A 55838-nucleotide genomic window follows, 5' to 3' on the forward strand; every position below is an offset into this window, starting at 1 on the left:
AGCTCGAGGCCAACCCCTACGAGCCCCCGTACTACCACCCCGGGCAGGACTCGCCCGAGATCCAGTACATGATGGAGCGGCGCAAGGGGCTCGGCGGCTTCCTGCCCGAGCGGCGCGACCCCCATGAGGGCATCGCGCTGCCGGCCGAGAAGTCGTTCGAGGTCGCCAAGCGCGGCTCGGGCAAGCAGCAGGCCGCCACGACCATGGCGTTCGTGCGCCTGCTCAAGGACCTCATGCGGGACAAGGAGTTCGGCAAGCGGATCGTGCCGATCGTCCCGGACGAGGCGCGCACGTTCGGCATGGACGCGTTCTTCCCCACGGCGAAGATCTACAACCCCAAGGGCCAGAACTACCTCTCGGTGGACCGCGACCTCGTCTTGGCCTACAAGGAGGCGCCCGAGGGCCAGATCCTGCACGCCGGGATCAACGAGGCCGGCTCGATCGCGGCCTTCACCGCCGCGGGCACGTCCTACGCGACGCACGGCGAGACGCTCGTGCCGGTCTACGTCTTCTACTCGATGTTCGGCTTCCAGCGCACCGGCGACGGGATCTGGGCTGCGGCGGACCAGATGGCGCGCGGGTTCATCATCGGCGCCACCGCGGGCCGGACCACGCTCACGGGCGAGGGGACGCAGCACGCCGACGGGCACTCGCCCCTGCTCGCCTCGACCAACCCCGCGGTCGTCACGTACGACCCCGCCTACGGGTATGAGATCGGGCACATCGTCAAGGCCGGGCTCGAGCGCATGTACGGCGGCAAGCACCCGCAGCCGAACGTCATGTACTACCTCACCGTCTACAACGAGCCGATCGTCCAGCCGGCCGAGCCCGACGAGCTCGACGTCGAAGGCCTGCTCAAGGGCATCTACCTGCTGGCCCCGGCCAAGATCGACGGGCCGCGCACGCAGATGCTGGCCTCGGGCGTCTCCGTGCCGTGGGCCCTCGAGGCCCAGAAGATCCTCGCCGACGAGTGGGGCGTCTCGGCCGACGTGTGGAGCGTGACCTCCTGGAGCGAGCTGCGCCGCGACGGCCTCGCCGCCGAGGAGGAGGCCTTCCTCCACCCGGAGAAGGAGGCTCGCGTGCCGTTCGTCACGCAGCAGCTCGCCGGGGCGACCGGCCCGATCGTGGCCGTCACGGACTACATGAAGGCCGTGCCGGACCAGATCCGCCAGTTCCTCCCGAACGAGTTCGCGACCCTCGGCGCCGATGACTTCGGCTTCGCCGACACGCGCGCCGCCGCACGGCGGTACTTCCACATCGACGCGCACTCCGTGGTGGTGCGGGCGCTGCAGATGCTCGCCCGCCGCGGCGAGGTCGACGCCGACGCGCCCCGCCAGGCCTTCGAGCGGTACCGCCTCCTCGATGTGAACGCCGGCACCACCGGCAACGCGGGCGGCGAGAGCTAGCCCGCGGCGCTCGCGGCGCACATCGGCCGCCTGCAGGCGACCCTCCGACGACGGCGGCCCTCCCCACTCCGGGGAGGGCCGCCGTCGTGCGTAGCGGAGGGCGCCCCGGAACCGTGCGGCCGCCCGAGTCCGCAGCCGCGTGTGGCATGGCACACCGGCGCTTGTAGCCTTCACACAAAACTGGTTCCCACCTGAGCGCTCGCTATGCTCTTCCCATGGCCCAGCCGCAGCATTCCCCCGCAACCCCGCCGAACGGGAAGCTGACCATCTCGCCGGCGAAGGCCGAGACGGTCAAGAAGCTGCGGGCCAACGTCGGGCAGCTCTCCACGAGCACCATGCGGGAGCTCGAGCGGTCCCTGCCGTGGTACTCCCGGCTGAGCGCGGACGAGCGCTCCGCCCTCGGGCTCGTGGCCCAGAACGGGATCGCGGCGTTCGTCACCTGGTACGAGCGCCCCACCCTGCCCACCTGGATCCTCTCCGACGTATTCGGCACCGCCCCGACGGAGCTCACGCGCTCCATCAGCCTGCAGAAGGCGCTCCAGCTGATCCGCATCGTGGTCGAGACCGTCGAGGACCAGGTGCCGCACCTCGCCCCCGAAGAGGACCAGCCGGCGCTGCGGGAGGCCGTGCTGCGCTACTCCCGCGAGGTGGCCTTCGCCGCGGCGGACGTCTACGCGCGCGCCGCCGAGACCCGGGGATCGTGGGACACCCGCCTCGAAGCCCTCATCGTCGATGCGATCCTGCGCGGGGAGAACACGGACGCCCTGAGGTCCCGCATCGCGGCGCTCGGATGGAAGGCCCAGGAGCGCTTCACGGTCATGGTGGGCTCCTCCCCGCTCGAGCCCAGCCCGACCTATGTGGGCGAGCTGCGGCGGATCGCGGGCCGGCACGCCCAGGACGCCCTGGTCGGCATCCAGGGCGACCGCCTGATCCTCATCCTCGGCGGCCTGCAGGAGCCGGCGACGGCCATGGCACGCCTGGCCGAGCTCTTCGCCCCCGGCCCGGTGGTGTACGGGCCGGAGGCCGCGACCCTGACCGAGGCGAGCACCTCCGCCCAGGCGGCCTTCGCGGGCCTGTCCGCCGCCCGGGCCTGGCCCAACGCCCCGCGCCCGGTCGCGGCGGACGACCTGCTTCCGGAGCGGGTGGCGGCCGGCGACGACGCCGCCCGCCGCGCCCTCGTCCAGAAGATCTACCGCCCCCTGGTGGCAGCCTCCAATGGGCTGGTCGAGACCCTCAGCGCCTACTTCGAACTGGGCCACTCGCTCGAGGCGACGGCGCGGGAGCTGTTCGTCCACGCCAACACCGTCCGCTACCGGCTGCGCCGCGTGTGCGACGTCACCGGGTGGGACCCGCTCCTGCCCCGCGAGGCGTTCGTCCTGCAGACGGCGCTCGTCGTGGGACGTCTCGCCGCGGCCCCGAAACCGCCCCCCGAACGGCATCCGCAGCGGTCCTGAGTCCGGGTTGCCGCCGCGAGCACGTTGTAGACTTCCCACAAACCGCATGGAGGAGCTTCGTGCGCGCTCTCCCCACTCAGAGCACCCCCGATTTGGAAAGCTTGGTGACGTGCTAGCAATTGTCTGCCCTGGACAGGGCTCCCAGACGCCCGGATTCCTGGCCCCCTGGCTCGAGCTGCCCTCCGTCGCCGACCGCCTCGGGGCCCTCGGCGAGGTGGTCGGCCTCGATCTCGTGGCGCACGGGACGACCTCGGACGAGGAGACGATCAAGGACACCGCGGTGGCCCAGCCGCTCATCGTGGCCGCTGGCATTGTCGCTGCCGAGGCGATGTTCGACGCCGAGCTCTCCGACCTGCCCGTCGTGCTCGCCGGACACTCGGTCGGTGAGATCACCGCATCCGTCCTCGCCGGCGTGCTCAGCGCCGAGGACGCCATGCGCTTCGTCGGCGTCCGTGCCCGGGGCATGGCCAAGGCCGCCTCAGTCACCCCCACCGGGATGAGCGCGGTCGTGGGCGGAGACCGCGACGAGGTCCTCGCCGCGATCGCCGCCGCGGGCGCCGAGCCGGCCAATGTCAACGGCGGCGGCCAGATCGTCGCCGCCGGCACGTTCGAGGCCCTCAAGCAGCTCGCGGACAATCCGCCGGCCAAGGCCCGCGTCATCCCCCTCAAGGTGGCCGGTGCCTTCCACACGCAGCACATGGCCTCGGCCGTGGCGGACCTCGAGGCCCTCCGGCCCGAGCTGGCCGTCAGTGATCCGGCCGTTCCCCTGCTCTCGAACTTCGACGGTGCGGAGGTCGCCTCGGGCGAGGCCGCGCTCGAGAGCCTCATCGCCCAGGTCTCCCGCCCGGTGCGCTGGGACCTGTGCATGGAGACGCTCGCTGCGCGCGGCGTCACCGGCGTGATCGAGCTCGCCCCCGCAGGCACGCTCGTCGGCCTCGCGAAGCGGGGCATGCCCGGCATCAAGACCGTGGCGGTCAAGGGACCCTCCGACGTCGACGCGGCCCTCGAGCTCTTCGCCGCCGATGACGCCAGCAGCGACAAGGAGACCGTGTGAGCACCCCGACACTCAAGCAGGCCGAGACGCACGCGTACGCGCGCATCCTCGGCATCGGCGCCTACCGCCCGTCGGTCGTCGTCACCAATGACGACGTCTGCCAGTGGATCGACTCCTCGGACGAATGGATCCGCCAGCGCACCGGCATCGTGACCCGCCGCCGCGCCCCCGAGGACGTGAGCGTCCTCGACATGGCAGAGGGCGCCTCCCGCGATGCCCTCGCCTCGGCAGGCATCGAGGCGAACCAGCTCGGCGCCGTCATCGTCTCGACCGTGTCCCACCCCTACGCGACCCCGTCCGCGGCCGCCGCCCTGGCGGACCGCCTCGGGGCCACGCCGGCACCCGCCTACGACATCTCCGCCGCGTGCGCCGGATACTGCTACGGCATCGCCCAGGGCGACGCGCTGGTCCGCTCCGGCGCGGCCGACTACGTGCTCGTGGTCGGCGCCGAGAAGCTCAGCGACTTCATCGACAACACCGAGCGAAGCATCTCCTTCCTGCTCGGCGACGGCGCGGGCGCCGTCGTGATCGGCCCCTCCGAGACGCCCGGCATCGGCCCCTCGGTGTGGGGCTCGGACGGCAGCAAGTGGAATGTCATCGGCATGACGCACTCGCTTCTGGACGTCCGCGACCTCTCGGACGAGGCCGAGCACAACGGCGCGAGCAACGCAGCCGCGGTGCTGGGCACGGAGGCGAAGATCTGGCCGACCCTGCGCCAGGACGGACAGAGCGTCTTCCGCTGGGCCGTCTGGGAGATGGCCAAGGTGGCCCGGAGGGCGCTCGACGCCGCGGGCATCGAGCCTGAGGACCTCGCCGCGTTCATCCCGCACCAGGCGAACATGCGCATCATCGACGAGATGGTCAAGCAGCTCAAGCTGCCCGAGACGGTCATCGTCGGCCGGGACATCGCCGAGTCGGGGAACACCTCCGCGGCCTCGATCCCCCTCGCGACGGTGCGGCTGCTCGACGAGCACCCCGACCTCCACGGCAAGCTGGCACTGCAGATCGGCTTCGGCGCGGGCCTCGTCTTCGGCGCCCAGGTCGTCGTCCTCCCCTGAGACCGCGGCACGGCCCCCGGGCCGTGCTGAGACCACGCCGCGCACAGCGGCTGGAACCCTGATCCGGCGGACCGCCGGGAACCGAGAAAAGGAGCCGACATGGCAACCAACGAAGAGATCCTCGCCGGTCTGGCCGAGATCGTCAACGAGGAGACGGGGCTCGCCACCGACGCCGTCCAGCTCGACAAGTCGTTCACCGACGACCTCGACATCGACTCGATCTCGATGATGACCATCGTGGTCAACGCCGAGGAGAAGTTCGGCGTCCGCATCCCGGACGAGGAGGTCAAGAACCTCACCACGGTTGGCGACGCCGTCGACTTCATCGCCAAGGCCCAGGCCTAAGGGCCTCGCGCCCCGGCGGCCGGCGCCCCTGCGCCGGCCGCCCCCTGTTGACGAGGCCAGAGCCTTCTGGCCTCATCCCGCACCACGAAAGTAGCGAAGCATGGCGCGCAAAGTTGTTGTGACCGGCCTTGGTGCCACGACGCCCATCGGCGGCGACGTCCCCACCCTGTGGCAGAACGCCCTCAAGGGCGTCTCGGGCGTCCGCAGGCTCACCGATGACTGGGTCGAGCAGTACGAGCTGCCGGTCAAGATTGCCGCCAAGCTCTCCACCCCTGCCGACCAGGTGCTCAGCCGGGTCGAGATGAAGCGCATGGACCCCTCCACCCAGTACGGTGTGATCGCGGCCCGCGAGGCCTGGCGGGACTCCGGCATCGAAGAGATCGACCACGACCGCCTCGCGGTCGCCTTCGCCACCGGGATCGGCGGCGTCTGGACCCTGCTCAACGGGTGGGACACGCTCAAGGAGAAGGGCCCGCGCCGGGTCCTGCCGATGACCGTGCCGATGCTGATGCCCAACGGCGTGGCCGCGGCGGTCAGCCTCGACCTCGGCGCGCGGGCCGGCGCCCACACCCCGGTGTCTGCGTGCGCATCCGGCACCGAGGCCATGGCCGTGGGCCAGGAGCTCATCCGCGCCGGCAAGGCCGACGTCGTGATGGTCGGAGGCGCGGAGGCCGCGATCCACCCGATGCCGCTCGCCTCCTTCGCTGCGATGCAGGCGCTCTCCAAGCGCAACGACGACCCCGAGCACGCCTCCCGCCCCTACGACCTCGACCGCGACGGCTTCGTCATGGGCGAAGGGGCGGGCGCGCTCGTGCTCGAGGCGGAGGAGCACGCCCTCGCGCGCGGCGCCCGCATCTACGCTGAGCTCGCCGGCACGTCGGTCACGGCCGACGCGTACCACATCACCGCGCCGGATCCGGAGGGCCTGGGCGCCACCCGAGCGCTCAAGGCCGCGATGTTCGACGCTCGCGTCCAGCCGGAGGACGTGGTGCACGTCAACGCTCACGCGACCTCGACGCCGGTCGGCGACAAGCCCGAGTACACCGCGCTCAGGGCCGCGCTCGGCACCCACGTGGACAATGTGGCGGTCTCTGCGACGAAGTCGCAGATGGGCCACCTCCTCGGCGCCTCCGGTGCCGTCGAGGCCGTCCTCACCGTCCTCGCCGTGCAGGAGCGACGCGCTCCCGCCACGATCAACCTCGACCACCAGGACCCGGAGATCCCGCTCGATGTGGTCACCACAGCACGGGACCTCCCGCAGGGGGACATCGTCGCCCTCAGCAACTCCTTCGGCTTCGGCGGCCACAACGCGGTCGTGGTGATCCGCAACCACTGACGCGGACACGCCGAGAACGCGCCAACGGGGAGGGGGCCAGTCGGATGACTGGCCCCCTCCCCGTTGGTGTCACACAGACGCAGACAGGTGGGACAGGTGAGGCTGGGGCGGTGGTCAGCCGACCTGGTGGAGCCAGCGGACCGGTGCGCCCTCGGCGGCGTGGCGGAACGGCTCGAGCTCCTCGTCCCAGGCCTCGCCGAGGGCGAGGGAGAGCTCGTGGTAGACGGCCGCCGCGTCCCCGCCTGCAGACTCGTAGGCGTACCGGATGCGGTCTTCGGAGATGACGATGTTGCCGTGGACGTCGGTCATGGCGTGGAAGATGCCGAGCTCGGGGGTGTGCGACCACCGGCCGCCGTCCACGCTGGGGCTCGGCTCCTCCGTGACCTCGTAGCGCAGGTGGGCCCAGCCGCGCAGGGCCGAGGCGAGCTGGGCGCCGGTCCCGGGCTTGCCGATCCACGACAGCTCGGCACGGAACATTCCCGGAGCGGCAGGCTGCGCCGTCCAGTCGAGATCCGTCCGCTTGTCCACCACCGAGCTGATGGCCCACTCGACGTGCGGGCACAGCGCGCTCGGTGCCGAGTGCACGAACAGCAGACCACGGGTCATCACTGCAGACATTCCATCCTCCATCGCTGTCGGTACGTCTTCCCCTACGACCGTCAGCTGGCGGATCCAGCGATGCGTGGCTATTGAGTTGTCCCTCCGGGAGGAGGTGCCCCACGTCCGTAAGGCGCGGGACCCGCTCCGACCGGGGCTTCGCGACCATTCTGCCGGACGAATCTGCCAGATGCCAGTAGGCCCCGCCAGTGTGGCAGCAGGCTATGCGCGCGGATGGGACGCCAAGTAGCTCGCCCGCAGCCGTTCGACGGACACGTGGGTGTACAGCTGGGTGGTGGCCAGGCTGGCGTGCCCGAGGAGCTCCTGGACGCTGCGGAGGTCGGCGCCCCCGTCGAGGAGGTGGGTCGCGGCGGTGTGGCGGAGGGCGTGCGGACCGCTGGCCGAGGTGTCGCCGAGCCCCCTCAGGGCGCGGTCGACGACGGTCCGTGCCTGACGCTGCCCGAGCCGGCCGCCGCGGGCGCCGAGGAAGAGGGCAGCGCCGCTGGCACTGGTCGTGAGCGCCGTCCGCGCGCCGAGCCAGCGGGTGAGGGCGTCCGCGGCAGGGACCCCGAAGGGTACCGTCCTCTCCTTGTTGCCCTTGCCGAGCACCCGGATGGTGCGACGGCCGAAGTCCGCGTCGTCGACGTCGAGGGCCACGAGTTCGCCGATCCGCACCCCCGTCGCGTACAGGAGCTCGACCAGGGCCAGGTCCCTCACGGCCACCGGGTCGCCCTCGGCGGCGGCCGCAGCGGCGCCATCCAGCAGCCGTTCGGCCTGATCCCGGTGCAGGACCTCGGGCAGGGGCGCCTGCCGCTTGGGGGCCGCGAGCCGGATCGATGGGTCCGCGTCCAGGTGGCCTTCCCTGGCGGCCCACGCAAGGAACGAGCGCGCGGCGGCCGACCGCCGCGCCAGGGTCGACCTCGCGAGCCCCGCCTCGCTCTGGCGGCCGAGCCAGCGGCGGAGCATGGCCAGGTCGAGTGCCCGCAGGTCCACGGCGCCGTCCTCGGCGGCGGAGGCGAGCATCGAGGTGAGGTCCGACTCGTAGGCGCGCACCGTGTGGGCTGAGCGGCCGCGTTCCAGGGCGAGATGGCGCAGGTACGACCGCAGGGGGCCATCCAGCCCCTCGGGCACTGCACCGGCGTCCATGGAGCCTCCTCGTCGTGGCCTTCGGGCCTCCTCCATCCTTCGCGGCCGCCGCTGCAGCGGCAAGCCCGACACGCACAGCGCGGGACAGGTCCGGCCGGAGCATGGCTCTCACGCCTGCCTGCTGCGCCTCCAGCCGCCCTCGGACCGCTCGCACAGGCCCACGAGGGACAGCCGTCCCAGTCCTGCCCGGATCTCGGCCTCGCTCAGGCCCGCGACCACCGCGAGGCTCTCCACCGCCGCGCCCCGCCGCACGGGCAGCGCCTCGAGCACCATGAGGTCGACGAGCGAGAGCCCGTCATGGGCGCGAGCGGGTGCTGACGGGTCCTCCGCGAGGCCCTCCCCCGACGGTGCCACCAGTTCGTAGGCCTCCTTGGCGTCGGTGACGCAGGCGGCGCCGTCCCGGAGGAGCCGGTGGCATCCGGCCGAGTTCGCGCTGTAGACCGAGCCCGGGACAGCGGCGACGTGCCGGCCGAGGTCCACAGCCCTGCGGGCCGTGCTGAGAGCCCCGGAGCGCCATCTCGCCTCCACCACCACGGTCAGGGCGGACATCGCCGCAATGAGGCGGTTCCGTTTGAGGAAACGGTGCTTGGAGGGCGAGGCACCGGGGGGCAGCTCGGAGACAAGATGGCCCCGCCGGGCAACCTCCCGGAGCAGCTCCTCGTTGCCCGTGGGGTAGTAGCGATCCACGCCCCCAGCCATGACGGCGACCGTGGGGACGCCGGCCGCGGAGGAGGACAGTGCGGCCCGGTGCGCCTGTCCGTCGATGCCGTAGGCGCCTCCGCTGACCACCGTCAGCCCGAGGTCGGCCACGCCGCGGGCCAGCTCCCCTGCGACCGAGATCCCATAGCCTGTGGCGTCGCGTGATCCGACGACGGCCACGCTGCGCTCGGCCGCCGGGAGCGGTTCGTCACCGCGGACCCACAGGCACAGCGGGCCCTCGGCGCCGAGTCCGAGGAGCCCGGCCGGCCATTCGGCGTCCTCGGGGATCACGAGCCGGCCGCCGAGCCGTGCCGTCGCCTCCAGGTCCCGTTCGGGCGCGAGGTGCTGCACCCGCGGGGCCCACCGCTCGAGGGCCCCGGCCAGGGCGCCCGGCCGGGTCGCCGCCGCCCGCGGCCCGGACGCTCCCCCGGGATCAGGGCCGGCCGCGTCCTCGAGGGCCGTCCCGAGGGCGGCCAGATCCGCGGCCGGTACGCGCCCCGAGGCGATCCGGAGGGCTTCCTCGGGGCCGAACGCCTCCACGAGCAGCACGCCCACCGGATCGAGGGGCTCAAAGAGCCGTGACAGGGCTGCCCTGGCGATCCGTACCTGATCCGTCCCGTTGCCCTCCCCGACCACGGCCCAGCCGCCGCGCGCCTGCTGTCCCGGAGTCATGCCGCCACCGCCTGCCGGAGGAGGAGCGCCTGCCCCACCTCATCGCTTCCTGGCCGGTCGAGCCCTGCCAGATCCGCGATGGACCAGGCGAGTCGGAGGACCCGGTCGAAGCCCCGGGCGGTGAGGGTGTTCGCCACCATCGCCCGGTCCAGCAGCGCGGTGGCCGCCGGATCGAGGCGGAGCTGGCCGCGCAGAAGGCGTCCGGGCACCTGGGCATTGGTCTCGAGCCCGTACTGCTGGAGCCGCTCAGCCTGCCGGCGACGGGCGGCGAGGATGCGGGGAGCGACGTCCGCCGTGGCCTCCCCCGCCGGCGCCTGCCCGAAGTCGATGGCCGAGACCTTGTTCACGCGCAGCTGGATGTCCACTCTGTCCAGCAGCGGTCCGGAGAGGCGCCCGAAGTAGCGCCGCTTGGCCTGCGCGGTGCAGGTGCACTCGAGTGCCTTGCCCGTCCCCTTCCCGCACGGGCAGGGGTTCGCGGCGACCACGAGCTGGAAGCGCGCAGGGTAGGCCGCGGCGCCCGCGGCGCGGTGGATCACGAGCTCGCCGCTCTCGAGCGGCTGCCGGAGGGAGTCGAGCACCCGACGCTCGTACTCGGGAGCCTCGTCGAGGAAGAGGACACCACGGTGCGCGCGGGAGGCCGCCCCGGGCCGCGGGATGCCCGTGCCTCCCCCGATGATGGCGGGGGCGCTCGCGGTGTGGTGCGGGCTCTCGAAGGGCGGACGGCGGATGAGGGCACTCGTTCCGGGCTCGCCCGAGAGGGAGTGGATCGCGGTGACCTCCATGGCCGCCTCGTCGTCGAGGTCGGGGAGGATCCCGGGGAGCCGCTCGGCGAGCATCGTCTTGCCGGCTCCGGGCGGTCCCACGAGCATGATGTGGTGGCCGCCGGCCGCCGCCACCTCGACGGCGGCGCGGGCCTCTGACTGGCCCGCGACGTCCCTCAGGTCGGGGACGGCGAGCGGGCGGGGCGCGGGCCGTCCGCTGTCCTCGTCCGGACCCGTACCGCCGTCCTCGCAGGAGGGCACCGCGACCGCCTCGGGATCGGCTCCGAGGTCGAGGGCGAGCTGCCCGAGGGACTCGTAGGCGTGCACCCGGGCCCCGGGGACGAGCGAGGCCTCGCGGGCGTTGGCGCCGGCAACCACGACGTCGGGTCGTCCGCCCCGTACGGCCGCCATGACCGCCGGGAGCACGCCGCGCACGGGCCGGAGCCTGCCGTCGAGGCCCAGCTCGGCGAGGAACACGACGCCGGCTGGCGGCCGCAGGTCTCCCGCGGCCGCGAGCGACGCCACCGCGATCGCCAGGTCGAAGCCCGTGCCACGCTTGGGCAGGGAGGCCGGGATCAGGTTGACGGTGAGCTTGCGCCGGCTCAGGGGCAGGCCGCTGTTCTTGGCGGCGCTGCGGATCCGCTCGCGGGCCTCGCTCAGCGCCGAGTCCGGCAGGCCGAGGAGGACGAAGCTGGGCAGCGTCTGGCCGATGTCTGCCTCGACCTCGACGAGGTAGCCGTTCAGGCCTACGAGGGCCACACCGAGCGCGCGCCCGACGCCCGCCATCAGGCCACGCCCCGCAGGTGCTCGATCCTGGCCGCCTCGCCGTCCCGCCCGGTGACGGCGATGACGTCCACGCGCCTGGCCCTCGCCCGGAGCCCGTGCCCCTCAGCCCACGCCGCGAGCAGACGCACGAGCCGGCCGAGCTTGGCGGCGTCGACGGCCTCGAACGGGTGCCCGTAGTCCCAGGAGCGGCGGGCCTTCACCTCGACCGCGACGAGGGTCCCGCCCTCCGAGGCGACAATGTCCAGCTCGCCGTCCCGGCACCGCCAATTGCGGTCCAGGATGGCGGCGCCGGCCGTCCGCAGGTACTCTTCCGCGAGGCGTTCCCCGCGCTGACCGAGTCTGTCCTTGGCTCTCATGGGACCAGACTCGCGCCGGAGCGGACCGCTCGACCGGCAGCGGGGGGCCGATGTGGGCAACTCGCCCACGGGGTCGGCTGTGGAGGAGAAGTGGCGCCCCGCTAGGCCCCCAGGCCTCCCTTGGGCAGGCCCAGGTCCTCGACCTTGGGCAGCTCCTCGACGTTGACGTCTTTGAAGGTGATGACGCGGACGCTCTTGACGAAGCGCGCACTGCGGTACACGTCCCAGACCCAGGCGTCCTGGAGGGTCAGGTCGAAGTAGACCTCGCCGTCGGCCGAGCGGGCCTGCAGGTCCACGTGGTTGGCGAGGTAGAACCGCCGCTCCGTCTCCACCACGTAGCTGAACAGCGAGATGACATCCCGGTATTCGCGGTAGAGCTGGAGCTCCATGTCCGTCTCGTAGTTCTCAAGGTCTTCGGCGCTCATAGTCCTATCTTCCTCCCGTCGAGATCCTCCGCCGCCACAGCACGCTCCTGCGCGGCGGCCTCGATCTCGTCTTCGGTGTCGGCGTCCGCCGTCCCCAAGCGCCACGAGCGGCGGTGGAGCACGGTGGGGCCGTGCTCCAGGAGCGCCGCCCTGTGCTCGGGCGTGGCGTAGCCCTTGTTGACGGCCCAGCCGAAGCGCGGATCCTGGGTCCCGTACTGGACCATGAGCCCGTCCCGGGCCACCTTGGCGAGGATGCTCGCCGCGGCCACGGCCTGGCAGGCAAGGTCGGCCTTGATCGTAGTCTGGACCGGGAGCATGGGGCCGGCGTCGGGCTCGTCGAAGAGCGAGCCCTGGCCGCCGCGGGAGAGCCAGTCGTAGTTGCCGTCGAGGTGCACCGCGTGCGGCACGACGCCGGCGGCGGCGATCTCGGCCAGTGCACGGTGCCCGGCCCGGCGCAGCGCCTCCATGAGGCCCACCTCGTCGATCTCCTCCGCGCCCGCGTGCCCCACGGCCGCCCCGACCGCCCAGGCCTGGATCATCGGGACGAGTTCCACGCGCCGCTCGGGGGTGAGGAGCTTGCTGTCACGCAGTACCGTGCGGGTCACGACGCGGCGCGCGTCGACGACGACGATCCCTACCGAGACGGGGCCCGCCAGCGCGCCCCGGCCCACCTCGTCGCAGCCGGCGATGAGGGGGCCGTAGGCCTGTGCGAGCCGGTTGACGAACCGCAGGGTGGGCGCCGTGGCGCGGCGCGGACGCGGAGCCCGCGCGCCGGCGGCGATGCGGGTGCTCATTTCGGTGCGGGCACGTCCTTGAACGTGTCCGGGTAGCTGTCGAGGGAGCGGATGCGGTTCAGCGGCCAGGCGATGACGGCGGCCTGGCCTTCGACGTCGCTGAGCGAGACAAAGCCCGAGCCCGGCTGGACCGAGTTGTGGTAGCGCGAGTCCGAGGAATGGTTCCTGTTGTCACCCATCACCCAGATGCTGTTGGCCGGAACCGTCACGTCGAACGGCACGACCCGCGGCGTCTCCGCAGGGTTGACGTACGGCTCGTTGAGGGCGGCGCCGTTGACGGTGATGTGCTGCGACGCGTCGCAGCACACGACGTGGTCGCCCGGCAGTCCGATGACGCGCTTGATGAGGTGCTGCTGGGACGTATCCGGCAGCAGGCCGACGAACTCGAGCACTTCCTGCACGGGGTTGGCCGCCGTCTGGGGCGCCTCCGGAAGCCATCCCTTGGTGTCCCTGAACACGACGACCTCGCCGCGCTGCAGCGGGAAGTTCCGCGGCACGAACAGGTTCACGAAGATCCGGTCGTTCTCCTCGAGCGTGGGCACCATCGACTCGGACGGGATGTAGAACGCCTTGAACAGGAAGGTCTTGATGAGGAAGGACAGCACGATCGCCACCCCGAGGATGATCGCGATCTCGCGGATCCAGGCCATGAGGCCTCCGCGCCGCGGGGCCGCTCCCCCGTCGCCGGCACCCTCCGCTTCCGGCCCCGCTCCTGCGGCGTCGGCCCCGGCATCTCGGCTGCGCATCACTGGGTGTCCTTCTTTGCTGTCGGGGAGGCGGTGAACCCGCCCAATCTATCAAGTGGCCACAGGATCGCCACCGGCCGGCCGATCACCTTGTCCGCCCGGACCAGGCCGCCCCCGGGGGCGCCCAGCAGTGCCCGGGAATCGGAGGACACCGAGCGGTGGTCGCCCAGGAGCCACAGCCGCCCGGCCGGCACGACGACGTCGAACCGCTGTTCGCTGGGCGCATCGCCCGGGAACAGGTACGGCTCATCGAGGGGCTGGCCGTTCACCTCGATCTTCCCACTCGCGGTGCAGCAGCGGACATGGTCGCCGCCCACGCCGATGACCCGCTTGACGTAGACGGTCTCGGTGGGCACGATCCCGAGCCATTCGGCCGCACCCTGGACGAGGTCCCCCGCCCATCCGCGGCCCGAGGTCAGGGGTGCGAAGGAACCCCGGCCGTCGAAGACGACGACGTCTCCGCGGCGGATGGGCGCCGGGTCGACGTCGGCGCGGACGACGCCGATCCGGTCCCCCGGGTCCAGCAGCGGCTGCATCGACTCGGAGGGGATGTAGAAGACGTCGACCACGAACGAGCGGATGACCGCCCAGACGACGACGGCCAGAACGACGGCCAGAACGACCGAACGCCAGCCCCGCAGCCGGGACTGGCGTTCGGATCGTGCCATGGAGGTGGCGTTCAGCACGCTTCGAGCAGCTCGGGGCTACTTGGTGCGGTTGAAGTCGCGCTTCTCCTTGATCTTGGCGGCCTTGCCGCGCCGCTCGCGCATGTAGTAGAGCTTGGCGCGGCGCACATCACCACGGGTCACGACCTCGATCTTGTCGATGATCGGGGAGTGCACGGGGAACGTGCGCTCGACGCCGACACCGAAGGAGACCTTGCGGACCGTGAAGGTCTCGCGCACGCCGTGACCCTGGCGGCCGACGACGAAGCCCTGGAAGACCTGGACGCGGGAGTTCTTGCCCTCGATGATGTTCACGTGCACCTTGAGGGTGTCACCGGGCGCGAACGCCGGGATGTCGGAGCGCAGCGAGGCGGCATCGACGGAGTCGAGGATGTTCATTCTCATATCTCCTGGCAGATGCCACAGGTCACCTGCTTTGGTGTGCGGCCCGCACCGCGCTGGGGCGATCGAGCCGGAAGCCATGACCGCCCGCCGAAGGGCCCGGCAGGGCGGCGTGTCCATCACCGTTGGCTCAGGCCCCCTGTGGCAGGTCCAATGCCCGGCAGACACAACGCTCCATTGTGCCATATCGCGGACGGACCCGTCACTTCCGCCCCGGCGTCAGTCCGCCTGCGGAGCCCGGCGCAGCCGTCCGTCCGCCACCTCGTAGCCGAGTTCGCGCAGCACGGCGCGCTCGGCCTTGCCGAAGGGTGCGGCGTCCGCCCCGTCGAGGAGCTCGGGCCGCCGCGCCGCGGTCCGGCGCAGCTGCTGCTCGAGACGCCAGGAGGCAATCTTGCCGTGGTTCCCGGAGAGCAGGACCTCGGGAACGTCGTGCCCGCGCCACGACGAGGGCTTGGTGTAGACGGGGTACTCAAGCAGCCCGTCGGCGTGGGACTCCTCCACGAGGGACTCGGGGTTGCCCACGACGCCGGGGAGGAGACGGCCGATCGCCTCCACCATGGCCATGACGGCCACCTCTCCCCCGTTGAGCACGTAGTCCCCGAGGCTCACGGGTCGCACCTCGAAGCGCTGCTCCGCCCATTCCAGGACGCGCTCGTCGATGCCCTCGTAGCGGCCGCATGCGAAGGCGAGGGTGGGTTCCTCGGCGAGCTCGTAGGCCATGGCCTGGGTGAAGACCGCCCCGGCCGGGGACGGAACGATGAGCACCGGCCGGCGCGCGGCGACCGGGCCGGCGTCGTGCCCGGCATTGCCCGCGGCGGCGCCCTGTGCCACGAGGACCTGCTCGAGGGCCAACGCCCACGGCTCGGCCTTCATGACCATGCCGGCCCCGCCGCCGTAGGGCGTGTCGTCCACCGTGCGGTGGCGGTCGAAGGTGAAGTCGCGGAGGTCGTGGACCGCGAGGTCCAGCAGCCCGTCCTCCTGGGCGCGGCCCAGGAGGGACAGCCGCAGCGGCGCGAGGTAGTCGGGGAAGATGCTGACGACGTCGATGCGCACCTACGCCTCCGACCCCGGCCCGGGCTCCGGCTCGCCCCCGGGGGCACCGGCGTCGCCGGTGTCGCGGTTGAGCTCGAGGAGGCCGGGCGGCGGGACGAGGACGATGAAGCCGCCCTCCACGTCCACCTCCGGCACGATCTCCTCGACGAACGGGACGAGGACCTCCCCCGTCGGCGTGTCGAGGACCAGGAGATCCTGCACGGGCATCGTCTGGAGCGCGGCGACGGTGCCGACGTCGCGGCCGTCCACGCGGACGGCCAGGCCGACGAGCTCGTGCTCGTACCAGCCCTCATCGTCGTCCTCGAGGTCCTCCGACTCGAGGTAGAGCTTGACCCCGCGGAGCTGCTCGGCGCGGGTGCGGTCAGGCACCTCGGCGAAGGAGAGCAGGAGGATGTCCTTGTTCCAGCGCGCGCCCGCGAGCGTCAGGGGACCGCTCGAGGAGGGCTCGACGATGAACTCGGTGCCGGGGACGAAACGGTCCTCGGGGGCATCGGTGAGGACCTGGACGGTGACCTCGCCGCGGATGCCGTGCGGCTTGCCGATCCGTGCGACCTGGACCTGCATGGGATGGGCCTCCTGCGTGGTGGGGCCGGGGGCCCCGTCGGGGTGCGGTGCGCGGCTGCCGGCCGCGAAGGGTGGAGACAGCTCCGGCCCCTCCACCCTGGTGGGAGGAGGGGCCGGAACGGTGGTGGTGAGGCAGCGTCAGCGACGGCGGTCGGTGTCGACGACGTCGACACGGACCGGATCGCCGTCGGCGAGGGCCGCAACCACGGTGCGCAGTGCGCGGGCGGTGCGTCCCTGGCGGCCGATGACGCGTCCGAGGTCGTCCTCGTGGACGCGCACCTCGAGGACGTCGCCGCGGCGGCCGCTCTTGGCCTGGACCGCAACGTCATCCGGGTTGTCCACGATGCCGCGGACCAGGTGCTCGAGTGCCTCGGCCAGCAAGTTACTCAGCCTCGGCCTCGGCGGGGGCCTCGGCGGACTCCTCGGCCTCCTTGGAAGCCTTCGGGGCCTCGGGGAGGATCACGGAACCCTTCTCGGGAGCCACGAACGGCTCCTTGCCCTTCGGGAACTTGAGGGTGCCCTCGGCGCCCGGAAGGCCCTTGAACTTCTGCCAGTCACCGGTGATCTTGAGGAGCACCTCGACCTGCTCGGTCGGCTGGGCGCCGACGCCGAGCCAGTACTGGGCGCGCTCGGAGTTGACCTCGATGAACGAGGGATCCTCGGTGGGGTGGTACTTGCCGATCTCCTCGATCGCACGGCCATCGCGCTTGGTGCGCGAGTCGGCGACGACGATGCGGTAGTACGGGGCGCGCATCTTGCCGAAGCGCTTGAGTCGAATCTTAACGGCCACGGTTGTGGTCACTCCTGTTTCTGCACATGAGGCGAGCCCGGACTTTTCCGCTCCCGTGGGGCGGGCCGTACTTCGCCAGGGCTCCGATGGACACAACCGCGCGCGGAGAGAGGGGGCCGCGCGGATTGGTACCTGATCATTGTGCCAGATCCGGTGGCGTTTCGCATGCCGCCGGACCGCGGCGCGTCAGGAACTCGCCCAGACGAAGAGTTCCTGGCGGTTCGAGTCGTCGACGTCGGCGGCCAGCTTGGCGAGCTGCTCGACGTAGTCGTAGGCCTCGCGCGCGTCGAACGGGAGGTCCTCCTGGTCCACCCAGGCCGCGGCAACCCGCTCCACGGCGTTGCCCTCCCCCTCCTCGGACTCGTAGACGAGGAGGTCGGCGAGGGCCCGGACCATCGTGGAGGGCACCGCGAGGAGGCTGTCCGAGGAGACGTCCACCATGGTGAGCTCGTAGTCGGCTCCGGGGGCATGCACGGCGGTTCCGACCAGCGAGCCGAGCTGCTCGATCTCGTAGTCCGAGACGCCGGGGATCCTGAGGCCCCCGGTGTCCTCGGCGTCGCCGCTGTCGAGCTGGGAAGCCCGGCTGAGCGCGTCGGCATGCGTGGAGACGAAGATCTCGGCGAAGGGACTGGGAGCGGTCACGTCTTCCCCCTCTGTGGGCGCTGGACTGCGGTTCGGCCTGCGTGTCGCCCGCGGCGACCGCGGACTGTCCGAGCGTAGCGCAGGGAGCGTCAGGCGTGCACGGACGCCATGCGGATCTGGTTGCGCCACGGATCCTCGAAGCGCAGCTCGGCCCCGGTGTGGCGGGTCGCGATGCCGGCCACCTTGAGACGGTCGGCGGCCGCGAGGACGTCGTCCTCCGAACCGACCGTGATGAGGACCTCGCCGAGGCCGAGCGTGTCCTTGCGCGGGCCGGCGCCGCGGGAGTTCCACACGTTCATGGCCATGTGGTGGTGGTAGCGGCCGGCGGAGACGAACAGGGCCTGGCCGTGCCAGCCCGCAGTCTTGGCGAACCCGAGCGTGTCCACATAGAACTTCTGCGCCGTCTCCACGTCGCCGACCTGCAGGTGGACATGGCCGACGCCGGCCTCCGCCTCCCGCTGCCCCTCGACGGACGCTTCGGTCAGGTTCTGGTTCAGGAACGCCTGCGGTGCCAGCGGAAGCGAGTCCATGACCACCTCGCCGCCATTCCACTGCCAGCTCTCACGCGGCTTGTCGAAGTAGAGCTCCACGCCGTTGCCCTCGGGGTCGGTGAAGTAGAACGCCTCCGAGACGAGGTGGTCGGCGCTGCCGGCGAAGAGCCTGGGGTCATACTGCGCCGCGGTGGCGACGGTGGCGGCCAGGTCGGCGCGGCGCTCGAACAGGATGGCGGTGTGGAAGAGGCCGGCCTCGCCACGGCCGGGGATCTGCAGCCCGGCGGCCGGGCTCAGGTGAATGACCGGCCGGCCCTGCCGGCCCAGGTACACCCCGCCGAGGGACTCGCTGACCGGCACGAGCCCCAGGGCGCGCTCGTAGTAGTCGAGCATGAGCTTCATGTCCCCGACCTTGAGCATCACGGTGCCCATCGTCAGGTCGGCGGGAAGCAGGTCGCCGCTGGCGGGGCGGGCGGGGGTGGCGGATGTGCTCACGGTGGGCTCCTTGGCTGTCGAGGTCTGCATCAAGCGTACGATTACTTGAAGCTTCAATCAAGCCCGGATATTCCCCCTACACCGCGGCAGGCTCCGCCGCGCCGGCGATCCGCTGGCCGTCCCGCACCACGTGCAGCGGCGCCGCGAGGGTCCGCACGTCGCGCCGGGGATCCGTCCCCACGACCACGAGGTCCGCAGGGTCGCCCTCGGCGAGGCCGGCGGCGCCCAGCCATCCGCGCGCGGCCCAGCACGCGGCATCGACCGCTTCCGCGGGCCCGATCGCGGCGGCCAGTTCGGCGACCTCGTCCGCGATCCTGCCGTGCGCGATCACGGTTCCGGCGTCGGTACCCGCGAAGATCCGCACCCCGGCGGCGTGGGCAGCGGCGATCCGCTCGTGCCGGCGTTCCCACAGGGCGCGCATGTGCGCGGCGTAGCGAGGGAACTTCGCCTGGCCCTGGGCAGAGATGTCGGGGAAGGTCGCGATGTTGACGAGCGTCGGGACGATCGGGATGCCGGCCTCGGCGAGGCGCGGCAGATGCTGCTCCTGCAGGCCCGTTGCGTGCTCGAGGCAGTCGATCCCCGCATCGATGAGGTGGTCGATGGTCCCTTCGGCGAAGGTGTGCGCGGTGACGCGGGCACCCTCCGCATGCGCGGCGGCGACTGCCTCGCGGATCACGGCCGGCGGGAACGTGGGCGCCAGGTCGCCGGCGCCGCGGTCGATCCAGTCGGCGACGAGCTTGACCCAGCCGTCGCCGGCCCGCGCCTGGGCCACGACCGCCTCCACGAGGTCCTCGGGCTCCACCTCGTGCGCGAGGCCGCGGAGGTAGCGGCGGGACCGGGCGAGGTGGCGGCCCGCGCGCACGAGGCGCGGGACGTCGTCGCGCGCCTGCAGCCAGCGGGTGTCGGTGGGGCTGCCGCAGTCGCGGACCAGGAGGACGCCGGCCGCCGCTTCGGCGCGCGCGTGGGCGAGGGCCGCGGCGTCGTCCGGCGCGCCGCCGGGCACCAGCCCCACGTGGCAGTGCGCGTCCACGAGGCCGGGGAGCACCCACCCGCGCAGGCTCGTGGCCGCCGGCGCCTCGGGGCGGCGGTAGGTGATCCGGCCGTCGGCGATCCACGCCTCCGGCCGCTCGTCGGTGGGGCCGGCGAGGACGGGGCCGCTGAGGTGGACAACGTCATGCATGACGCCAGCCTAGCTGCCGTGCTAGGGTCCAACGCGTCCACACGGGTGCCCTCGCAAGGGCTGAGATCAGGCTGACGCGGCCTGCGACCGTCGAACCTGTCCGGGTCATGCCGGCGTAGGAAGTGAGGGCTCAGCATATGAGCACATCTGAAATGGAACAGCACCCCGCCCACTCGCTCGCGTTCCTCACCGACGACGAGCACGGCATCCGTGTGCCTGTCACCGAGATCGCACTCGACGATTCTCCGGGCGGCGAGGCGAACGCGCCGCTGCGGGTCTACCGGACGTCGGGCCCGGGCAGCGACCCCGTCGTGGGCCTTCCGGCGTACCGGGCCGAGTGGGTCGCCGAGCGGGGTGACGTCGAGCCGTACGCAGGCCGCGAGCGGAACCTGCTCGACGACGGCCGCTCCGCGGTGCGGCGCGGCGAGGCCTCGGCCGAATGGAAGGGCGCCAGGCCCGTGCCGCTGCGGGCCAAGCCCGGCCGGCGCGTCACGCAGATGCACTACGCGCGGGCCGGCGTCGTGACCCCCGAGATGCGCTTCGTGGCGCTGCGGGAGAACTGCGACGTCGAGCTGGTGCGCTCCGAGGTCGCGGCGGGCCGCGCGATCATCCCGAGCAACATCAACCACCCCGAGTCGGAGCCGATGATCATCGGCAAGGCGTTCCTCGTCAAGATCAACGCCAACATCGGCAACTCGGCGGTCACGTCCTCGATCGCCGAGGAGGTCGACAAGCTCCAGTGGGCCACCAAGTGGGGCGCCGACACGGTCATGGACCTCTCCACCGGCGACGACATCCACACCACCCGCGAGTGGATCATCCGCAACTCCCCCGTGCCGATCGGCACGGTGCCGATCTACCAGGCCCTCGAGAAGGTCAACGGCGACGCGTCCAAGCTCACATGGGAGATCTTCCGCGACACCGTGATCGAGCAGTGCGAGCAGGGCGTGGACTACATGACCATCCACGCCGGCGTGCTCCTGCGCTACGTCCCGCTCACCGCCGAGCGGGTCACGGGCATCGTCTCCCGCGGCGGATCGATCATGGCCGGCTGGTGCCTCGCCCACCACGAGGAGAACTTCCTCTACACGCACTTCGACGAGCTCTGCGAGATCTTCGCCCAGTACGACGTCGCGTTCTCGCTCGGCGACGGCCTGCGCCCCGGCTCGACGGCGGACGCGAACGACGCCGCGCAGTTCGCCGAGCTGGACACGCTCGCCGAGCTGACCAAGCGCGCGTGGGAGTACGACGTGCAGGTCATGGTCGAGGGCCCGGGGCACATCCCGTTCCACCTCGTGCGCGAGAACATCGAGCGGCAGCAGGAGCTGTGCGACGGCGCGCCGTTCTACACGCTCGGCCCGCTCGTGACCGACATCGCGCCGGGCTACGACCACATCACCTCGGCGATCGGCGCCACCGAGATCGCCCGGTACGGCACGGCGATGCTGTGCTACGTGACGCCCAAGGAGCACCTCGGGCTGCCGAACAAGGACGATGTGAAGACCGGCGTGATCACCTACAAGATCGCCGCCCACGCGGCCGACCTCGCGAAGGGCCACCCCGGCGCGCACGAGCGCGACGACGCCCTGTCCAAGGCACGGTTCGAGTTCCGCTGGAAGGACCAGTTCTCGCTCTCGCTCGACCCCGCCACGGCCGAGGCCTTCCACGACGAGACGCTCCCGGCCGAGCCCGCGAAGACCGCGCACTTCTGCTCGATGTGCGGGCCGAAGTTCTGCTCGATGCGCATCTCCCAGGACATCCGCAACGAGTTCGGCTCGAAGGAGGCCCAGGAGGCCATCGCGGGCATGCGGGAGAAGAGCCAGGAGTTCCTCGCCGCTGGCGGAAAGGTCTACCTGCCGGAAACGATCGCGGTGGGCTCGCCGGAGTAGCGCCCACGGCCCGGCGGCCTGCCGCCTCGCGCCGGCCACCGGGAACCTGCCACCGGGAAGTTCCGTTCTCGCCCTGGAGTCCACGAGTCGTGGACTCCAGGGCGAAACGCGAACTGCGGCCCACTCCGGTGGCGGGAAGTGCACTTCTCGTCCGAATCCGCAGGCGCCCCACGGGGCGACCTCGTGCACCCGCCGGGCGAGCTCACGAACCCACGGGGCGACCTCGGCGGACGACGCCGAAGGGGCGCCTCCCGCGGGAGGCGCCCCTTCGGCGTCGTGCGTCTGCGTGGCCGGACCGGCCCCGGCGTGGGGCCCGCGGACTACTTGCCGAGGTACTTCTCGAAGCCCTTGGGCAGGTTGAGGGCGGACGGGTCGAACTCGTCGCCCTGCTGGCCGCCGAACGCCGAGCCCTGGCCGCTGAACGCCTTCGAGGCGCCGGCGGCCCGGCGGGCCTCCGCCTCGCGGCGCTCCTGCGCGGCCTTGGCCGGGTTGCCCGACTTCGCCTTCTTCTTGCCCTTGGCGGGCCCCTTCTTGGAGCCGCCGAAGCCGCCCGGGCCGGGCATGCCCGGCATCCCGGGGATGCCGCCGCCGGCAGCCATCTTGCGCATCATCTTCTGGGCCTGGCCGAAGCGCTCCAGCAGGCCGTTGACCTCGGAGACGTGCACGCCCGAGCCGCGGGCGATGCGGGCGCGGCGGGAGCCGTTGATGATCTTGGGCGCGAGGCGCTCGTGCGGGGTCATCGAGCGGACGATCGCCTCGACGCGGTCGATCTCGCGCTCGTCGAACTGCTCGAGCTGCTGCCGGAACTGGGCGGCACCCGGCATCATCATGAGCATCTTCTTCATCGAGCCCATCTTGCGGATCTGCTGCATCTGGGCGAGGAAGTCCTCGAGGGTGAAGTCCTCCTGGTCGGCGAACTTCTTCGCCATCCGGGCGGCCTCGTCCTTGTCCCAGCTCTTCTCGGCCTGCTCGATGAGCGTCAGGACGTCGCCCATGTCGAGGATGCGGGAGGCCATGCGGTCCGGGTGGAACAGCTCGAAGTCGTCCAGGCCCTCGCCGGTGGAGGCGAACATGACGGGCCGGCCGGTCACGGACGCGACGGACAGGGCCGCGCCGCCGCGCGCATCGCCGTCGAGCTTCGAGAGCACGACGCCGGTGAAGTCGACGCCCTCCTCGAAGGCCTTGGCCGTGTTGACCGCGTCCTGGCCGATCATCGCGTCGATGACGAACAGGACCTCGTCCGGGTTGACCGCGGCGCGGATGTCCGCGGCCTGGCGCATGAGCTCGGCATCCAGGCCGAGCCGGCCGGCGGTGTCCACGATCACCACGTCGTGCAGCTTGGCGCGGGCCTCGGCCACGCCGTCGCGCGCCACGGCGACCGGGTCGCCCGTGGGTGCCTCGAACTCGGACTGGATGCCCGGGTGCGGGGCGTAGACGGCCACACCGGCGCGCTGGGCCACCACCTCGAGCTGGGTGACGGCGTTGGGGCGCTGGAGGTCGGCGGCGACGAGGATCGGCGAGTGGCCCTGGCCCTTGAGCCATTTGCCGAGCTTGCCGGCCAGCGTGGTCTTGCCCGCGCCCTGCAGGCCCGCGAGCATGATCACGGTCGGCGGGTTCTTCGCCAGGCGCAGGCGGCGCGTCTCGCCGCCGAGGATCGCCTGGAGCTCCTCGTTGACGATCTTGACGACCTGCTGGCTCGGGTTGAGGGCACCCGAGACCTCGGCGCCGAGCGCTCGTTCGCGGATCCGCGCCGCGAAGTCGCGCACCACCGGGACGGCGACGTCCGCGTCGAGGAGGGCGCGGCGGATCTCGCGGACGGTGGCGTCGACGTCCGCCTCGCTCAGGCGGCCCTTGCCGCGGAGATTCTTGAACGTCGCAGTGAGACGGTCCGAGAGGGAGTTGAACACGTGCCCGAGTCGCTTTCAGTCGTGGTCCAGGGATCTGACGCTGGGTCAGGAGGTCGCGCAGACCCGCCGGAAGCGGATCTGGCCACCCTTAAGGGTACCAACGGACCAGGCAGTGGCATGCTAGGCCTCGTGACGTCGACTCGTGAGACCGCCCCGTCCGTGCGCAGCCTGCTCATCCTCGGCGCCTCCGGGGACCTGACCGGCCGCCTCCTCTTCCCCGGCCTCGCCCGGCTCCTCGCGACCGGGCGGCACGCCGGGCTCACCGTGGTGGGCGCCGGTGCCGAGGACTGGGGCGCCGAGCAGTGGAGCCAGCGCGTGCACGACGCCACCGAGGCGGCCCTGGCGGACGCCACCGACGCCGGCCGCGCCGAGCTCGAACGGATCCGCCGCGACTCCGTCTACGTCCAGCTCGACGTCACGGCGCCCGGGGAGCTCGCGCGCGAGATCGCCGCGCTCCCGGGGCCCGTCGCCGTCTACTTCGCGCTGCCCCCGGCCGTGAGCCAGAAGGCCTGCGGCCTGCTCGGGCCTGCCGACCTGCCCGAGGGCACCCGGCTCGTGCTCGAGAAGCCGTTCGGCTCCTCCGAGGCCTCGGCGGCCGCCCTGAACGAGACCCTGGGCCGGCTGGTCCCGGAGAGCCAGATCCACCGCGTGGACCACTTCCTCGGCAAGGGCACCGTCCTGAACATCCTCGGCCTGCGCTTCGCCAACAACTTCCTCGAGCCCGTGTGGAACCGCGACCACATCGAGAAGGTGGAGATCTTCTTCGACGAGGACCTCGCGCTCGAGGGACGGGCCGGGTACTACGACCGCGCCGGCGCCCTGCGGGACATGATCCAGAGCCATCTCCTGCAGGTCCTGGCCGTGCTCGCGATGGACGCGCCGGCCCGCCTCGACGAGCGCGACGTGCGGGACCGCATCAGCACCGTGCTCCGCTCCGCCCGGGTCCCCGAGCCGTTCACCGAGTCGACGCGCCGGGCCCGGTACACGGCCGGGAGCATCGGGGACCGCCACGTCCCCGACTACACGGCCGAGCCGGGGGTGGACCCGTCCCGCGGCACCGAGACCCTGGCCGAGATCACGGTCATGCTGGCGAGCTGGCGGTGGGCCGGCGTGCCGTTCATCCTCCGCTCCGGCAAGGCCCTCGGCGCCCGGCGCAAGGAAGCCGTGGTGACCTTCCGCCCGGTCCCGCACCTGCCCGAGGGCTTCCGCGGCGTGGACGAGCCGAACCGGCTCCGGATCGGCTTCGGCCCCGATGTGCTCCAGCTCGACGTCGACGTCAACGGTCCCGGGGACGTGCTCACCCTGAACCGCGTGACGCTGGACGCCGACCTCGGCGAGGCGGACCTGCTCCCCTACGGCGAGGTGCTGGAGGGCGTGCTCGACGGCGACCCGCTCCTGTCCGTGCGCGCCGACACGGCCGAGAGCTGCTGGCGGATCGTCGAGCCCGTGCTGGAGGCGTGGGCCGCCGGCGGGGTCCCCCTCCAGACCTACGCCGCGGGCAGCAGGGGCCCGGCGGACTGGGCCACCTCGGCCGCCGGAGAGGACGGCGCCGGCCAGTCCTGAGCCGGCCGGCCGGGGCGTCCGCCCCGGCTCAGATCGCGGAGTCCCCGCGCTCCCCCGTCCGCACCCGCACCGCATCCTGGACCTCGACGACCCAGACCTTGCCGTCGCCCTGGGAGCCCGTCGAGGCGGCGACGACGATCGTCTCGAGGATCTCGTCCGCGTGCTTGTCGGTCGCGAGCACCTCGACGCGGACCTTGGGGATGAGGTCCACGCTGTACTCGGCACCCCGGTACACCTGGACGTAGCCGCGCTGGCGGCCGTAGCCGCTTGCGGCGCTGACGGTCAGGCCCTGGACTCCCTCGGCCTCGAGGTGCTCGCGGATGGAATCGAGCTTCTCGGGCCGGACGATGGCGGTGATGAGCTTCACGAGCCCACAGTACCGGTTGGCGATGTCCCGGCCAGCACCTCCTCGCGCTGGCCGTGCGCGCCGTCCGCACCGGCCTGGCCGAGGCGCCGCTCGAGGTGCTGCTCGAGCAGGGTCTCGACGGTGTGCCGGACGCCGAGCGGGTGGAACCCGCCGCCCGTGGCGGACGGCGACGAGTAGGCGGTCTCGGCGTGGATCACGAGGTCCACGCCGGTCTCCTCGACGTCCCTCGCAACCCGGAAGCCCATCACGGCCTTGATCGCGAGGCCCAGCCCGAGGGCCACGATGAAGGAGTAGCCCAGCACGGCGCCGGTGCCGAGGGCCTGGGTGCCCAGCAGGGCGAGGCCGCCGCCGTAGAACAGGCCCCGGCCGGGCACAGGGGCGGCCGGGTCGGCGGCGAGGCCGATGAAGAGGGTGCCGATGATGCCGCCGACGAGGTGGACGCCCACCACATCGAGCGAGTCGTCGTAGCCGAAGCGGTACTTCAGGCCCACGGCCAGGGCGCACACGGCGCCGGCGAGGATACCGAGGACGATCGCCCAGGCCGGGTCGATGGTGGCGCAGGACGGCGTGATGGCCACGAGCCCGGCGACCGCGCCGGAGGCGGCACCGAACGAGGTCGCGTGGCCGTCGCGGACCTTCTCGACCACGAGCCAGGAGAGGATGGCGGCGCATGGGGCGACGAGGGTGTTGATCCAGGCGAAGCCGGCTTCGCCGTTGGCAGCCAGCGCGGAGCCGGCGTTGAAGCCGAACCAGCCGAACCAGAGCAGGCCGCAGCCGAGCATGACGAGCGGGAGGTTGTGGGGGCGGTGCTCGGGGTCCTTGCCGAACCCGACGCGCTTGCCGAGCACGAGGGCGAGGGCCAGGCCCGCGGCGCCGGCGAGGACCTCGACGGCGGTGCCGCCGGCGAAGTCGATGAGGCCGAGGTGGTTGAGCCAGCCGCCGATGAAGGTCCCGTGCGCGTCCTTCTTCGAGTCGAAGACCCAGTGCGCCACGGGGAAGTACACGAGCACGGCGAACGCGCCGGCGAAGACCATCCAGGAGCCGAACTTGGCCCGGTCGGCGATCGCGCCGGAGACGAGGGCCACGGTCACGGTGGCGAAGACGCCCTGGAATCCCACGAAGACGATCTCGGGGATCGTGCCGACGAGCGGCATCGAGGAACCGGTGGCGAGCAGGTTGTGGAGGCCGAAGTCCTCGAAGGGGTTGCCGAACAGGCCGTCCCCCGCGTCGGTCCCGAAGGCGATCGAGTAGCCGAACAGCACCCAGAGGACACCGACCAGGGCGAGGGCCCCGAAGCTCATCATCATCATGTTGAGCATGGACTTCACGCGGGTCATGCCCCCGTAGAAGATGGCCAGGCCGGGTGACATGAGGAGGACGAGGGCTGCCGAGACGAGGACCCAGGCGGTGTCGCCAGCGTTCATGGGTGAGGCCTTTCGAGGGACGTTCACGGTTCTCGGCCCCCGTCCGCCGTCCCCGGCGGCGGTCTGCGGGACCACCTGAACAAGAATCCCGTGGCGGTGTTTCCGCTCCGCTCCGTCCGTGTTGCCCTCGTGTTACAGGAGTCCCCCCGGCGTTAAGGGTTGGTCACGGCCGTGTTAACGGCATGTTTCGCGCCCGTCCCCGCCCGCCCCGCCTCCGCGCTTTCCGGCGGTGCGGGCCCTCCCGCCGACGTGGGCGGACGACGGCGGGGGGTCCCCGCCGTCGTCCGCACTCCCGGAGCGACCGGTGCGGCTAGATCGCCGCCGCCCCGCGCTCCCCCGTCCGGACGCGGATCGCCTCGTGCACGTCCACCGTCCACACCTTGCCGTCCCCCGCACGGCCGGTGTTCGAGGTGGTGATCAGCACGTCGAGGATGTCGTCCGTCTGGTCGTCGGTGGCGAGCACCTCGATCCTGACCTTCGGGACCAGGTCCACGCTGTACTCGGCGCCGCGGTACACCTCCGTGTACCCGCGCTGGCGGCCGTAGCCACTGGCCGCGCTGACCGTGAGGCCCTGGACCCCGTAGGCCTCGAGCCCCTCACGGATGGAGTCGAGCTTCTCGGGGCGGACGATCGCGGTGATGAGCTTCACGCCTGGACCTTCTTCCGTGCTGCCTCGGTGAGCAGGTCGTCCGCGTTGAACGCCGCGACCTCTGCCTCGCCCTTGGACCCGAGCGGGTGGAACGCCGAACCCGACGAGCCGCCCATGCTGTTGCCGGAGTACGCCGTCTCGGCGTGCAGGGCGATGTCGACGCCGGCCTCCTCGGCCTCGCTCGAGACCCGGAAGCCCATGGTCTTGCTGATGATCCAGCCGATGGCGAGCGAGAGGGCGAACGAGTACACGAGGACCGTGCCGGCGCCGAGGGCCTGCTTGCCCAGGAGCTCGAAGCCGCCGCCGTAGAAGAGGCCCTGGCCGCCCGAGGGCGCGCCGGGGTTGGCCGCGAGGCCGATGAAGAGGGTTCCGATGATGCCGCCGACGAGGTGGACGCCCACCACGTCGAGCGAGTCGTCGTAGCCGAAGCGGTACTTCAGGCCCACGGCCAGGGCGCAGACCGCACCGGCGAGGACGCCGAGGACGATCGCCCACAGCGGCGAGACCGCGGCACAGGCCGGGGTGATGGCGACGAGCCCGGCCACGGCACCCGAGGCGGCGCCGAGCGAGGTCGCGTGGCCGTCGCGCAGCTTCTCGACCACGAGCCAGCCGAGGACCGCGGCGCACGGGGCGACGAGGGTGTTGATCCAGGCGAACGCGGCCACGCCGTTGGCGCCGAGGGCCGAGCCGGCGTTGAAGCCGAACCAGCCGAACCACAGCAGGCCCGCGCCGAGCATGACGAACGGCAGGTTGTGGGGGCGGTGGTTGGGGTCCTTGCCGAAGCCGTTGCGGCGGCCGAGGATGAGCGCGAGGGCCAGGCCCGCGGCGCCGGCGTTGATGTGGACCGCGGTGCCGCCGGCGAAGTCGATCACGCCGAGGCCGTTGAGCCAGCCGCCGATGAAGTTGCCGTTGGCGTCCTTGTTCGCGTCGAAGACCCAGTGGGCGACCGGGAAGTAGACGAGGATCGAGAAGAAGAACGCGAAGACCATCCAGGCGCCGAACTTGGCGCGGTCGGCGATCGAGCCGGAGATGAGCGCGACCGTGATGATCGCGAACACGCCCTGGAAGCCGACGAAGGCGAGCTCGGGGATGGTTCCGGCGAGCTGCATGCCGTTGCCCGTGGCGAGGATGCCGTGGAGGGCGAACTTGTCGAAGTTGCCGACGAGGCCACCGAACCAGTCGGAGCCGAAGGACATCGAGTAGCCGATGAGGGTCCAGAGCACGCCCACGAGGGCGATCGCGCCGAAGCTCATCATCATCATGTTCAGGACCGACTTGGCGCGAGTCATGCCGCCGTAGAAGAACGCGAGCCCGGGCGTCATGAGCAGCACGAGCGCTGCCGAGGCGAGCACCCAGGCGGTGTCTCCCGCGCTGAGGGTGGGGGTCATGGTGTGCCTTTCAGGGATGGAACGGGACCTGCCCGGCCCTGCGCCGTTGCCGGCGCCCGTGGGCCGCTGGAAATAGATTCCTCCCGCGGTGTTTCCACCGGAGGCGGCCCACATTGCACGCCCGTTACATCTTGCTCCTGCGCGTTAAGGCGCCGTCACATGCGCGTTTCCAGCATGTTTCGCCTCCATCCCGGCGGCCGGGCGGCGCCATCGTGCCGCGCCGGTGCACCGTCGCTAAGGTGGTCCCATGCCCCGCACTTCCCCGCGGACGCCGGTGCCCCGCGACGTCTGGGTCCTCGTCGCCGCCGCGTTCGTCATCGCCGTCGGCTTCGGGCTGGTGGCCCCCGTCCTGCCGCAGCTGGCCACGAGCTTCGGCGTCGGGGCGACGGCGGCCTCCGTGATCGTGAGCGCCTTCGCGCTCGCGCGGCTCGTCCTCGCGCCCACCGCGGGCGCCCTCGTCGACAGGCTCGGCGAGCGGCCCGTCTACGTCACGGGCCTGCTCCTCGTCGCGGCCTCGAGCGCGGCGTGCGCGTTCGCCCCCGACTACTGGACCCTGCTGGCCGTGCGCGGGCTGGGCGGCATCGGCTCGACGATGTTCACGATCTCCGCCTCGGGGCTGATCGTGCGCCTCGCGCCGCCCGACGCCCGGGGCAGGGTCTCGGGCCTGTACGCGGCGTCCTTCCTCCTGGGCAACATCGCCGGACCGGTGATTGGCGGACTCCTGGCGTCCTTCGGGCTGCGCGTGCCGTTCCTCGTCTACGCGGGGGCCCTCGTGGTTGCGGCGGCCGTGGTGCACTCGTTCCTCGGGCGCCGCTCTGCCGCGCCCGCGCACACGGGGGCGGCAGCCCGGCCGCAGCTCCTGCTGGCCGACGCGCTCGCGCATGCGCCCTACCGGGCGGCCGTGGGCTCGAACTTCGCCAACGGGTGGGCTGCCCTCGGGATCAGGATGGCCCTCGTGCCCCTCTTCGCCACGGCAGCCCTCGGCGCGGGCCCTCAGGCGGCCGGGCTCGCGCTGGCCCTCTACGCCGGTGGCACCGCGGCGGCGCTCACCTTCTCGGGGCGCCTCGTGGACCGGTGGGGCCGACGTCCCGTGGCCGTGGTCGGACTCGTGGGCACAGCGCTGCCGACGGCGTTCCTCGGCATGAGCGGTTCAGAGCCGGTGTTCCTCGCGCTCTCTGTCGCCGCCGGCTTCGGCGCGGGGTTCCTGGGCCCGTCGCTGCAGGCAACCGTGGCGGACACCATCGGCTCAGGCCGCAGCGGCGGACGCCCGCTGGCCGCGTTCCAGATGGCCTCCGATGTGGGCAGCATCCTCGGCCCGCTGGCCGCCGGCGCGCTGGCGGACGGCATCGGCTACGGGTGGGCGTTCGCCGTCTCGGGTGCGTGCCTGCTCGCCGCGGTGCCGCTGTGGGCCACGCGCACGCCGGCCAGCGCCCCTGCGGCCGGGCCAGTGGAGGGCGGCGTGGAACGTGGTGTGGAAGGCGGCTCCGAGGACGTGGCGGCGGAGCGTCCCGAAGCCCCCTGATGGTACCCCGGACGCGAGGCGCCCGCCCCCCGGAGAGGAGGCGGGCGCCGTCGTGCCCTGGTGTACCCGGAACGGGAGAAACGCGACGAGATGAGTACCCGGAACGGGAAATACGCGACGAGATGAGTACCCGGAACGGGAGAAACGCGACGAGATGAGTACCCGAAACCGAGGGGTGGGCGGGGTGGGGCTGTCAGGCGAGGATGGCGTCCACGAAGCCCTCGGCGTCGAACGGCGCGAGGTCGTCCGGGCCCTCGCCGAGGCCCACGAGCTTGACCGGCACGCCGAGCTGCTTCTGGATCGCGACGACGATGCCGCCCTTCGCGGTGCCGTCGAGCTTGGTCAGCACGATGCCCGTGATGTCGACGACCTCGCCGAAGACCTTGGCCTGGTTCAGCCCGTTCTGCCCCGTGGTCGCATCGAGCACGAGGAGGACCTCGTCAACCTCGGCCTGCTTCTCGATGACGCGCTTGACCTTGCCGAGCTCGTCCATGAGCCCGACCTTGTTCTGCAGGCGCCCGGCGGTGTCGACCATCACGACGTCGACCTCCTGCTCGATGCCGGCCTTGACCGCCTCGAAGGCCACCGAGGCAGGGTCGGCGCCGTCGACGTCCGACTTGACGGTCGGCACGCCCACGCGGGCGCCCCACGTGGCCAGCTGCTGGGCCGCGGCGGCGCGGAAGGTGTCCGCGGCGCCGAGCAGGACGTCCTTGTCCTCGGCCACGAGGACGCGGGCGAGCTTGCCCACCGTGGTGGTCTTGCCCACCCCGTTGACGCCGACCACGAGCACCACGGCGGGCTTGCCGTCGGCCCGGGAGACCTTGAGCGAGCGGTCCATGGAGGGATCGACGAGCTTGATGAGCTCCTCCCGGAGCATGGCCTTGACGTCGTCTGGGCTGCGGGTGCCCATGACCTTCACGCGGTCGCGGAGCGTGTCGACGAGTTCGAGGCTGGGCTCCGTGCCGATGTCCGCGAGCAGGAGGGTCTCCTCGACCTCGTCCCACACGTTCTCGTCGATGCTGTCGCTCGAGAGCAGGGCCAGCAGCCCCTTGCCGAAGAGGCTGTTGCTCTTGACGAGCCGCTCGCGCAGGCGCTGGAGCCGGCCCGCCACCGGAGCGGGCGTCTCGGTCGGGACGCGCTCGATGACGGCCTCGTCGAGGACGTCCTCGGTGGGCGCCTCGCCCTCGGGTTCGGCCGGTGGCGGCAGCGTGCCGGTGCCTCCCGGCGGGGCTTCCTCGGCCGTGGAGGCGCCGGGCCGGGTCGGGGCGATGACCTGATCGTTGGCGTCTCGCGGACCGGTGTAGGTGATCTTCTTCCGGCGGCCGCTCACGAGGCCGATGACGACCCCGGCGACGACGAGGATCACGATCGCGACGATGATGATGACGGGCAGCAGGGCGGAAAGGTCTGTCACGGTTCCTAGCTTCTCACAGGGCGGCCCTCCGGCCGGGGCGGCCGCCGCGCCGCCGCTCCCAGGGCCCCGCGGCCCTAGGCCTGGACGCGGTCGAGCTTCTGGCTGATCACGGTCGAGACGCCGTCGCCGCGCATCGAGACGCCATACAGGGCGTCGGCGACCTCCATGGTGCGCTTCTGGTGCGTGATGACGATGAGCTGGCTCGACTCGCGCAGCTCCTCGAAGATCGTGATGAGCCGGCCGAGGTTCGTGTCGTCGAGCGCGGCCTCGACCTCGTCCATGACGTAGAACGGCGAGGGCCGCGCCTTGAAGATCGCCACGAGGAGGGCCACGGCCGTGAGCGAGCGCTCCCCGCCGGAGAGGAGCGAGAGCCGCTTGATCTTCTTGCCCGCGGGACGTGCCTCGACCTCGATCCCGGTGGTGAGGAGGTCCTCGGGGTCGGTCAGGACCAGCCGGCCCTCACCACCGGGGAAGAGCCGGCCGAAGACCCGCTCGAACTGGACCGCGGTGTCGGAGAAGGCCTCGGCGAAGACCCGCTGCACGCGCTCGTCCACCTCCGCGATGATCTGCAGGAGGTCCTTGCGGCTCTTCTGCAGGTCATCGAGCTGAGCCGCGAGGAAGCGGTGGCGCTCCTCGAGGGCCGCGAACTCCTCGAGGGCCAGCGGGTTGACCTTGCCGAGGGCGGCGAGGTCCCGCTCGGCCTTCTTCAGCCGCTTCTCCTGCTCGGCCCGGACGAACGGGACGCCGTCCTGGACCGCGTTGCCCTCGTCGTCCACCTCGACGCGGAGCGCGGCCCACTTGTCCCCGCCCTCCTCGCGCGGCACGGGGACGGGGCGGTGCGGGCCGAAGTCGCGCACGAGCTCCTCGGCGGCCATGCCCAGCTCGTCCACGACGCGCTCCTCGAGCGCCTCGAGCCGGAGGCGCTGCTCGGCGCGCGCGAGCTCGTCGCGGTGCGCGGCGTCGTTGAGGTCGGCGAGCTCGCGGGCGAGCTCGTCGTTGCGGCGACGCAGGGCACCGAGGCGCTCGTCCAGCTCAGCGCGGTGCGCCTCGGCCGCGTCACGCTCGGCCGCGGCCGCCTCGACCGCGCGGTCCAGCCGGGACAGGCCCTCCCGCGCGGCGGCGGCGACTGCGCCGGCACGGGCGGCCTCGCGGGCGCGGCGCTCGGCCCGGCGGCGTGCCTCCTCGGCGGCCCGCCGCTCCGACTCCGCGGCGCGCTCGAGCGACTGGGCGCGGGCTTCGAGGGTGCGGTGCTGCTCCTCCGCGGCGCGCAGCGCGAGCCTGGCCTCGAGCTCGCGGGCCCGGGCGGCGGCGGCCTCGGCCTGGAGCCGGTCCCGGTCGGAGGAGTCCGGCTCCTCGGCGTCCGGGGCCTCCTCCGCGAGCTCGAGCCGTTCGGCGGCCGCCTCGAGCGCGACCTGCTCGGACTCGAGCTGGGTGAGCGCGGTCCCGAGGGCGGTGCGCTGGCGCTGTTCCTCGGCCTCTGCGCCGCGCAGCTGGGTCCCCAGGGCGGCGAGCTTCTCGGCCACCGCCGCGAAGCGGGCGTCCGAGTCGTGCAGCGCCGCGAGGGCGGCCTCCGCCTGCTCACGGGCCGCGCGCTCGCGCTCCTGCGCTCCGGCCAGGGCGAAGCCGCACCGCTCGTGCTCCGCCTGGGCGGCAGCGAGACGGTCCCGGGCGGCGTCGAGGAGCCCCTGCAGCTCGATGGTCGAGGGCGCCCCGGCTGAACCGCCGAGCAGGCCCGCGGCGGTGACCAGGTCGCCGTCGTGCGTCGCGGCGGCGAGCCCCGGGTGGTCGGCGACGAGCGCGACCGCGGCCTCGAGGGTCGGGACGGCTGCGGCGTCCCGCAGCAGGCTGGACACCGCGGCGGCCACGGCAGGCTCGGGGTCGACGACGTCCTCCAGCCAGCGGGCACCCGCCGGCAGCGCCGGTGTGCCCCCGGCCGCCTCCCCTGCCGCCCCCGCCGCCCCGGCCGCCCCTGGCGAGCCGACCAGCAGGGCCGCCTGCCCGGCGTCGTCCGCCTTGAGCCCTGCCAGGGCCTCGGCTGCCTCAGGGGCGCCCGCCATCGCCAGGCCCTCGGCGAAGGGCCCGAGGACGACCGCGACGGCGGCCTCGAACCCCGGCTCGACGCCGACCAGGTCTGCGACCCGTCCGAGCACCCCGGCCGCGGACGCGGCGACGGAGGCCGTGGCGTCCCGGTCCTTGAACGCCGTCAGGAGTGCCTCGATGCGGGCCTCCTGCGCCTGCCGGTCCGAGGCGGCGCGCCTGCGGCGCTCGAGGAGGGACTCGCGCTCCGCCTCGGCCGCCTCGAGCTCGGCGGCGGCCTCCTCGTAGGCCGTGTCGAGGTCCTCCTCGCCGGCCTCGACCCCGGCAATCTGCGACTCGAGGGCCGTGTACTCGGCCGCGGCGGCGCGCTGCCGCTCGGCGGCGCCGGCCAGGGTCTCCCGGAGCCGCCCGACCTCGCCCTCAGCCGACTCGACGCGGCTGCGGGCTGCCGCCACTTGGCCCGCGAGGCGGGCGAGGCCCTCGCGCCGATCGGCCTGGGCGCGCAGGAGGGCGGTGTGGCGGCGGTCCTCGGCAGAGGCCGCCTCCTCGGCCGACGCCCGCGCGTCCTCGGCCTCGGCAAGGCCCTCCACCCGGACCTCGACGACGTCCGTTACGGCCGCGAGCTCGGCGCGCAGCTGGCGCGCCTGACGTTCGAGCGCCTCCGGGTCGCGGCCGCGCGCCGGAGGCTCCGAGGATCCGAGCAGGCGCCGGCGCTCGTCGGCGAGCGAGGCAAGGGCCCTGAGCCTCTCCCGGCTCTGCGAGAGCCGGTACCACGCGTCGCGGGCGGCATTGACGCGCGGGGTCGCCGCGGCCGCGGACCGCTCGACCTCCCCCTGGGTGCGGCGGCCGGCGTCGAGCCCGCTCTCCACGGCGGCCCGGCGGGCATCGAGCGCTCCCTGGTCCGCCTCCTCCTGCTCCATGGCCGTGCGCAGGGTGGCGATGTCGTCCGCGAGGAGCCGGGCGCGGGCGTCCCGGACATCGGCCTGGATGGTCTGCGCGCGGCGCGCGACCTGCGCCTGCCGGCCCAGCGGCCCGAGCTGCCGGCGCAGCTCCGCGGTGAGGTCGCCGAGCCGGGAGAGGTTCGCCTGCATCGCCTCGAGCTTGCGGACGGTGCGCTCCTTGCGCCGGCGGTGCTTGAGGATGCCGGCGGCCTCCTCGATGAATCCGCGCCGGTCCTCGGGGGTCGCGTGCAGGACGCGGTCGAGCTGGCCCTGCCCGACGATCACGTGCATCTCGCGCCCGAGCCCCGAGTCGGAGAGGAGCTCCTGGATGTCGAGCAGCCGGCACTGGCTGCCGTTGATCGCGTACTCGGACCCGCCCGAGCGGAAGAGCGTCCGCGAGATCGTGACCTCGGCGTACTCGATGGGGAGCGCGCCGTCGGCGTTGTCGATCGTGAGCGAGACGTGGGCGCGGCCGAGGGGCGGCCGCCCGGCCGTGCCGGCGAAGATGACGTCCTCCATCTTGCCGCCGCGCAGGGTCTTGGCGCCCTGCTCCCCCATGACCCACGCGAGGGCGTCGACGACGTTCGACTTGCCCGAGCCGTTGGGCCCGACCACCGCCGTCACGCCGGGCTCGAACTCGAAGGTCGTGGCCGAGGCGAACGACTTGAAGCCTCGGATCGTCAGGGTCTTGAGGTGCAAGGGACTGCGGGTCTCCTCTGGGCTGGCCGGGCGGAAGGGGCGGTTGTCCGTCATTGTGCCACCGGACACCGACGGAACCGGCCTACCAGCGGGCGTTGCGCGGAACCGGCTGGCAGCGGGTGCAGCGGTAGGAGGAGCGGTTCATGAACGGCTCCCGGACGATCATGCCGGCCTCGCCCGCCGCCGCGCACCGCCGGCACGCCCGCCCGGCGCGGCCGTAGGCGTCCAGGGAGCGGGAGAAGTACCCGGACGCGCCGTTGACGTTGACGTAGAGCGAGTCGAAGCTCGTGCCGCCGGCCACGAGGGCCCGGCCCATGACGTCCCGCACGGCATGCACGAGCCGGTCCGTCTCGGGGCGGCGGAGCGTGTCGGTCGGCCTCGCGTAGTGCAGGCGCGCGCCCCAGAGCGCCTCGTCGGCGTAGATGTTCCCGATCCCGGACACGAGGCGCTGGTCCAGGAGGGCGCGCTTGATGCCCGTGCGCCGCGCCCGCAGACGCCGGTGGAACGCCTCCGGGTCGAAGAGCGGATCGAGCGGGTCGCGCCCGATATGGGCCGCCTCCCCCGGGATGAGCGCGAGGGCGGAGTCGCCGCGGCCGCCGGGGCCGCCGTCGTCCGTGGGGACCAGCGGCACGACGGCGAGGGCGCCGAAGATGCGCTGGTCCACGAAGCGCAGCTCGCGGGGCATGCCGGGGGCGTCGCTGAGGGTCAGCCGGACCTTGAGGTGCTTCTCGTCGGGCGCCTCGGGCTCCTCGACGAGGAGCTGGCCGCTCATGCCCAGGTGCGCGAGGAGCGCCGTGTGCGGGCTGGCCCCGGGGTCTGACAGCGGCAGCCAGAGGTACTTGCCGCGGCGCACGGCGTCGAGCACGCGGGCGCCCTTGAGCTGGCCGCGGAAGTCCTCGGGCCCGAGGGTGTGGCGCCGCACGGAGCGGGCGTCCACCACGTCCACCGCCTCGACGGTCCGCCCCGCGACCCAGGAGGCGAGGCCGCGGCGGACCACCTCGACTTCGGGCAGTTCCGGCATCGCCGCTCAGGCCTGCGCGGAAGCGGCGCTGTCGGTCCCGAGGACCTTCCAGGCGTTGGCGGCCGACTGCTGCTCGGCTTCCTTCTTGGAGTTCCCGGTGCCGGTCCCGTACTCGGTGCCGCCGATGAGGAGGGTGGCCGTGTACGTGCGCGCATGGTCCGGGCCGTCCCCGACCACCGCGTAGTGGATCGGGCCGAGCTGCCGGCTCGCGGCGAGCTCCTGGATGTGCGTCTTCCAGTCCGTGCCCGCCCCGAGCACCGCGGCGTCCGCGAGGAGGGGCTCGATGAGGCCGACGACGAACTGGCGCGCCGGCTCGAGCCCGTTGGAGATGTAGGTCGCCCCGATGAGCGCCTCCATCGTGTCCGCGAGGATCGAGGACTTGTTCTTCCCGCCAGTGACCTTCTCGCCCTGGCCGAGGTAGATGAACTCGCCCACGCCGAGGCGCCGGGCAATGGAGGCGAGGGCGCGGGTGCTCACGACGGCGGCACGCCGCTTCGCGAGGTCGCCCTCGCTCAGATCGGGGTACTCCCGGTACAGGTGCTCCGTGACGGAAAAGCCGAGGACCGAGTCGCCGAGGAACTCCAGGCGCTCGTTCGTCGGAATGCCGCCGTTCTCGTAGGCGAAGGAACGGTGGGTGAGGGCAAGACGAAGCGTCTCGGCGTCGATGTCGACGCCGAGACGCTTCAAAAGCTCGTCATGAGGGCTCATGCGCGAGATTCCGCCGGATCAGACGTCGGCGACCTTGCGGCCCTTGTACTCGAGGAACAGCTCGGTCCCGGCCGAGTCGGTGACGACCTTGGCCTGGTGGGGAAGGCTGTACGTCACGCGGCCGTTCTCAACGGTCTTGACCAGCGTGGGAACGGAGGCCTTCCACTGCGAGCGGCGGGCGCGGGTATTCGAGCGAGACATCTTCCGCTTGGGAACAGCCACGGCTAACTCATTTCTCTCTTAGTGCCAACACTTACTCATCGTCGTGCCGGTCTGGCTTCGCCAGATCTGCCAAGGCAGCCCACCGGGGGTCGACGACCTCATGGTGGTGCCCCGGCTCGTCCGCAAGACGCACTCCGCATTCGGAGCACAGGCCCTCGCAGTCTTCCCGGCACACCGGCTGGAACGGCAGCAGCGGTACCACTGCGTCCCGCAACACCGGCTCAAGATCGATGGAATCGTGCTCGACTCGACGTTGCTCTTCATCGTCTTCTCCGTCCGAGAGCCCCGGGCCCTCGAAGAAGAAAAGCTCTTGCACCTCGGCGTCGAGTCCGTACTCGATGGGATCCAGGCAGCGGCCGCACTCGCCCGTTACCGTGACGTGCGCAGTCCCCGAGACCAAGATCCCCTCGTGCACTGACTCGAAGGTCAAGTCCAGGTCCACGGGGGACCCTTCCTTGACGCCGATGAGCGCCACGCCGAGTTCACCCGGCGCGGGTACATGCTCCTCAAGGGTCCGCATACTCCCCGGGCTGCGCCCGAGGTCCTTGACGTCGAACATCAAAGGCGAACGTGCTTCGCGCTTAATGAGAACTCCTGTAGAACATAGACCGACACACTATCCTAGCCGCTGCGGCATCGACGCCCAAAACGAGCAGTGCCGCGGCGCACCGGGACCGTGTCCAGCGTGCGGTGCCCATTCATTCTAGCGGCTCCGGCGGCGTCCTCAGTGCTGCGGACGGGTTTCGGCGAGCCGCGCGAGGACCGACCGGGGCACATAGTCCGCGACGTCCCCGCCGAGATCGTGGACCTCCTTGACGAGCGTCGAGGAGAGGTGGACGTAGTGGGCCTCAGCGGGGAGGAACACGGTCTCGACCCCGGTGAGCTGCCGGTTCATGATGGCCATCGGCAGCTCGTAGTCGAAGTCGGACGACGAACGGAGCCCCTTCACGATCGCGCTCGCGCCCCGTTCCCGGCAGAACTCGGCGAGGAGGCCCTCCCCCATCGGCTCGACGAGGATGCCGCTGATCGCCCCGAGGGTCCGACGGGCCAGGGTGAGCCGCTCCTCGAGGCCGAACCGGTACTTCTTCGCGTAGTTGGTCGACACCGCGACGATGACCTCGTCGAAGAGGTTCGCGGCCCTGGCGATGACCTCGAGATGCCCGTTGTGGATGGGGTCGAAGGAGCCAGGGCACACCGCGCGTCGCATACGGCCAACATACTGCATGGCCCCTCGCCGGCCGCGGGCGCGTGGGGCCACCGGCGTGGCCCGCGCCGATAGCATGGACGGGTGACTTCCGCAGGGCAGGGACCAGCAGGACAGCACGCCTCGGCGTGGCAGCGCACGGCAGCGGGGGCGAACGTCCTCGGCGCCGACGGCAGGCTCGGCGTGACCATCTTCGAGGAGATGACGGGCCTCGCGGTCCGGCACGGCGCGATCAACCTCGGCCAGGGCTTCCCCGACGAGGACGGACCGGCCGAGATGGCAGAGGCCGCCCGGTCCGCGATCCTCTCCGGCGCCAACCAGTACGCCCCCGGGCAGGGCATCCCGCGGCTGCGGGAGGCGGTCGCGGCGCACCAGGAGCGCTTCTACGGGATCGCGCTCGACCCGTGGCGCGAGGTCATCGTCACCACCGGCGCGACGGAGGGCATCGCCGGAGCCATCCTCGCCCTCGCGGGCCCGGGCGACGAGGTCCTCACCTTCGAGCCGTTCTACGACTCCTACGGAGCCATGATCGGCCTCGCCGGCGCCGAGCACGTCACCGTGCCGCTTCGCGCTCCCTCGTTCCAGCCCGACCTGGCCGAGCTCGAGGCAGCGTTCGGCTCGCGCACGCGCGTCGTCGTCGTGAACAACCCCCACAACCCGACCGGGGCCGTGTTCGGCCGCGACGTGCTCGCCCGGATCGTCGCGCTGGCCGCGGAGCACGACGCCGTGATCGTCACCGACGAGGTCTACGAGCACCTCGTGTTCGGCCCCCGCCACGTTCCCGTCGCGTCGCTCCCGGGGGCGGCCGAGCGCACCCTGACGATCTCCTCGGCGGGGAAGACGTTCTCCTTCACCGGCTGGAAGGTCGGCTGGGTCACCGGCCCGGAGGAGCTGGTGGGGCGCGTCCGCACGATCAAGCAGTTCCTCACCTACAGCTCCGGGACCCCGTTCCAGGAGGCGGTCGCGCTCGGCCTGGGCTACCCGGACAGCTTCTTCGAGGGCATCGCCGCGGCGCTGAAGGCCAAGCGGGACATCCTCGCCCAGGGCCTGGAGGCGGCCGGCCTGGACGTCTACCGGCCCGAGGGCACCTACTTCATCACGGCGGACACCGCGGGGCTCGGGTTCGGCAGCGCCGTGGACCTCGCCCGGCGCCTGCCCGAGCTCGTGGGCGTCGCCGCCATCCCTGTCTCCGTCTTCTGCCATCCCGAGGGCGCCGGCCGGACGCGGTCGCTCCTGCGCTTCGCCTTCTGCAAGAAGGAGCCGCTCCTGCACGAGGCTGCCACCCGGCTCTCGCGGCTCGCGGAGCTCGTGTGACGCCGGCCGGGGCCGGCCCGGGCCGGTATCTCCGCGGCATCGGCGCGCACGCTTCCGTGGAACCGGACCCGCTCGTCCCCGGTGCGTACGTGCTCTCGATCGGCGGCGCCGAGCAGTCCCACGTGGACCTCGCCCGCCCGGGCCACGTCTTCTACGCCTACCTGCGCCGGATCGCGAACGTCGTCGACGCTGTGGCCCCCGCCGGGGCCCCGCTCCGGGCGCTCCACCTCGGTGCCGGCGCGCTCACCCTCGCCAGGTACATCGCGGCGACCCGGCCGGGGTCGGTCCAGGCGGCGGTCGAGCTCGAGCGCGAGCTGCTCGACTTCGTGCTCGAGCGCCTCCCCCTGGCTCCGGGGACCGATCTGAGCATCCACCTCGGCGATGCCCGGTGGCAGCTTCCGGAGGCCGCCGCGCGGGGGCCGTTCGACGTGATCGTGCTGGACATCTTCTCAGGGCCCGAGGCACCGGCCCACCTCGCGGAGCCTGCCTTCTACGCCGAGGCCGCGGAGCTCCTGGCCCCGGGCGGCGTGCTGCTGGTGAACATCGGCGACGACCCGCCGCTGACGCTCGTTCGGTCCCAGCTGGGCGCCATGCGGACGGTCTTCCGGGAGGTCGCGGCGCTGTCCGAACCGGAGATGTTCACGGCGAGGTTCCCGGGGAACATCGTGGCGATCGGGCTCACGGGCGCATGGCCCGAGTCCTGGAGCGCGGGCCTCCCGGCGGCAGGGCCGCACCCCACGCGCCTGGTCCGCGGGGTCGATCTCGACCCGCTCGCGGGGTGACCTTCAGCTCGCGAGCTTCTGCTCGGCGAGCCGCTTGACCCACTCGGGGGTCGGGCGGTTGAGCCGTTCATCGAGGACGACGCGCAGCTTCGCCGCGGCAATCTGGACCCGGCGGTCCGAGGCACCCGGACGCCGCTCTCCGGCCTTCTCGCCGGTGTGCCGCCCCGTGTCCTCGCCGGGGAGCGCCTCGTGCTTGCTCACGGCTCCTCCTTCTCGTGCCTGACCGTCCTGACCGCGGAGGGCCCGCGGATCAGGGCCTGTGCCGCAGGCTCCCTTCCAGTATCGCCTCAGCCGCCCCCGGCCGTCCACGGCCCTCGCCGCAGGCGGCGCGGCCCGTCCACCGCGCGGCCGGTCCGCTGCTCGGCCGGGGCGCGGCGGGGCCGCTGGGGCCTACGTCCGCTCGGGGCCGGGCGCGTCCCCGGAGCCGTCCTCCTCGCCGTCGCCGAGCTCCTCGTCGAGGCCGGCCTCCTCGGCCTCCGCGATGGGGTCGATCCACACGGCATCGAGCAGCTGCAGCTCCTCGTCGCTGGCAATGAGGTCGCTCTTGGCGAGGCTGGCCAGGACCATGGTGCCCATGGCCGCGAGCTGGGGGTCCTGGGATGTCGAGGCCTCGAGGGCCCACTCGGTCCGCCGCCAGAACTCCGCGCGGCGGTCCGAGTAGGAGCGCTGGCGGATGGTCCCGAGTCCGACGATGGCCGCAACCAGCGCGGCGGCGAGCGTGCCCACGGGCGCGAGAGCGGCGACGAGCTCCCACCACTGCGGGGCGGCGGCGAGGTCCGCGGCGGGGACGAGCACCGGCAGGCCGGCCGAGAGCGGGGTCGTCATGAGGGTCGTCATGGCGCCACGGTCTCCGCGGAGCCGGACGGCGCGGGCGCGGCGTCCGGATCCGCGGGCTCCGCGAACCAGAGGCGCGTCTCCCCGTACTTGCGCTCGCCGAAGTGCTGCAGGCCCTGGGGCCAGCCCGGCTCGGGCGAGCGGGCCGAGCGTTCGACGACGATGAGGGCGTCCTCGGCCACGTGGGGCGCGAGCGCCTCGAGGACACGGGAGAGCTGGTCCTCCCCGAGCGGATACGGGGGATCCATGAACACGAGGTCCCAGTGCCGGCCGGCCCCGGTCGTGTCCAGGAACGATCCCACCTTGCCCCGGTGCACGGTGACGGCACGGCGGCCCACGGCGTCGTTGACGAGCCGGGCGTTGCGCTGGCACACGCCCACCGCCTTCGCGTCCGCTTCGACGAGCTCAGCGGTGGAGGCCCCTCGGCTCACGGCCTCCACTCCGAGGGCGCCGGAGCCCGCATAGAGGTCGAGGACCCGGGCCCGCGCGAGGACGCCCAGCGCGTCGAGGCGCGAGAAGAGGGCCTCCTTGACGCGGTCCGTGGTGGGCCGCGTCGCCGATCCGGGCACCGAGGCCAGGGGGGTGCCGCCGATGATGCCCGCGATGATCCTGCTCATCGGGCGGCCCGAGTCGTCTCAGCCACGCTCGAGGAACACCTCCTTCTCCGGTTCCAGGTATGCGTCGATCGCCGTCTTCAGCGCGGGGTGCGCTTCGAGGCCCGGGTCCTCGGCCACGATGCCGAGGGCGTCGGCGCGGGCGCGCTCGATGACGTCGGCGTCCCGCAGGACGCGCAGGAGCCGCAGGGTCGAGCGCCTCCCGGACTGGGACGCGCCGAGGATGTCGCCCTCCCGCCGGTGCTCGAGGTCCTTCTGGGCCAGGACGAACCCGTCGGTGCTCGCGGCCACGGCGTCGAGGCGTTCCCTGCTCGGGTGCCCGGGTTCGAGCGAGGTGACGAGCAGGCACGTGCCCGCGTGGCCGCCGCGGCCCACGCGCCCCCGCAGCTGGTGCAGCTGGGCGATGCCGAAGCGGTCCGCGTCGAGGATCACCATGAGGGTCGCGTTCGGGACGTCGACTCCGACCTCGATGACGGTGGTCGCGACGAGCAGGTCCGTGGTCCCCGCGGCGAAGCCCTCCATCGCCGAGGCCTTCTGGGCGCCGTCGAGCCGGCCATGGAGGGCCGCGATCCGGGTGCCCGCGAGGGCGCTCTCGCCGGCCAGCTGCTCCAGGGTGGCCGCGACCGAGGCGGCGGGGCTGGGCTCCTCGGACGGACCGAGCGCGGTCCCGCCCCAGGTCGCCTCGTCGAGCGCCTCGAGGTCGCCCTCGTCGTCGCCCGACTCTCCGATGGTCGGGCAGACGATGTAGACCTGGCGTCCGGCGTCGATCTCCTCGCGGGCGCGGGCCCAGATGCGCCGCTCCCACGAGGGGTTCTCGGCCAGGCCCACCACGTGGGTCGCGATCGGGGCGCGGCCTGCGGGCAGTTCGCGCAGCATCGAGGTCTCGAGGTCTCCGAACACGGTCATGGCCACGGTCCGCGGGATGGGCGTCGCGGTCATGACGAGCAGGTGCGGGGTGGCGAGGCTCTTGGCGCGCAGGGCGTCGCGCTGCTCGACGCCGAAGCGGTGCTGCTCGTCCACCACGACGAGGCCGAGGTCGGCGAACTGCACCTGCTCCGAGAGCAGGGCGTGGGTTCCCACCACGATCCCCGCCTCCCCGCTCGCCGCCGCGAGGAGGGACCTCTTGCGCTCGGCCCCGCTCTGGCTGCCGGTGAGCAGGACCACCTCGACGCCGTCGGCCGCTCCCAGGATGCCGTCCCGGGCGAGCGGGCCGAGCGTGCGCCGGATCGACTCGTAGTGCTGGGCGGCGAGGACCTCGGTCGGGGCCAGGAGCGCGGCCTGGCCGCCGTCGTCGACCACCTGCAGCATCGCGCGGAGGGCCACGACGGTCTTGCCCGAACCGACCTCGCCCTGCAGGAGCCGGTTCATCGGGTGCCCGGCGGCGAGCTCGTGCGCGAGCACCTCGCCGACCTCCCGCTGGCCCTCGGTGAGGGTGAACGGCAGCCCGGCGTCGAACGCGTCGAGCAGGCCGCCCCGCCGCGTGGGGCTCGGCCGGGACGGGAGCTGGGCGTGCTGGGCCTTGCGCCGCGCGAGGGCGGTCTGCAGGACGAGGGCCTCCTCGTACTGGAACCGCCTCCGGGCGGCGGCCCACTCCTCGGCCGTGGCCGGGACGTGGATCATGCGGTAGGCGTCTGCGATGCCGGGCAGGCGGTACTCGGCGCGCAGCCGCTGCGGGATCGGGTCCTCGAGGCCCTCGAGGTCGACCTGCCCGAGCACCGTCGCGACAGCCTGGGCGATGCGCCAGCTCGGCAGCTTCGCCGTGGCGGGGTACACCGGGATGGGCTTGCCGGCCAGTTCCTCGGCGCTCGCGCCGTCCTCGGCCTCGGCGTCGAGGAGGACGTAGTCGGGGTTGGTCAGCTGGAGGCGTCCCCGGTAGGAGCCCACGCGGCCGGAGAACATCGCCACCGTCCCCGGACGCAGCTGCCGCGAGGCCGCGAAGCTGTTGAAGAAGGTCAGGCTGATCGTGTCGAGGGCGCCCTCGGCGCCGTCGGTCACCACGACGTCGGTGATGGTGCCCTTGCGCGTGGCCATCTTCCTGCTCGTGGCCTTCACCACGCGCGCCAGCAGGGTCACGTCCGAGTCGAGCGGCAGCCCGGCGATGCTGGTCAGCTCCCCGCGTTCGGCGTACCGCCGTGGGAAGTAGTCAAGCAGGTCGCCCGCGGTCACCAGGCCGAGGTGGTCCTTGAGCTTCTTCGCGGAGGCGCCTCCCACGAGCCGGGTGAGGTCCCGATCGCGTTCAGTGGCCACGCCGGCTGCCCTCGGTGATCTGCCCGGCGGAGTCCTCCGTGCTGGTGCCCGGGCCCTGCGAGCGCAGCTCGGTGAACGCGACGCGCTCCGGTTCGCCGATCTGCCGGATGAGGCTGACGGCGGCATCCGGGTCCACGACGTGGACGTGCACGCGCCAGCGGCACAGGCCCGCCTCGTCGTCGAACGCGCCGACCGGGCTCATGATGACCGACTCGCCGATCTCGTCGAGCCGCTGGCGCAGCACCGCGGCGTCGAGCGGGCTGAGCTGGATCGTGCACATGATCTCGACGCCGAGCGCCTCGGGCTGGGCAGCGTGGATGTGGGGGTCCTGGACCCTGAAGCCGTGGAGCGTCTCGAGGGTGTCCTCCGGGATGCCCTCGCCGAGGACCGTGGTGCGCAGCGCGGCGAGGACGAGGAGCAGGCCCACGCCGCCGGCGTCGACCACGCGCGCGCTCGTCAGGACGCCCAGCTGGGCCTCGGTCTCGACGACGGCGCCGAGGGCGGCCTCGACCGCGCCGTCCAGCGCCGCCGCGAGCGCGAGGTTGCTGTCCTCGTGGGCCTCGGCGCTGACGGCCGCGGCAGCGCCCTCGGCGGCGGCCTCGAGGACGCTGAGCATCGTTCCGCCCACGGGCTCGCTGAGCGCGGACCATGCGCGGATCTGGGCACGGTGGAGGGCGCGGGCCAGCAGCGGGGCGCTGAGCCTCGTGTGGCCGGCCAGCGACGCCGCGAAGGCGTCGAGGAAGACGGCGAAGAGGGTGCCGGAGTTGCCCCAGGCCTCCTCCATGGCGGCCTGGCCGGCGGCGCCGAGGAGCAGACCGAGATCGGTGCCCTCGGTCGAGGCCGCGGCAGTGGAGGCCGCACGGACGGTGTGGTACAGGTTCGTGCCGGTGTCGCCGTCGGCCACGGGGAAGATGTTGATCGCGTTGAGCCGGTCGCTGTGGTTGGCGAGCGCGGTCTCCGCGTCGGCGAGCCACCGCCGCATCGCAGCGGCGTTCGAGGCGATCTTAGCGTGCAAAGTGGTCCCATCCGCTCGGTTCCGCGGGGCGCCCGCCGATGGCCACCCCACCCGGCCCGCCGGCCGGAGGCACCACCGAGCCTATCGCAGTGAATCCTTCAGGCAGCTGTGAAGAGGGCGGGAACGCCGCGAGCAGGCCGTGGTCCTCTCCCCCGCCCAGCACCCACCGCAGGGGCTCCGCTCCCACGGCCGCGGCCGGGCCGGCCAGGAGCGCCGCGTGGGCCGCGAGCACGGCCGGGTCGAGGTCGAGCACGACGCCGCTCGCCCGTCCCAGGCGGTCCCCATCCTTGAGCAGGCCGTCGGAGAGGTCCATGAGCGCGGTGGCGCCGGCGCGTGCGGCGGCGGGGCCTGCGGCAAGCGGCGGCTGCGGGCGGCAGAAGGCGCGGATGACGCCGCGGGCCTCCTCGCCGAGGCCGGCGTACCGCGGCCCGTGCTCGAGCAGGGCGAGCCCGGCGGCCGCTGTGCCGAGCTTCCCGGCGACGGCCACGACATCCCCGGGCCGGGCGCCGGAGCGCAGCACGGGGGCGCGCCCCTCGAGGCTTCCGAGGACTGTGACGGTCACCGAGAGCTCGCCGCCGAGGCCGAGGTCGCCGCCGGCGACGGTGCAGCCAGGGGCTCCGAGCCCCACGATGGCCTCGACGAGCCCGTCGGCGAGGCCCTCGACCCAGGCCACCTCGGTCTCCGCCGGCAGGGTCAGGCTCACCACCATGCCGGTCGCGACCGCGCCCATGGCATTGATGTCGCTGAGGTTCTGGGCCGCGGCCTTCCAGCCCACGTCCGCGCCCGCGGTCCGGTACCCGTTGGGCCAGGTGAGCCGGAAGTCCTGTCCCTCGGTCTGCGTGTCCGTGCTGACCACCACCCGGCCGTCCGGGGCCGCGAGCACGGCGGCGTCGTCCCCCGGGCCGAGGATCGGCGATCCGAGGACCGCCAGCCGGGGGAAGATCCGCTCGAGCAGCTCCCGCTCGCTCACCTCGTTCACGCGCGCCGCCAGGCGCTGGGAATCGGTCACGGACCCAGCCTATCGGCGCGGGCGGCGGTAGTCTGGAGGAACCCCCTAGCCCCGCCCGGATGGAGAAGCATGTCCGCACGAAGCCACGCCCGCGCAGCCCGGTACGGCATCCCGGCGGCGCTCGTCGGCCTCGTCGCCGCGCTGGCCGGGTGCTCCGCCCCGGTCTCCGTGCAGCCGGCCGCGGACGCGGCCAACCCTGCGTGCGCCCCGCTCATGCTGGCCCTCCCGGACACGATCGGCGATGCCCAGCTGCGCACCACGACGAGCCAGGCGACAGCGGCGTGGGGCGACCCGGCCGCCGTCGTGCTCCGCTGCGGCGTGCCCTCGCCGGGTCCCACGACGGACCGGTGCGTGAGCGTCAACGGCGTCGACTGGGTGATCAGGCAGGACTCCCCCGCGACGCCAGGCGCGTCCTCGCCGGGAGCGGCGGCGGGCGGCGCGGCCGGGGCCGGCGACGGGGGCACCTACACGCTCACCACATTCGGCCGGGAGCCGGCCACGGAACTGCTGCTCGATGCGAGCCGGGCAAGCTCCGCGACTGTTCTGGCGAGCCTGTCCCCGGCCGTGGCGAAGATCCCGGCCACCCGCCACTGCGTGGGCCAGGAGGACCTGGCCACGCTGCCGGCGAAGGGCTGAGCCGCGCCTGCCGGCGCGGCCGCTACCGCAGGCCGGTGGGACGGTCGAGGGCGAGCTGGATGAGCTCGTCGATCAGCTCCCGGTAGCCCAGCCCCGTCGCCGCCCACATCGCCGGGTACATGCTGATCGGGGTGAACCCGGGCATGGTGTTGATCTCGTTGATGACGAACTCGCCCTCGGGCGTGTAGAAGAAGTCCACGCGGCTGAGGCCCTCGGCGGAGACGGCGTCGAACGCGGTCGCGGCGAGCTCGCGCACCTTCTCGATCGCCTCCGGCGGCAGGTCCGCCGGACATGAGAGCGAGGCCGCGTCGTTCTCGACGTACTTCGCCGCGAAGTCATAGAAGGTGTGCGCACCGCCCTGGACCACGATCTCGCCCGGCAGTGACGTCCGGGGCGCATCGCAGCCGCGGCCCTCGAGCACGCCGCACTCGATCTCCCGGCCCGCGATCGCGGCCTCGATGACGAGGCGGAGGTCGTGCCGGCGCGCCTCGGCGATCGCGGCGTCGAGGTCCTCCGGGCGGTCCACCTTGGAGATGCCCACCGACGAGCCAGCGCGGCAGGGCTTGACGAACACGGGGTAGCCGAGGCGGTCGACGGCGTCGCGCACCTCCTGCGGGTCGCGGCGCCACTGCTTGTCGGTCACCGTCGTGTACGGGCCGACGGCGAGGCCGGCCGCCTCGAAGGCGACCTTCATGAAGTGCTTGTCCATCCCCACGGCGGAGGCGAGGACGCCGGCGCCCACGTACCGCACGTCGGCGAGCTCGAGGAGGCCCTGGATCGTGCCGTCCTCGCCGAAGGCGCCGTGCAGGAGCGGGAAGACGACGTCGACGTCGCCGAGCTCGCGGGGCACCTGGTTGGGCTCGGCGACGATGAGGCGCGCGGAGCCATCGGCCTCGGCGAGCCGGACCGTGGCCGCGCTGGCCTCCACCTCCGGCGGCTGCCCCGCATTGAGCGCCCACTGGTGCCAGTCGCCCTGGGAAAGGACCCACTGCCCCGCCCGGGTGATGCCGACCGGCACCACCTCGTACTTGTCCGTGTCGATCGCACCCATGACGCCCGCCGCGGTCACGCAGCTCACGGCGTGCTCGCTCGAGCGGCCGCCGAAGAGGAGGGCAACGCGGGTCTTCCTGGTCTCTGTCACGCTTAGTCGCCTTCTGATTTGAGCTGCCGCGCGAGCAGCAGCGGTTCGAGCTTCCCCACCGGCAGCTCGCCGCGCAGGACGGCCACGACTCCGGCCGTGATGGGCATGTCCACCCCGAGGCGCTGGGCGAGCTCGAGCACGGCGGGGGCGGACTTGATGCCTTCCGCCACCTGGGTCATGCGGGCGCCGACGGCCTCGGCGTCGAGCCCCTGCCCCAGCAGCCGCCCGGCGGTGTGGTTCCTGGAGAGCTTGGACGAGCAGGTGGCCACGAGGTCGCCCAGCCCGGCGAGCCCGGACATGGTGGTGAGGTCTGCCCCGAGCGCCACGGCGAGCCGGGTGGTCTCGGCCAGGCCCCGGGTGATGACGGTGGCCTTCGTGTTGTCGCCCATCTCCTTGCCCTCGCAGATCCCGACGGCGAGGGCGATCACGTTCTTGACGATGCCGCCGATCTCGACCCCGGTCACGTCCGTGCTCATGTAGGGGCGGAAGTACGGCGCGGTGCAGGCCTCGGCGATCCACTGCGCGGTCCCGTGGTCCGTGCACGCCACGACGGCGCCCGTGGGCTGGGAGCGCGCGATCTCCATGGCGAGGTTGGGCCCGGAGAGCACGGCGATCTGCTCGGCCGGCAGGGACGTGACCTCGGCGATGACCTCGCTCATCCGCTTGTCGGTGCCGAGCTCGAGCCCCTTCATGAGGGACAGGACGACGGCGCCGCGCGGCACGTGCGCGTTCCAGGCGGTGAGCTGGGCGCGCAGGGACTGCGCGGGCACGGCGAGGACCACGAGCTGTGCCCCCTCGAGCGCCTCGGCCGGGTCCAGGGTCGCGGTGATGGCCGCGGGCAGGGCGATGTCCCCGAGGTACCGGGTGTTCCGGTGCCTGGCAACGTCGGCGACCACCTCTGGGCTGCGGCCCCACAGCCGGATCGAGCGCCGGCTGCTGTGGTGTTCCGCGGCGTCGCCGAGGACCTTGGCGAAGGTGGTCCCCCAGCTGCCGGCGCCCATGACCGCGATGCGTTCGAGCGGCTCGCGGCCCTGATGCTCTGCGGCCACCCTCAGGCCCCGCCGCGCTCGACGTCGCGCCCGTGGAGGCTCTGCTGGTGCTGGGCCGGGTCCCACCGCTGGGCCGGGGGCTGCTCGCCGCGGAGCTCCGCGAGCAGTCCGGTGATCGCGTCCATGATGCGCTCGGTGGCCTCGAGGAGGGTGGTCTTGTCCAGCGGTCGCCCGATGAGATCGGACAGGTCCACCGGATCCCCGACGAGGACCACGGCCTTCTTGCGCGGGAAGGGATAGAGCCGCTTGGCGTAGCGCGGGAACAGCTCGTGGTCCCCCCAGTGGGCGATCGGGATCACCGGGGCGCCGGTCTTGAGGGCGAGCCGGGCGGCCCCTGTGTGGCCCTTCATGGGCCACAGCCCGGGATCGCGGGTGAGGGTGCCCTCGGGGTAGACGATGATCGCGCCGCCCTCGTCGATGACCTCGCGGGCGACCTCGAGGGAGGTGCCCGCCCCGGTGCCCCCGCGGTCCACGGGGATCTGCTTGGTGCCCCTCATGATCTGGCCCAGCACCGGCGGCTTGAACAGGCCGGCCTTGGCGAGGAAGTGCGGCGGCCGCCCCTGGTTGTAGAGCATGTGCCCCACGGTGAGCGGATCGATCTCCGTGCAGTGGTTCACGCAGGCGATGAAGCCGCCGCGGCCGGGGAGCCCGACGAGCTTCTCGGTGCCGCGCCACTCCTTGCGCATCAGCAGGTTCAGGAGGGGCCGGACCACGGCGCCGGCGATCGCGAACGCGATGCGCTCGCCGGCACTCTCCCTCAGGGCCGTCTTCGGGGCGCGGCTCACTGGCCCTCCTCGAGGTCGAAGTCGGCGCCCAGTGCGCCGAGCTTCTCGGTGAAGTACTCGTACCCGCGGCGGATGACGCCCACCCCGGTGGCGCGGGAGACGCCGTCGGCCGCGAGCGCGGCGATGAGGTGGCTGAAGCCGCCGCGGAGGTCGGGGACGTCGAAGTCGGCGCCGTGCAGCGGCGTGGCGCCCGAGATGACCGCCGAATGCAGGAAGTTCCGCTGGCCGAAGCGGCAGGGCACGCTCCCGAGGCACTCGCGGTGCAGCTGGATGGTCGCACCCATGCGGCCCAGGGCCTCGGTGAAGCCGAAGCGGTTCTCGTACACGGTCTCGTGCACGATCGACACGCCCTCGGCCTGGGTCAGGGCGACGACGAGCGGCTGCTGCCAGTCGGTCATGAAGCCGGGGTGGACATCGGTCTCGAGCACGAGCGGCGAGAGCTTGCCGCCCGGGTGGAAGAACCGGATGCCCTCGTCCTCGATCGAGAGGCCCCCGCCGAGCTTGCGGTAGACGTTGAGGAAGGTCATCATGTCGCGCTGGCTCGCGCCCTCGACGAAGATGTCGCCGTGGGTCGCCAGGGCGGCCGAGGCCCACGATGCTGCCTCGTTGCGGTCGGAGAGGGCGCGGTGGGTGTAGCCGCCGAGCTCGGGCACGCCCTCGATGCGGATGGTGCGGTCGTTGAGGACGGCGATGATCGCGCCCATCTTCTGCAGCACCGCGACGAGGTCCATGATCTCGGGCTCGATGGCCGCGCCCTTGAGCTCGGTGACGCCCTCGGCGCGCGTCGCGGTGAGGAGCACCTGCTCGGTGGCCCCCACGCTCGGGTACGGGAGGGTGATCTTGGCGCCCCTGAGCCCGCGCGGCGCAGAGATGCTGATGCCGCCGGGGCGCTTGTCGACGACGGCGCCGAACTGGCGCAGGACGTCGAGGTGGTAGTCGATGGGGCGGTCGCCGATCCGGCAGCCGCCGAGGTCGGGGATGAAGGCCTCCCCGATCGAGTGGATGAGCGGCCCGCAGAGCAGGATCGGGATGCGGGAGTCGCCGGCGTGGGCGTCGATGTCGGCGACCCTGGCGGTCTTGGCATTGGTGGGATCGAGGGTGAGGTCCCCCGTCGTGGCGTCCCGCTCGACCGCGACGCCGTGCAGCTGGAGGAGGCTCGTGACGATGTCGACGTCCTGGATCTCCGGCACATTGCGGAGCCTGGACGGCTCGTTGCCCAGCAGCGCCGCCACCATGGCCTTGGGGACGAGGTTCTTCGCGCCCCGGACCGTCACCTTGCCCGTAAGGGGGATGCCGCCCCGGATGGTCAGAACACTGCTCATGCGCACCTTTTCCTCACTGGCCCCCATAGCCCTCCTGCAGCCCCGCCCGTGCGGAGACCCTGCTAAGCATAGAAGCTCGCGCCCGGGGCAGCGAAAACCCCGGGGCGAGCTTCGTGGCGCGTCGGCCCCTCAGGCCTTGGCTGGGAGGGTGGTGGGCTTGAAAGAGGGCCGCTCTGCCTCGTAGGCGGTGATGGCGTCCTCGTGCTGGAGGGTCAGGCCGATGTCGTCGAGGCCCTCGAGCAGCCGCCAGCGCGTGTAGTCGTCGATCTCGAACGGCGCGACGATGGTGGCGCACGTGACGGTCTTGGAGGTGAGGTCGACCGTGATCTGGGTGCCGGGGTGGTTCTCGAGCTCCTTCCAGATGAGCTCGATGTCGTCCTGGGCCACGACGGCGGCCAGGAGGCCCTGCTTGCCCGAGTTGCCGCGGAAGATGTCCGCGAACCGCGAGGAGAGGACCACCTTGAAGCCGTAGTCCTTCAGCGCCCAGACGGCGTGCTCGCGGGAGGAGCCGGTGCCGAAGTCCGGGCCGGCCACGAGCACCGAGCCGGCATCGAAGGGGGCCTGGTTGAGGATGAAGGACTCGTCCTTGCGCCAGGAGGCGAAGAGGGCGTCCTCGAAGCCCGTGCGGGTGATGCGCTTGAGGAACACCGCCGGGATGATCTGGTCGGTGTCGACGTTGGACTGGCGCAGCGGCACGCCGATGCCGGTGTGGGTGGTGAACTTCTCCATGGCTGGTCCTTCCTTAGGCGGCCGCGCCGGCGGCGGTGTCCGCGGGGACGGGGTCGAGGTCCGACGGGGACGAGAGGGTCCCGCGGACCGCGGTGGCGGCCGCGACGACGGGCGAGACGAGGTGGGTGCGCCCGCCCTTGCCCTGGCGGCCCTCGAAGTTGCGGTTCGAGGTGGACGCGCACCGCTCCCCCGGCTGGAGCTGGTCAGGGTTCATGCCCAGGCACATCGAGCAGCCGGCGAAGCGCCACTCGGCCCCGAACTCGGTGAAGACCTTGTCCAGGCCCTCGGCCTCGGCCTCGAGGCGCACCCGGGCAGAGCCGGGGACCACCATCATCCGCACGTTCGGGTCCTTCGTGCGGCCGCGGACGATCTCGGCGGCGGCGCGCAGGTCCTCCAGGCGCGAGTTGGTGCAGGAGCCGAGGAAGACGGTGTCGACCCGGATGTCCTTCATCGGCGTGCCCGCGGCGAGGCCCATGTACTCCAGGGCGCGGCGGGCGTTGGCCTTGGCGTTCTCGTCCGCCATCTTCTCCGGGTCCGGCACGGACTGGGAGAGGGACACGCCCTGGCCGGGATTGGTGCCCCACGTGACGAACGGCTCGAGCTCGTCGGCGTCGAGGAAGACCTCGGCGTCGAACACGGCGTCGTCATCGGTGCGGAGGGTGTCCCAGTACTCGACCGCCGTGTCCCAGTCTGCGCCCTGCGGGGCGTGGGGGCGGCCCTTCATGAAGGCGTAGGTGGTCTCGTCCGGGGCGACCATCCCGGCACGGGCGCCGGCCTCGATCGACATGTTGCAGATCGTCATGCGGGCTTCCATCGACAGCGCGCGGATCGCTGATCCCCGGTATTCGAGGACGTACCCCTGGCCCCCGCCGGTGCCGATCTTGGCGATGACGGCGAGGATGATGTCCTTGCTGCTCACGCCGGGCTTGAGCGTGCCCTCCACCGTGACGGCCATCGTCTTGAACGGCTTCAGCGGCAGCGTCTGGGTCGCCATGACGTGCTCGACCTCGGACGTGCCGATGCCCATCGCGAGGGCGCCGAAAGCGCCGTGGGTGGAGGTGTGCGAGTCGCCGCACACGATGGTCAGGCCCGGCTGCGTGAGCCCGAGCTGGGGCCCGACGACGTGCACGATGCCCTGCTCCTTGTCGCCGAGCGAGTGCAGGCGCACCCCGAACTCGGCGCAGTTGGTCCGCAGCGTCTCGATCTGGGTGCGGCTCGTCGGATCAGCGATCGGCTTGTCGATGTCGATCGTGGGCGTGTTGTGGTCCTCGGTGGCGATCGTCAGGTCCGGGCGGCGCAGACGCCGCCCGGCGAGGCGGAGGCCCTCGAACGCCTGCGGGGACGTGACCTCGTGCACGAGGTGGAGGTCGATGTAGAGCAGATCAGGCTGCCCTTCCTCGCCCTTGCGCACCACGTGCGCGTCCCAGACCTTCTCGGCCAGTGTGCGTCCCACGGCCTGCTCCCTCCGACTCGTGCCAGTGTTGATGACCGGGCACTGGTCCGGCCAGCGCCCGTCTGGCCACCATCCCGGCTGCCTTGTACCCAGTGGACCAGCGGTCGGGCCGCGCTGGCCACCCCGCCGACTTGCATCTCAGATATTGAGACGCCAATATCAACCTATGGACAATACTAGTGGCGTCGGTGTGATCGACAAGGCCGCCCTCGTACTCGATGCGCTCGAGGCGGGCCCCACCACGCTCGCCCAGCTCGTGGCGGCCACGGGCCTGGCCCGTCCGACGGTGCACCGCCTGGCCCTTGCCCTCGTGCACCACCGCCTCGTGGCCCGGGACATGCAGGGCCGGTTCGTGCTCGGGTCCCGCCTCGTCGAGCTCGCCTCCGCCGCCGGGGAGGACCGGCTCATCGCGGCAGCGGGCCCCATCCTGATGCAGCTGCGCGACGCGACGGGCGAGAGCGCGCAGATCTTCCGCCGCCAGGGTGACTGGCGCGTGTGCGTGGCGTCCGCGGAGCGCCCCGTGGGCCTGCGCGACACGATCCCCGTGGGCACGCAGCTGAGCATGAAGGCCGGCTCCGCGGCCCAGATCCTCGTCGCCTGGGAGGACCACGACCGGCTCCTCGAGGGGCTCCACAACGCCCGGTTCAGCCCCACCGTGCTCGCCGGCGTCCGACGCCGGGGCTGGGCCCAGTCGCTCGGCGAACGCGAGCCGGGGGTCGCCTCGGTCTCCGCCCCGGTGCGCGGGCCCTCCGGCAGGGTGATCGCCGCGGTGTCCATCTCCGGCCCGATCGAGCGCTTGACCCGCCAGCCGGGCCGCCAGCATGCTGAGGTCATCTGCAACGCCGGACGGCTGCTGACCGAGGCCCTGCGCAAGGGCAACGACTAGCCGACCCGGATCCACCACCGGAGCGGGCGGAGGGCCTGTGGCCGAATTCGCGGTGTTCCTGCGCGGCGTGAACGTCGGCGGCATCACCATCAGGATGGCCGAGCTGCGCGAGGCCCTCAGCGCCCTGCCGGTGAGCGGCGTGAAGACGCTGCTCGCGAGCGGGAACGCCGTGCTGTCCACCGACCTGGATGGGGCCACGCTCAAAGACCGCATCGAGGAGACCCTGCGCGCGGCCTTCGGGTACGACGCCTGGGTGATCGTGCTCGCGCGGCAGGACGTCGAGGCGCTAGTCCGCTCGTGCCCGTACCCCTCTGACGATCCCGACGTGCACGCGTACGTCACGCTATCCTCGGATCCGGCCGCGCTCGACAGGCTCGTGGCGCTCCTCGATGCCGAGGGCTCCGGCGGAGCGGCCGAGGACGGCGCCCACGTCCGCCTGGGACCGGTGGCCCTCGCGTGGCGCTGCCCCAAGGGTTCGACCCTCGACGCGCCGCTGTCGAAGGCGACGGCCAAGCCCGTCTTCAAGGCCACCACGACCACGCGCAACCTCCGCACCCTCCAGAAGGTCGAGGCCGCGTTCGGCTGACGCCCTTCCGGGGCCTGCAGCAGGCCTGCAGCATTCCGGCCTGCAGATTCGGGAATGCAGTTTCGGGAATGCAGAAAGGGCCCGGTCCGAAGACCGGGCCCTCCTTGAGGTGACCCCAGCGGGATTCGAACCCGCGTTACCGCCGTGAGAGGGCGGCGTACTAGGCCGCTATACGATGGGGCCTCGCACTGCGCCCGCCGAAATGGCGTGCGCTCCGGCCATCCGCAGTGGATGGCATTGTCGAAGGCCCGGCGCTGCCGGACCTTCAGTGACCCCAGCGGGATTCGAACCCGCGTTACCGCCGTGAGAGGGCGGCGTACTAGGCCGCTATACGATGGGGCCGTGGTACTTTACCGTGCTCAGAGATGAGCGATCCTTCGGTCCTGCCGGGCAGGACTTCCAGAGCTGGGATACCAGGACTCGAACCTAGAATGACGGTACCAGAAACCGTAGTGTTGCCAATTACACCATATCCCACCGTGTCTTCCGGGACGTGCTCACCGGATCTCTCCGATTCGCTCCGTGCCCCTCAGCACGAGTAATTACTTTACCCGAAGCTCCCGC

Annotated in this window: 55 protein-coding genes, 3 tRNA genes and 1 riboswitch (1 of these 59 cut by a window edge); of the genes, 14 read left to right on the forward strand and 44 right to left on the reverse strand. The window is 72.3% G+C overall.

Annotation, left to right across the window (positions count from 1 at the left end; genetic code table 11):
- From aceE to fabF, 6 genes are all read left to right on the forward strand, one after another.
- On the forward strand, window positions 1-1406 hold the 3' portion of the coding sequence (gene aceE / locus ACVWWH_RS10145) for a pyruvate dehydrogenase (acetyl-transferring), homodimeric type (RefSeq protein ID WP_457316493.1). Its footprint begins 1336 nt before the window's first position; 1406 of the gene's 2742 nt are visible here — the last part of the coding sequence; its start codon lies beyond the left edge, outside the window; its stop codon occupies window positions 1404-1406.
- Between the two features lie 215 nt (window positions 1407-1621).
- Window positions 1622-2860 carry a PucR family transcriptional regulator gene (locus ACVWWH_RS10150; protein WP_066498241.1) on the forward strand — a complete coding sequence of 413 codons (1239 nt, stop codon included), beginning with the start codon at window positions 1622-1624 and terminating at the stop codon, window positions 2858-2860.
- A 109-nt stretch (window positions 2861-2969) separates the two neighbouring features.
- Entirely contained in the window at window positions 2970-3914 is a 945-nt protein-coding gene (locus ACVWWH_RS10155; protein WP_457316494.1) for an ACP S-malonyltransferase, read from the forward strand.
- The gene (locus ACVWWH_RS10160) at window positions 3911-4972 is read left to right on the forward strand and encodes a beta-ketoacyl-ACP synthase III (RefSeq protein WP_066498243.1); all 1062 of its coding nucleotides are present in this window, start codon (window positions 3911-3913) and stop codon (window positions 4970-4972) included. Before ACVWWH_RS10155 ends, ACVWWH_RS10160 begins: the two co-directional genes overlap by 4 nt.
- 99 nt (window positions 4973-5071) lie before the next feature.
- Window positions 5072-5317, forward strand: a complete 246-nt coding sequence (locus tag ACVWWH_RS10165) for an acyl carrier protein (protein ID WP_066498244.1) — start codon at window positions 5072-5074, stop codon at window positions 5315-5317.
- Window positions 5318-5417: 100 nt separating this feature from the next.
- On the forward strand, window positions 5418-6653 hold the full coding sequence (gene fabF, locus ACVWWH_RS10170) for a beta-ketoacyl-ACP synthase II (RefSeq protein WP_066498245.1): 1236 nt from the start codon (window positions 5418-5420) through the stop codon (window positions 6651-6653).
- A gap of 114 nt (window positions 6654-6767) precedes the next feature.
- Here the strand turns inward: fabF and ACVWWH_RS10175 are convergent, their stop codons facing one another.
- The 17 genes from ACVWWH_RS10175 to ACVWWH_RS10255 all read right to left on the reverse strand — a co-directional run bounded on the left by ACVWWH_RS10175 (window position 6768) and on the right by ACVWWH_RS10255 (window position 19917).
- Entirely contained in the window at window positions 6768-7271 is a 504-nt protein-coding gene (locus ACVWWH_RS10175) for a DUF3145 domain-containing protein (protein ID WP_066498250.1), read from the reverse strand.
- Window positions 7272-7472: 201 nt separating this feature from the next.
- Window positions 7473-8396 (reverse strand): tyrosine recombinase XerC, encoded by a 924-nt coding sequence (locus tag ACVWWH_RS10180; protein ID WP_457316495.1) that lies wholly within the window; start codon window positions 8394-8396, stop codon window positions 7473-7475.
- Between the two features lie 108 nt (window positions 8397-8504).
- Window positions 8505-9767 (reverse strand): DNA-processing protein DprA, encoded by a 1263-nt coding sequence (dprA, locus tag ACVWWH_RS10185; RefSeq protein WP_457316496.1) that lies wholly within the window; start codon window positions 9765-9767, stop codon window positions 8505-8507.
- Window positions 9764-11314, reverse strand: coding sequence for a YifB family Mg chelatase-like AAA ATPase (locus tag ACVWWH_RS10190; RefSeq protein ID WP_457316497.1), 1551 nt, complete (start codon window positions 11312-11314; stop codon window positions 9764-9766). The genes dprA and ACVWWH_RS10190 overlap by 4 nt, the downstream gene beginning before the upstream one ends.
- The gene (locus tag ACVWWH_RS10195; RefSeq protein ID WP_066498255.1) at window positions 11314-11670 is read right to left on the reverse strand and encodes a YraN family protein; all 357 of its coding nucleotides are present in this window, start codon (window positions 11668-11670) and stop codon (window positions 11314-11316) included. Before ACVWWH_RS10195 ends, ACVWWH_RS10190 begins: the two co-directional genes overlap by 1 nt.
- Window positions 11671-11771: 101 nt before the next feature.
- On the reverse strand, window positions 11772-12095 hold the full coding sequence (locus ACVWWH_RS10200) for a DUF2469 domain-containing protein (RefSeq protein WP_066498256.1): 324 nt from the start codon (window positions 12093-12095) through the stop codon (window positions 11772-11774).
- Window positions 12092-12889 (reverse strand): ribonuclease HII, encoded by a 798-nt coding sequence (locus tag ACVWWH_RS10205; protein ID WP_457316498.1) that lies wholly within the window; start codon window positions 12887-12889, stop codon window positions 12092-12094. The genes ACVWWH_RS10200 and ACVWWH_RS10205 overlap by 4 nt, the downstream gene beginning before the upstream one ends.
- Window positions 12886-13635 (reverse strand): signal peptidase I, encoded by a 750-nt coding sequence (lepB, locus tag ACVWWH_RS10210; RefSeq protein ID WP_457316499.1) that lies wholly within the window; start codon window positions 13633-13635, stop codon window positions 12886-12888. Before lepB (ACVWWH_RS10210) ends, ACVWWH_RS10205 begins: the two co-directional genes overlap by 4 nt.
- Window positions 13635-14303, reverse strand: a complete 669-nt coding sequence (gene lepB / locus ACVWWH_RS10215; RefSeq protein ID WP_066502413.1) for a signal peptidase I — start codon at window positions 14301-14303, stop codon at window positions 13635-13637. Before lepB (ACVWWH_RS10215) ends, lepB (ACVWWH_RS10210) begins: the two co-directional genes overlap by 1 nt.
- 36 nt (window positions 14304-14339) lie before the next feature.
- Window positions 14340-14699: a 50S ribosomal protein L19 gene (gene rplS, locus ACVWWH_RS10220; RefSeq protein ID WP_457316500.1), complete on the reverse strand. Its 360-nt coding sequence runs from the start codon at window positions 14697-14699 to the stop codon at window positions 14340-14342.
- A gap of 222 nt (window positions 14700-14921) precedes the next feature.
- Window positions 14922-15755 (reverse strand): tRNA (guanosine(37)-N1)-methyltransferase TrmD, encoded by an 834-nt coding sequence (gene trmD, locus ACVWWH_RS10225; protein WP_457316501.1) that lies wholly within the window; start codon window positions 15753-15755, stop codon window positions 14922-14924.
- Window positions 15756-16319: a ribosome maturation factor RimM gene (gene rimM, locus ACVWWH_RS10230; protein WP_457316502.1), complete on the reverse strand. Its 564-nt coding sequence runs from the start codon at window positions 16317-16319 to the stop codon at window positions 15756-15758.
- Window positions 16320-16457: 138 nt separating this feature from the next.
- Entirely contained in the window at window positions 16458-16700 is a 243-nt protein-coding gene (locus tag ACVWWH_RS10235) for an RNA-binding protein (RefSeq protein WP_457316503.1), read from the reverse strand.
- A 1-nt stretch (window position 16701) separates the two neighbouring features.
- On the reverse strand, window positions 16702-17109 hold the full coding sequence (gene rpsP, locus ACVWWH_RS10240; protein ID WP_066498272.1) for a 30S ribosomal protein S16: 408 nt from the start codon (window positions 17107-17109) through the stop codon (window positions 16702-16704).
- Between the two features lie 186 nt (window positions 17110-17295).
- Window positions 17296-17751 carry a hypothetical protein gene (locus ACVWWH_RS10245; protein ID WP_066498274.1) on the reverse strand — a complete coding sequence of 152 codons (456 nt, stop codon included), beginning with the start codon at window positions 17749-17751 and terminating at the stop codon, window positions 17296-17298.
- A gap of 89 nt (window positions 17752-17840) precedes the next feature.
- Complete coding sequence (locus ACVWWH_RS10250; protein ID WP_457316555.1) at window positions 17841-18674, reverse strand: VOC family protein; 834 nt, start codon at window positions 18672-18674, stop codon at window positions 17841-17843.
- Window positions 18675-18813: 139 nt separating this feature from the next.
- A complete protein-coding gene (locus ACVWWH_RS10255) occupies window positions 18814-19917 on the reverse strand; it encodes an amidohydrolase family protein (RefSeq protein ID WP_457316504.1) in 1104 nt (367 codons plus the stop codon).
- A 31-nt stretch (window positions 19918-19948) separates the two neighbouring features.
- Window positions 19949-20056, forward strand: a riboswitch (TPP riboswitch).
- On the opposite strand from ACVWWH_RS10255, the gene thiC reads away from it, so the two are divergent.
- The gene (gene thiC / locus ACVWWH_RS10260) at window positions 20055-21806 is read left to right on the forward strand and encodes a phosphomethylpyrimidine synthase ThiC (RefSeq protein ID WP_457316505.1); all 1752 of its coding nucleotides are present in this window, start codon (window positions 20055-20057) and stop codon (window positions 21804-21806) included. It overlaps the preceding riboswitch by 2 nt.
- A gap of 320 nt (window positions 21807-22126) precedes the next feature.
- On the opposite strand, the gene ffh is transcribed toward thiC, so the two are convergent.
- Window positions 22127-23713, reverse strand: a complete 1587-nt coding sequence (gene ffh, locus ACVWWH_RS10265; RefSeq protein ID WP_457316506.1) for a signal recognition particle protein — start codon at window positions 23711-23713, stop codon at window positions 22127-22129.
- 117 nt (window positions 23714-23830) lie between these two features.
- On the opposite strand from ffh, the gene ACVWWH_RS10270 reads away from it, so the two are divergent.
- Window positions 23831-25276 (forward strand): glucose-6-phosphate dehydrogenase, encoded by a 1446-nt coding sequence (locus ACVWWH_RS10270; protein ID WP_457316507.1) that lies wholly within the window; start codon window positions 23831-23833, stop codon window positions 25274-25276.
- A gap of 28 nt (window positions 25277-25304) precedes the next feature.
- Here the strand turns inward: ACVWWH_RS10270 and ACVWWH_RS10275 are convergent, their stop codons facing one another.
- The 4 genes from ACVWWH_RS10275 to ACVWWH_RS10290 all read right to left on the reverse strand — a co-directional run bounded on the left by ACVWWH_RS10275 (window position 25305) and on the right by ACVWWH_RS10290 (window position 29104).
- Window positions 25305-25643: a P-II family nitrogen regulator gene (locus tag ACVWWH_RS10275; protein ID WP_066498285.1), complete on the reverse strand. Its 339-nt coding sequence runs from the start codon at window positions 25641-25643 to the stop codon at window positions 25305-25307.
- A complete protein-coding gene (locus tag ACVWWH_RS10280; protein WP_457316508.1) occupies window positions 25640-27067 on the reverse strand; it encodes an ammonium transporter in 1428 nt (475 codons plus the stop codon). The genes ACVWWH_RS10275 and ACVWWH_RS10280 overlap by 4 nt, the downstream gene beginning before the upstream one ends.
- A gap of 310 nt (window positions 27068-27377) precedes the next feature.
- Window positions 27378-27716: a P-II family nitrogen regulator gene (locus ACVWWH_RS10285; RefSeq protein ID WP_066498288.1), complete on the reverse strand. Its 339-nt coding sequence runs from the start codon at window positions 27714-27716 to the stop codon at window positions 27378-27380.
- Window positions 27713-29104, reverse strand: coding sequence for an ammonium transporter (locus tag ACVWWH_RS10290; RefSeq protein WP_457316509.1), 1392 nt, complete (start codon window positions 29102-29104; stop codon window positions 27713-27715). Before ACVWWH_RS10290 ends, ACVWWH_RS10285 begins: the two co-directional genes overlap by 4 nt.
- Window positions 29105-29351: 247 nt before the next feature.
- Between ACVWWH_RS10290 and ACVWWH_RS10295 the strand changes: the two genes are divergently transcribed.
- Entirely contained in the window at window positions 29352-30626 is a 1275-nt protein-coding gene (locus ACVWWH_RS10295; RefSeq protein ID WP_457316510.1) for an MFS transporter, read from the forward strand.
- 193 nt (window positions 30627-30819) lie between these two features.
- On the opposite strand, the gene ftsY is transcribed toward ACVWWH_RS10295, so the two are convergent.
- The 7 genes from ftsY to coaD all read right to left on the reverse strand — a co-directional run bounded on the left by ftsY (window position 30820) and on the right by coaD (window position 38875).
- On the reverse strand, window positions 30820-32040 hold the full coding sequence (gene ftsY, locus ACVWWH_RS10300; protein WP_457316511.1) for a signal recognition particle-docking protein FtsY: 1221 nt from the start codon (window positions 32038-32040) through the stop codon (window positions 30820-30822).
- Window positions 32041-32114: 74 nt separating this feature from the next.
- Window positions 32115-35717, reverse strand: a complete 3603-nt coding sequence (gene smc, locus ACVWWH_RS10305; RefSeq protein WP_457316512.1) for a chromosome segregation protein SMC — start codon at window positions 35715-35717, stop codon at window positions 32115-32117.
- A gap of 82 nt (window positions 35718-35799) precedes the next feature.
- Window positions 35800-36738: a bifunctional DNA-formamidopyrimidine glycosylase/DNA-(apurinic or apyrimidinic site) lyase gene (gene mutM / locus ACVWWH_RS10310; protein WP_457316513.1), complete on the reverse strand. Its 939-nt coding sequence runs from the start codon at window positions 36736-36738 to the stop codon at window positions 35800-35802.
- A 6-nt stretch (window positions 36739-36744) separates the two neighbouring features.
- The gene (gene rnc / locus ACVWWH_RS10315; protein ID WP_457316514.1) at window positions 36745-37446 is read right to left on the reverse strand and encodes a ribonuclease III; all 702 of its coding nucleotides are present in this window, start codon (window positions 37444-37446) and stop codon (window positions 36745-36747) included.
- Window positions 37447-37464: 18 nt separating this feature from the next.
- Window positions 37465-37668 (reverse strand): 50S ribosomal protein L32, encoded by a 204-nt coding sequence (rpmF, locus tag ACVWWH_RS10320; RefSeq protein ID WP_066498296.1) that lies wholly within the window; start codon window positions 37666-37668, stop codon window positions 37465-37467.
- A gap of 31 nt (window positions 37669-37699) precedes the next feature.
- On the reverse strand, window positions 37700-38230 hold the full coding sequence (locus tag ACVWWH_RS10325; RefSeq protein WP_066498297.1) for a YceD family protein: 531 nt from the start codon (window positions 38228-38230) through the stop codon (window positions 37700-37702).
- Between the two features lie 162 nt (window positions 38231-38392).
- On the reverse strand, window positions 38393-38875 hold the full coding sequence (coaD, locus tag ACVWWH_RS10330; protein ID WP_066498299.1) for a pantetheine-phosphate adenylyltransferase: 483 nt from the start codon (window positions 38873-38875) through the stop codon (window positions 38393-38395).
- An 81-nt stretch (window positions 38876-38956) separates the two neighbouring features.
- Here coaD and ACVWWH_RS10335 point away from each other — a divergent pair, with 81 nt between their 5' ends.
- Entirely contained in the window at window positions 38957-40186 is a 1230-nt protein-coding gene (locus tag ACVWWH_RS10335; RefSeq protein WP_457316515.1) for an aminotransferase class I/II-fold pyridoxal phosphate-dependent enzyme, read from the forward strand.
- Window positions 40183-40968 carry a spermidine synthase gene (locus ACVWWH_RS10340; RefSeq protein WP_457316516.1) on the forward strand — a complete coding sequence of 262 codons (786 nt, stop codon included), beginning with the start codon at window positions 40183-40185 and terminating at the stop codon, window positions 40966-40968. The genes ACVWWH_RS10335 and ACVWWH_RS10340 overlap by 4 nt, the downstream gene beginning before the upstream one ends.
- Window positions 40969-40971: 3 nt before the next feature.
- On the opposite strand, the gene ACVWWH_RS10345 is transcribed toward ACVWWH_RS10340, so the two are convergent.
- The 6 genes from ACVWWH_RS10345 to ACVWWH_RS10370 form a co-directional block, all read right to left on the reverse strand.
- Window positions 40972-41169, reverse strand: a complete 198-nt coding sequence (locus ACVWWH_RS10345; RefSeq protein WP_066498309.1) for a hypothetical protein — start codon at window positions 41167-41169, stop codon at window positions 40972-40974.
- Between the two features lie 189 nt (window positions 41170-41358).
- Window positions 41359-41805, reverse strand: a complete 447-nt coding sequence (locus tag ACVWWH_RS10350; protein WP_066498310.1) for a hypothetical protein — start codon at window positions 41803-41805, stop codon at window positions 41359-41361.
- Window positions 41802-42419 carry a 16S rRNA (guanine(966)-N(2))-methyltransferase RsmD gene (rsmD, locus tag ACVWWH_RS10355; protein ID WP_066498311.1) on the reverse strand — a complete coding sequence of 206 codons (618 nt, stop codon included), beginning with the start codon at window positions 42417-42419 and terminating at the stop codon, window positions 41802-41804. Before rsmD ends, ACVWWH_RS10350 begins: the two co-directional genes overlap by 4 nt.
- 18 nt (window positions 42420-42437) lie before the next feature.
- Window positions 42438-44663 (reverse strand): ATP-dependent DNA helicase RecG, encoded by a 2226-nt coding sequence (locus ACVWWH_RS10360; RefSeq protein ID WP_457316517.1) that lies wholly within the window; start codon window positions 44661-44663, stop codon window positions 42438-42440.
- Window positions 44653-45645: a DAK2 domain-containing protein gene (locus tag ACVWWH_RS10365; RefSeq protein ID WP_066502421.1), complete on the reverse strand. Its 993-nt coding sequence runs from the start codon at window positions 45643-45645 to the stop codon at window positions 44653-44655. The genes ACVWWH_RS10360 and ACVWWH_RS10365 overlap by 11 nt, the downstream gene beginning before the upstream one ends.
- Before the next feature lie 22 nt (window positions 45646-45667).
- Window positions 45668-46687 carry a thiamine-phosphate kinase gene (locus ACVWWH_RS10370; RefSeq protein ID WP_457316518.1) on the reverse strand — a complete coding sequence of 340 codons (1020 nt, stop codon included), beginning with the start codon at window positions 46685-46687 and terminating at the stop codon, window positions 45668-45670.
- A 69-nt stretch (window positions 46688-46756) separates the two neighbouring features.
- Here ACVWWH_RS10370 and ACVWWH_RS10375 point away from each other — a divergent pair, with 69 nt between their 5' ends.
- Window positions 46757-47323: a DUF3515 family protein gene (locus ACVWWH_RS10375; RefSeq protein ID WP_457316519.1), complete on the forward strand. Its 567-nt coding sequence runs from the start codon at window positions 46757-46759 to the stop codon at window positions 47321-47323.
- 22 nt (window positions 47324-47345) lie between these two features.
- Here the strand turns inward: ACVWWH_RS10375 and ACVWWH_RS10380 are convergent, their stop codons facing one another.
- The 6 genes from ACVWWH_RS10380 to leuC all read right to left on the reverse strand — a co-directional run bounded on the left by ACVWWH_RS10380 (window position 47346) and on the right by leuC (window position 53802).
- Entirely contained in the window at window positions 47346-48482 is a 1137-nt protein-coding gene (locus tag ACVWWH_RS10380; protein WP_066502426.1) for a D-alanine--D-alanine ligase family protein, read from the reverse strand.
- Window positions 48467-49465, reverse strand: a complete 999-nt coding sequence (locus tag ACVWWH_RS10385; protein ID WP_457316556.1) for an NAD(P)H-dependent glycerol-3-phosphate dehydrogenase — start codon at window positions 49463-49465, stop codon at window positions 48467-48469. Before ACVWWH_RS10385 ends, ACVWWH_RS10380 begins: the two co-directional genes overlap by 16 nt.
- A 50-nt stretch (window positions 49466-49515) precedes the next feature.
- A complete protein-coding gene (locus ACVWWH_RS10390; protein WP_457316557.1) occupies window positions 49516-50274 on the reverse strand; it encodes a lysophospholipid acyltransferase family protein in 759 nt (252 codons plus the stop codon).
- 20 nt (window positions 50275-50294) lie between these two features.
- Complete coding sequence (murA, locus tag ACVWWH_RS10395; protein WP_066498315.1) at window positions 50295-51620, reverse strand: UDP-N-acetylglucosamine 1-carboxyvinyltransferase; 1326 nt, start codon at window positions 51618-51620, stop codon at window positions 50295-50297.
- 129 nt (window positions 51621-51749) lie between these two features.
- Window positions 51750-52349 carry a 3-isopropylmalate dehydratase small subunit gene (gene leuD, locus ACVWWH_RS10400; RefSeq protein ID WP_066498322.1) on the reverse strand — a complete coding sequence of 200 codons (600 nt, stop codon included), beginning with the start codon at window positions 52347-52349 and terminating at the stop codon, window positions 51750-51752.
- Window positions 52350-52362: 13 nt separating this feature from the next.
- Window positions 52363-53802 (reverse strand): 3-isopropylmalate dehydratase large subunit, encoded by a 1440-nt coding sequence (gene leuC / locus ACVWWH_RS10405; protein WP_457316520.1) that lies wholly within the window; start codon window positions 53800-53802, stop codon window positions 52363-52365.
- Window positions 53803-53968: 166 nt separating this feature from the next.
- Here leuC and ACVWWH_RS10410 point away from each other — a divergent pair, with 166 nt between their 5' ends.
- Both ACVWWH_RS10410 and ACVWWH_RS10415 read left to right on the forward strand, forming a co-directional pair.
- A complete protein-coding gene (locus ACVWWH_RS10410; protein ID WP_457316521.1) occupies window positions 53969-54688 on the forward strand; it encodes an IclR family transcriptional regulator in 720 nt (239 codons plus the stop codon).
- A 37-nt stretch (window positions 54689-54725) separates the two neighbouring features.
- Window positions 54726-55274, forward strand: a complete 549-nt coding sequence (locus tag ACVWWH_RS10415; protein ID WP_457316522.1) for a DUF1697 domain-containing protein — start codon at window positions 54726-54728, stop codon at window positions 55272-55274.
- 110 nt (window positions 55275-55384) lie between these two features.
- Here ACVWWH_RS10415 and ACVWWH_RS10420 read toward each other — a convergent pair.
- The 3 genes from ACVWWH_RS10420 to ACVWWH_RS10430 form a co-directional block, all read right to left on the reverse strand.
- Window positions 55385-55457 (reverse strand) — tRNA-Glu (locus ACVWWH_RS10420).
- Window positions 55458-55543: 86 nt separating this feature from the next.
- Window positions 55544-55616: transfer RNA gene (locus ACVWWH_RS10425), tRNA-Glu, on the reverse strand.
- A 63-nt stretch (window positions 55617-55679) separates the two neighbouring features.
- A tRNA-Gln gene (locus ACVWWH_RS10430) sits at window positions 55680-55751 on the reverse strand.
- Window positions 55752-55838 lie beyond the last annotated feature (87 nt).

This window comes from Sinomonas sp. RB5, assembly GCF_054063535.1.

What these genes read in the sequence shown, in the direction of transcription:
- ACVWWH_RS10150 (WP_066498241.1), top strand. Translation starts at nt 1,622, where the DNA reads ATGGCCCAGCCGCAGCATTCCCCCGCAACCCCGCCGAACGGGAAGCTG.
- ACVWWH_RS10165 (WP_066498244.1), top strand. Translation starts at nt 5,072, where the DNA reads ATGGCAACCAACGAAGAGATCCTCGCCGGTCTGGCCGAGATCGTCAAC.
- fabF (WP_066498245.1), top strand. Translation starts at nt 5,418, where the DNA reads ATGGCGCGCAAAGTTGTTGTGACCGGCCTTGGTGCCACGACGCCCATC.
- ACVWWH_RS10175 (WP_066498250.1), bottom strand. Translation starts at nt 7,271, where the DNA reads ATGTCTGCAGTGATGACCCGTGGTCTGCTGTTCGTGCACTCGGCACCG.
- ACVWWH_RS10180 (WP_457316495.1), bottom strand. Translation starts at nt 8,396, where the DNA reads ATGGACGCCGGTGCAGTGCCCGAGGGGCTGGATGGCCCCCTGCGGTCG.
- dprA (WP_457316496.1), bottom strand. Translation starts at nt 9,767, where the DNA reads ATGACTCCGGGACAGCAGGCGCGCGGCGGCTGGGCCGTGGTCGGGGAG.
- ACVWWH_RS10190 (WP_457316497.1), bottom strand. Translation starts at nt 11,314, where the DNA reads ATGGCGGGCGTCGGGCGCGCGCTCGGTGTGGCCCTCGTAGGCCTGAAC.
- ACVWWH_RS10195 (WP_066498255.1), bottom strand. Translation starts at nt 11,670, where the DNA reads ATGAGAGCCAAGGACAGACTCGGTCAGCGCGGGGAACGCCTCGCGGAA.
- ACVWWH_RS10200 (WP_066498256.1), bottom strand. Translation starts at nt 12,095, where the DNA reads ATGAGCGCCGAAGACCTTGAGAACTACGAGACGGACATGGAGCTCCAG.
- ACVWWH_RS10205 (WP_457316498.1), bottom strand. Translation starts at nt 12,889, where the DNA reads ATGAGCACCCGCATCGCCGCCGGCGCGCGGGCTCCGCGTCCGCGCCGC.
- lepB (WP_457316499.1), bottom strand. Translation starts at nt 13,635, where the DNA reads ATGCGCAGCCGAGATGCCGGGGCCGACGCCGCAGGAGCGGGGCCGGAA.
- lepB (WP_066502413.1), bottom strand. Translation starts at nt 14,303, where the DNA reads ATGGCACGATCCGAACGCCAGTCCCGGCTGCGGGGCTGGCGTTCGGTC.
- rplS (WP_457316500.1), bottom strand. Translation starts at nt 14,699, where the DNA reads ATGAACATCCTCGACTCCGTCGATGCCGCCTCGCTGCGCTCCGACATC.
- rimM (WP_457316502.1), bottom strand. Translation starts at nt 16,319, where the DNA reads ATGCAGGTCCAGGTCGCACGGATCGGCAAGCCGCACGGCATCCGCGGC.
- ACVWWH_RS10250 (WP_457316555.1), bottom strand. Translation starts at nt 18,674, where the DNA reads ATGGGCACCGTGATGCTCAAGGTCGGGGACATGAAGCTCATGCTCGAC.
- ACVWWH_RS10255 (WP_457316504.1), bottom strand. Translation starts at nt 19,917, where the DNA reads ATGCATGACGTTGTCCACCTCAGCGGCCCCGTCCTCGCCGGCCCCACC.
- thiC (WP_457316505.1), top strand. Translation starts at nt 20,055, where the DNA reads ATGAGCACATCTGAAATGGAACAGCACCCCGCCCACTCGCTCGCGTTC.
- ACVWWH_RS10270 (WP_457316507.1), top strand. Translation starts at nt 23,831, where the DNA reads ATGCTAGGCCTCGTGACGTCGACTCGTGAGACCGCCCCGTCCGTGCGC.
- ACVWWH_RS10280 (WP_457316508.1), bottom strand. Translation starts at nt 27,067, where the DNA reads ATGAACGCTGGCGACACCGCCTGGGTCCTCGTCTCGGCAGCCCTCGTC.
- ACVWWH_RS10290 (WP_457316509.1), bottom strand. Translation starts at nt 29,104, where the DNA reads ATGACCCCCACCCTCAGCGCGGGAGACACCGCCTGGGTGCTCGCCTCG.
- ACVWWH_RS10295 (WP_457316510.1), top strand. Translation starts at nt 29,352, where the DNA reads ATGCCCCGCACTTCCCCGCGGACGCCGGTGCCCCGCGACGTCTGGGTC.
- mutM (WP_457316513.1), bottom strand. Translation starts at nt 36,738, where the DNA reads ATGCCGGAACTGCCCGAAGTCGAGGTGGTCCGCCGCGGCCTCGCCTCC.
- rnc (WP_457316514.1), bottom strand. Translation starts at nt 37,446, where the DNA reads ATGAGCCCTCATGACGAGCTTTTGAAGCGTCTCGGCGTCGACATCGAC.
- coaD (WP_066498299.1), bottom strand. Translation starts at nt 38,875, where the DNA reads ATGCGACGCGCGGTGTGCCCTGGCTCCTTCGACCCCATCCACAACGGG.
- ACVWWH_RS10350 (WP_066498310.1), bottom strand. Translation starts at nt 41,805, where the DNA reads ATGACGACCCTCATGACGACCCCGCTCTCGGCCGGCCTGCCGGTGCTC.
- rsmD (WP_066498311.1), bottom strand. Translation starts at nt 42,419, where the DNA reads ATGAGCAGGATCATCGCGGGCATCATCGGCGGCACCCCCCTGGCCTCG.
- ACVWWH_RS10365 (WP_066502421.1), bottom strand. Translation starts at nt 45,645, where the DNA reads ATGCGGCGGTGGCTCGCCGACGCGGAGACCGCGCTCGCCAACCACAGC.
- ACVWWH_RS10375 (WP_457316519.1), top strand. Translation starts at nt 46,757, where the DNA reads ATGTCCGCACGAAGCCACGCCCGCGCAGCCCGGTACGGCATCCCGGCG.
- ACVWWH_RS10385 (WP_457316556.1), bottom strand. Translation starts at nt 49,465, where the DNA reads ATGGGCGCCGGCAGCTGGGGGACCACCTTCGCCAAGGTCCTCGGCGAC.
- murA (WP_066498315.1), bottom strand. Translation starts at nt 51,620, where the DNA reads ATGAGCAGTGTTCTGACCATCCGGGGCGGCATCCCCCTTACGGGCAAG.
- leuD (WP_066498322.1), bottom strand. Translation starts at nt 52,349, where the DNA reads ATGGAGAAGTTCACCACCCACACCGGCATCGGCGTGCCGCTGCGCCAG.
- ACVWWH_RS10410 (WP_457316521.1), top strand. Translation starts at nt 53,969, where the DNA reads ATGGACAATACTAGTGGCGTCGGTGTGATCGACAAGGCCGCCCTCGTA.